Below are 42,434 nucleotides of genomic sequence, written 5' to 3'. Positions count from 1 at the left end.
GTTTTTATTAAATAAAAACAATGGATTAGGAAGAATAAATAGGCCGACTTTGCGTCAGATCAGGACCTCCCGGAGCTAGTCTCCGGGAGTTTGGGATTAATGCCAAGGCACTCAACCACTGGCTGAAACAGACCGGCCCAACGATGGATTGGCTTGCCGATCACAATATCCACTTCGAAGCGGTGAAGACGGCTTTTATTGATGGTACGCGTACTTGGCACATGTATAAAGGCGGCCATGGCACTGTACTGATTCAAGAATTCACGAAGCAGATTAAGGAAAAAGGCGGGCAAATACTGACTTCAACCCCCGCAACTGAGCTCATTATCGATAACGGCATCATTAAAGGCGTTCGTGCACGTACAGCTGACGGAAGCACACTGACGATTAATGCCTCCGCAACGATCATTGCCACCGGCGGGTTTTCCGGCAATAAGGAAATGGTGCAGAAATATTTGCCTTACGCCGGCTATGAAAGTGCCGGATCACCAGGACGCACCGGCGACGGCGTCAAGATGCTCGAGAGCGCTGGTGCAAAGCTCGTCAACATGAATGTATGCATGCAGGCTGGTCTGTGGCTCAAAGATGTTCCGACAGATTTGCAGTTCGGCAAGGACGGAGTGACCAATGCTCATTATGTACGATTGCTTGCAGCGCTCTTCCAGCCGTACCTCAAAACATCATTGCGCGGAGATCGAGTTGCTGCTGAAACGCTTCCGCTGGAATACATCTCCAATGCTTATGAAGAAGTCGGAGGAGAAGGCTTTGCGGTTTTTGACAATGCCACTCGGGAAGAGATGATTAATGAGGGACTGGTGCGCGGCTATTTCGGCATGGTGACTCCAGGAACGAAATTCTCGAATTTTGATGAGCTTTTCGCTCGGGGCGAAAAAGACGGGTTCTGTTTTAAGGCAGCTACGCTCGAAGAGCTTGCTGCGAAGACTGGCATGGATCCTCAACGCCTCACGGCTACAGCTTCGCGCATGAACGAACTGGTAAAACTCGGAAAGGACGAGGACTTTTATAAAGATGCGCAGTGGCTGCGTGAAGTCAAGACAGGACCTTTCTACGCCATTAAAGGCAGTCTTCGTATGTATGCCACGACGGGCGGTGCAAGTGTTAATGAGAACTTTCAGCCGCTCAATGCGGATGGTGAGCCGATCCCAGGCATCTATGCCATTGGTCAGGATGCAGGGGGACTTTATTCCGACTCATACGATATGCACATTGCTGAAGGCACAGCTTCATCGTGGGCCATTAACGGCGGAAAACTCGCTGTTGAGCATTTCGTGAAGACGCGCAAATAAATCAATAAGGCGTGCTCCGGCGCCCCTTAGCAGTCTTTATGGACAAGCGGTTGGTTGGATCGTTTCCAATCAGCCGCTTTTGCAGTTATTGTGAGGTGATGACCCCACGCTTTGCTGAGCAAGGTCACCAAAGCACTTTTTTGTGAATACATATCTCAGATTTTCCGTTGTTATGTCTTCCCTTAACTTGCTGCCGGTTTGTCCTTGGTTTGTACCGGCCGCACCAGCATCACTGCGGCTCGGTGTGGAAGCACTTCGTTCTGAGATCGAACTTTATGCGCCGCGGCAAATCGTTCAACGCGAAGAGGAACCGTACTCTGAAATTCGGGTAGTGCACTCGGGGCTCTTGAGTCAAGCGGTTATTAATCGTCGTCTCTCTAAGCCTCTGGCTATGAATCTTTATGCCGAAGGTTCCATGATGGGATTTTTAAATCTTTTCACTGGAGTGCAGGCTCCGCGGCTTGTGACGTGTGAAAAGCGTGCAAAAGCGACCGTCGTCAATCGACAGCTGGTTTTGGTTGCTGTGAAAACGAATTCGCAGTTTCTTTTGGAATTTTCTGCGTACTGTGAGATTGCTGCCAAATCTGAATTGATAGGCATGGAGGCACTTTTTTCTCTTCCTCTTGAAGAGCGGCTGCAGCTTTTTTATGCTGCGGCGCTTCTGCGAAGCGGCGCTCATCCGCTGGAGAGCTCTGCAGAATATTTGAGAATGCCCTATCCAATCACACGCGCTGCACTCGAGCGGGTGATTTATGTTTCACGAGCCAGTCTTGATCGACTGCTCGCAGCGGCTTCAAAGTCCGGAATGATTTTGCTTCAAGGCGGAGAGAGATTTGTTCGCCGACGCGATATAGCCGCCATGACGGAATGGATACTTGAACGGTGATCCATCATCATTCTGGGTGAAAACACCATCGGAAGATGTTCCTAAGCGATTGAATATAGGCCTTAAGACAAGCTCCTCAGTCTGCCTGCGAAGCAACAACAAGCTTTCAAAAGTTGTCTGTCAAGATCTTTTCCTCATCGCGGGCATGCTGCTTGCTTGTTCAATAATCAACTGCATACAGCTCGAGCCAGCTGCTTTCCGGCTGGTCGACCGGTGCAATGTCCTATGCGTAAGGAAAAGATCATGGCTATTCAACGACGCCGCATGCTTACTGCCGCTCTGGGCGGTGCTTTCTCTGCTTCTCTGCTGACGGCTGGCCGTGTCGATGCGGCGCCGGCGCCGGTCTTTGAGAAGCCCACAGCAGACAATCCCATCATCGCCTGCTACAACGAAAATCCGTTGGGACTTTCCGCCGCGGCTCGCAAAGCCGTGGCAGATTCGGCTGCGGTCGCCAATCGATATCCCTTTGTGCGTTGCGAAGTGCTTCGCAAGGCCTGTGCACAGCTGATAGGCGGCAAGCCCGAAGAAATCGTGCTGTCGCAGGGGTCCGCTGAAGCCATCCGTGCTTCGGTTGAAGCTCATAATGGTCCGGGGGCCAGTCTTGTAACGGCAGAACTGACCTACAGCGACGGCCAAATGGCTGCTGTGCGCAACAATATTCCCGTCATCAAGGTCAAGATGGGACCGAATTGGTCGATGGATATTCCTGCGATGAAGGCCGCGGCCGCTGAAGCGGCAAAGAAGGGAATAGCTATTGTCTACTTCGTGAATCCGAACAATCCGACCTCCACGATTGCGGATACCAACGCACTTTTTGACTGGATTCGCGGCAAGCCCGCCAATACCGTTTTCATCCTTGACGAGGCCTATGCCGAATTTGTGGAGGATAAGTCTTACCGCTCAGCTGCCGAACTTGTTCGCGAAGGTCTCGACAACGTCATTGTGCTGAAAACCTTCTCCAAGATTTTTGCGATGGCGGGCCTCCGTCTCGGCTTTGCCTATGCAGCGCCCGAGCGTGTGAAGAAGGTGCATGACCACATTGCTTACGATTTCTTCCAGAATACGCCGGCCATTGAAGCGGCTTTGGCTGAAGTGAACGATAAGGCGTTTCTCAAACAGTCGCTCGAAGAAACGCTTGAGAGCCGCCGCATCATGGAAGAGGTGCTCAAGGAACTTCAGCTCGAATACTTGCCGAGTCAGACCAACTTCGTTTTCTTCAATCTCAAAAAGCCTCTGAAAGTTTTTGCCGATGCAATGAAGGCCGAGCACATCATGGTCGGCCGTCCCTTCCCGCCGGCTACGACATGGTGCCGCATTTCATACGTTCGTCCGGCAGAGATGAAGTACGTGGCTGATGTGATGCGTGCGCTTCGCACAAAAGGCGTCATTTGATCGGAAGTATATGAGCGGCAGACTTTCTGCCGCTTTAGAGACTCCTTAATATGGAGTACTGCTGAGGCCCGAAAGCATAAGGCTGCGTCTTTGCTTTCGGGTTTTTCATTGTGTTTTCTGGTTTTTATCCCGAGTGAATGCCATGCAGGCCATACCTTTTGATCCTCTTGATTATCCTCATCCATCCCGCCGCACGGTGGTCTATGCCCGAAACGGCATGACTTGTGCGGGGAATCCTACGGCTGCGTCGGTTGGTCTGCAGGTGCTTTTGAAGGGCGGGAACGCCGTCGACGCCGCGGTGGCGATGGCTGCGGTCATGCCGCTCGCGGAGCCTACCGGCAACGGTTTGGGGTCCGACGCCTTCGTGATGGTATGGAAGGACGGCAAGCTTTATGGTCTCAATGGTTCGGGTCCTTCACCTAAAGCAGCTTCGATTGAGGCTCTCCGAGCCAAAGGATGTGAAAAGATTCCGGCATACGGCGTTCTTGCTTCAGATGTCCCGGGAGCCGTTGGTGCTTGGGCTGCTGTGCATGAACGTTTCGGTCAGCTGAAGTTTGCTGATGTGCTCGCTCCTGCCATTGAATATGCAGAAAACGGGTTCCCCGTTTCGCCGACGGTAGCCGATCTTTGGGGGCGTGCCGTCAAACTCTACTCGGGAATGCGCAGCGATGCGCAGTTTGAGCCATGGTTTACGCACTTTGCGCCGCAAAACCGAGCACCAGAACCCGGTGAAAGCTTCCGTTCTCCTGATATTGCTGCGACGCTGAAACGCATCGCAGAAACGAAGGGCGAGGCTTTTTACCGCGGTGAGATAGCCGAGAAGATCGCCGCATTTTTTGCTGCTAACGGGGGCTTACTGACTGCAGACGACTTGGCAGCATGGCGGCCGGAGTGGGTGGAGCCTTTGAGTGTCAACTACCGGGGCTACGATGTTTGGGAGATGCCGCCCAATGGTCACGGCATTACTGTGCTGATGGCTTTAAAGACGCTCTCGGGCATGCAGCTCGGCGCGCCGCTTACAGCAGAGACGATGCACCAGCAGATTGAAGCGATGAAGCTCGCAATGAGCGATACGGCTGAGCATGTCACAGAACCTTCTGCCATGCGCGTGACGACCGACGAACTGCTTTCGGACGCGTATGCCGCAAAGCGCCGCGCTTTAATCGGTGAGCAGGCTTTGCTGCCTAAAGCCGGCGACCCGCGCGGCAGTTCCACGGTTTATTTCTGTACGGCCGATCGCGACGGCATGATGGTTTCCTTCATTCAGAGCAACTATCGTGGTTTCGGCTCAGGCATTGTCATTCCGGGAACCGGCATTTCGATGAACGATCGTATGGAAAACTTCCGTTTTGATCCGGCCCACGCCAATTGTCTTGAGGGAGGCAAACGTCCGTATCACACGATCATTCCGGGTTTCCTCTCCAAAGAGGGCAAAGCCGTCGGACCATTTGGCATCATGGGCGGCTTCATGCAGCCTCAGGCTCATGTGCAGGTTGTGGAAAATCTGATTGATTGGCATCTTAATCCGCAGCAGGCACTGGATTCCCCGCGTTGGCAGTGGATTGGCGGCAAAAAGATCGATATCGAAGCCGATGTACCGCCCGCTGAAGTGCTTAAGCTCATTCGCCGCGGGCATGAAGTTACCGTAAAAGCAGATCTCACAGCGATGGGACGCGGACAGATGATTCTTCGGGCGCCCGACGGCACGCTTTGCGGCGCGACGGAAAAACGATCTGACGGTCAAATCATGTCTTATTGATGTGCGTGACTGGTGCGAACCGCACTGCAGCGGTGCGGTTCGCACAGGCATGTATTTGCGGTTTTTGTTTTTTCACTCTCTATTGACGATTGAGGGGTTGCTTTTTCGGCACTGTTTTTGCTTGCCATCACTCTGGAAAAGAGGGTTTATCGGCTGATCTTCGACTTTAGTCAGCGGGGCGGCCGAGATGACGTCTGGAGGATGACATGATGTTTGTGAGTGAATTCATAACAGATGCTCCAAGCGCGATGCCGGCAGAAGAATCTGTGCTGCCGCTTGAACCAATCAAGGTAGACGAAGTGGTCCGCCGCATTGCGGTCGGCATTGTTTTCACCATCGGTGTCGGCGCAGTGCTCACGATTGCCGCAGCTTTCGCAATGAGACTCTAAAGATGGAAGCCGCGGCCGCATCAGTTCGCTCTTTGGGCGCAATGCTCCTCACGCAAAGCGCCCAAACAGCATGAAGACGGGCCGCGCATTCCTCATAAAGACTCACGCATCAAACGTTTCGTCCTTCAAGTCATGATCAACCATGGCGGCAACACAGCTGTCGGACCACACGTTGAGAGCAGTTTCAATGGCGTCGACCACTGCGTAGAAGGGCAGAATCACGCCCATAAGCAGAATCGGCACATTCATGCCCGCAAGGAGCGAGGCTGAGAGAAAAAAGCACCCCATGGGCACGCCGGCATTGCCGACGGCGGCCAGCGTGGAGATGAGAATCCAGACGATGAGTGTGCCAAGCGTGATGTCAGCGCCCGCATTCTGCATGAGATAAACGACCGTCAGCAAAATAAAGGCTGCGCAGCCATTCATATTGATTGTTGTACAGATCGGGAGCACAAATCGAGAGACGGGGCGGCGCACGCCAAGGCGATTTTCTGCCGAGGCCATGGTGACGGGAAGCGTTCCGGCCGAAGACTTTGAGAAGAAGGCAACGGTGAGGGCCGGCAGCATGGCTTTAGCGACTTTGAGCGGATTGAGGCCGCGAGCCAGCAGCACGAGCGGGAGAATCACCAGCATCTGCACAAAATTCGCCGTGAGAACGGCAGCAAAGTAAACGCCAAGTCCGCCAAGCTCTACGCCGGATGCAAGGTCAGCAGCCAGCACGGAGAAAAATCCGAATATGCCGATCGGCAGTACCTTGATGATCCAGCTCACAATGCGAAAGAGGACTTCCTGCAGGCCGGCGAAAAGACTGACCAAGGTTTCCTGTGCCTTGGAGGGCTTCATTTGGGCAAGCGCAATGCCGACAGCAGCAGAAATGAGGAGCACCGAGAGGACATTCGCGGAGAGGAACGGTGCCAGGATGTTGTCCGGAATCACCGATTCGATGTACTTCAGATAACCCGCGCCGCCTGCATTAGCAACGCTCGAAAGCGGTGCTGCGGCAGCACCGGAAATCGATGCGGAGACGTTTTCCGGTGAAAAGACTTCGTAGAGCAGAGCGGCGAGCGTTGCCGCCAAAATCGTCGTGAAGAGCGTGTAAAAGATCGTGTGCCGGAAGATGCGGCCTGAACTGCGCGATTTAGAGATGGATGAGAGGGTTGAGATGATGGATACGGCAATGATCGGAATCGCAACGAACTTGAAAAGCCGGATAAACATCGTGGCGATGAAGTCTGCAAAGGACTGCGTCGCCGACGATCCCCAGATGCCGTTCACAATACCGAGAACGATGGCGATGAGGTAGAAAATGGCGAGCATTCGGCCGCTGATGCCGGATTGCTGCGACTTCGCTGCCAAGGCTTCAGAGGTGGGAGCGTCGTTATTGGGTGTGGTGGACATGAATGAATTCCTATGCGGCGGCGCTCGCTGCGGAGCGCCGGAATATGCTGCATGGATTATTTCATTGAGCCGTTCTGTTTGCAGTCAGGAGATGTTCGACACCGCAATATGGGAGCGCTCGGGCTGCATTGCAGATCGTGCAGGTGGGGTCACCCGCCGTTGGTTTCTGTTTCCGTATTGTTGGCGTCAAGCTGCGGATCGGCCGATGCCTGCTGATGGGACGTCTGGGCCGGTGTCTCGGCGCGTTGAACGGTCGGAGCAGTTTGGGATGGCGCAAGTGCTTCTGCCGCTGCATTTTTGCCGGCGAGACGGCCGAAAACGATGGCGCCGATAAGACCAAAATTGACAAAGCGAACGCGGCCGTAAATACCGCCGACAGTGTCGCCCGCAGCGAAAATCTTTGGAATGACTCGCCCCTGGCGGTCAAGGACATGTGCATTTGCATCCACACGAATGCCGCCCAAAGACCCATGAATGGCCGGGCGGATGCGAATAGCAAAATAGGGCGGCGTAACGAATTTAGTGGCCGGAAGCGGGCGGGCAAACGGGCCGCTGGTAGCGCCGGTAATGCGGCAGTATTCCAGTGTTTCGCCCAAATCGGAGAGGTCAATATTTAAGGAATCGGCCAAACGGGCAATGGAGTATTCGCGGGTAATGCTGGCCGTTGCCGTGAGACGTTCAAAAAGAACGCTGTCAAAATGAGAAGAATCGCCAATCAGCCATGCCCAGCCGCCAGGCTGAGCTAGAACGGCGCGCGCGACATTTTCAGGAACGTCGAGTTCATTGGTAAAGCGCTTGCCCTTGCTGTTGACTAGAATTGCACCGGCCTTGCGCAGCGGTTTGGAAATAAGCGTGCCGGTAAGCGCATGCGTTGTGGGATGAAGCATGACGGCGTCACGGTCGACGATCGCTGCGCCGAGATTTTCAGCAAGCCAAATACCGTCGCCTGTAGCGCCGGCAACATTGGTGGTGAGCAGCTGCGGACAGTTCGGACAGTTGCGGCGGACAACGTCAAGACTGCCCGCATAACCGCCTGTCGCAAGGATGACCGTTTTAGCATGCACTTTGACGCGGCGGCCGGACATCGTCAGCGCTTCGAGATCAATGTGCATGCTCGGTTCTTGGGTGAGCTGCACCACTCGAGCGTTGGTGATGACGGGAACCCCCGCGACCTCTGCCCGAGCCAGCAGCTCACCGATCACTTCGCTTCCGAGAGAAAGCCCTTCTTTAGCGCGGTATTCACGCACGTGGCGGGAGCCCGGACGTGTCTCTGATGTTTCAAGGTCACAGCCAATCGATTGAAGCCACTGCACGGCGGCGAGGGAATCGTCGATAAGTTCTTCGTCAAGCTCGGCATTGATGGTGCGGCCGCGGCGGCGCATCTCGGCAAGCAAGGCATGTTTTTCGGCCAGGATCTCGCGCTTGGCATCATCAGACCATTGCTTGCCGCGCTGGTCGTCCACAGCGGTTAGGGCATCTTCGGCGAGAATGCTGTTGCCGCCCACCATGCGCATCTTCTCGAGCACCAGCACTCGAGCGCCTGTCTGAGCGGCGGTCACTGCAGCAGTCAAACCGGCTGCGCCAGCTCCCACTACGGCCACATCGCAGTAAAAAGGGCAAAAGCCCGTTGAATCTGCGTCGGCAGTGGCGTCGGCCCGCACTTCGCGCGGCAGCAAAACCGCAGCGGATGCGGTGCCTGCAGCCGTTGCCAACAGCATTGAGCGAATAAGCAATGAGCGACGAGTGGACATCAGGCAATGAAGCATAAGGTTTAGGCGTAGGGAAGCGGTCTTATTTATGCGTTATTCAGAAACGGTAGAGCCCATCTTTGTGAATAGACTACGCTCTTTCCTGAAGGGGAAAACCCTGATTTAATCAAAGAATAGCAAATTGCGGATTCGCCTTCCATTCAGGGAAAACAGGCTTGAGCTTGCTCCACCTTGAAGCGGCAAGGAAAACGGGCCGAAAGCGAAAATTCGAATCAGAGACTGTGTTTTCATCGCCACACACATTTATTGATTTGAATCAATTTAGGTAAAGCAGTTATGCGGGTGCGGCTTGGTCTCGCTATTCACATATGGAATAGCACCCGCCCATTCTGCCAGTGGGCAATGCACTGCCAAATTAATCCCATATGTACCCATATAGAGATATTGAGGAGTAGATAGAAAGGCCGCGGTATACATTAACCATTCGACCGAAATGCTTCTGCGAGAGGCTAATAGCTCTTGAGTGCGGGCTTGTGGAGAATCGCTTCAATGAGGTTTGGAACAGGTTGACCCCTGAGGGTGACCCACTCCGATCCCCATTCATAAAAGACCCTCCGGCCTGCTCTTTTTTGAGGCAGCACCCGGCATACAACGAACTCCCCCCAGGAGAACTCAATGGAACTTTCTCGCAGAAGCTTCCTCAAGCGCGGCCTGATTCTCGGTACGACTCCGGTCGCTGCTGGTCTGGCCAGTACTGCAGCAATGGCTGCGTCAAGCACCAAAAAGCCCTATAAGCTCGCGAATGTGCAGGAATATTTCAATATTTGCTGCTACTGTGCCGGCGGCTGCGGCACGATCGTGTCAAACCGCAATGGCGAACTTATCAATATTGAGGGCGACCCGGATCATCCGGTCAATCTCGGCGGCTTGTGCCCGAAAGGCGCAACGCTGTGGGGGCTGCGTCAGGTGGTGACGCCGGACCGCAAGGTCAAGCCCAACCCTAACCGTTTCCTCTATCCGATGGTGCGCCGTCCTGGCTCCAAGGAGTGGGAGCGCATCAGCTGGGATGAAGCTTTTGACGGGATTGCTCGCCACGTCAAGAAGACCCGCGATGAAACCTTTGTACAGACCGAAGACGGCTACACCGTTAATCGCACTGAAGGCTTCGCGTTTCTTGGCGGTTCTCAGATCAACAATGAAGAATGCTGGCTGCTGCAGAAGTTCTGCCGTACGCTCGGCTCTATTGCGATTGACAACCAGACGCGTGTTTGCCACTCGTCAACGGTTGCGGGTCTTGGACCGTCGTTTGGACGCGGCTCAATGACGTCTCATTGGTGCGACTTTGCCAATGCAGATGTGATTCTCACGGCAGGTTCGAACAACGTTGAAAACCATCCGCTTTCCTCACGCTGGGTTCAGCGTGCTCAGGATAAGGGCGCCACTTGGATCGTGATCGATCCGCGCTTTACTCGTTCGGCCAAGAACGCTGATATCTACGGCCGCATCCGTCCGGGCACCGACATCGCCTTCTGGGGCGGGCTTATCAGCTACATCATCAACAATAAGCTCTATCAGGAAGAGTACGTTCTCAACTACACGAACGCGGCCTGCATTCTGACGAAGGACTATGACTTTGATCCGAAGACAGGACTCTTTACGGGTTTCGATGAAGCATCAAAGAGCTACTCGGCTGAGTCGTGGGGCTACGATGTTGAACGCTTCGAACAGTGGGATACGACGCCGACGGGCAAGTACGCCTGGGTGAAAAAGCCCGGCACGCCGAACTTTGTGCCGCCGGAATTGGAAATTCTCAAGCGCGATATGACGCTTGAAAATCCGCTCTGCGTGCTCAACGTCATGAAGCGCCACTATGACCGCTACACGCCCGAAATGGTCGCCAAGGTGACGGGCATGGATCCGGACGTGATGATGAAGATCTGGCAGGTGTACGCCGGTACGGGCAAGCCCGGCAAGGCCGGTGCGCTCCTCTATGCGCTTGGTCAGACGCAGCACACTTACGGCGGTCAGAACTGCCGTGCGATGTCGATCGTCCAGCTTCTGCTCGGCAACATCGGTGTTCCCGGCGGCGGCTTGAACGCCATGCGCGGCGAACCGAACGTGCAGGGTGCGACCGACGTTGCCTGCACGGTGCCCGATCTTCCGGGCTACCTCAAGTGGCCGACTGCCAAGAAGCATCGTCATCTTGCCGATTATCTCCACGCAGAAACCTACGCCGACGGCTACTACTCGAATAAGCCTAAGTTCATGGTTTCGTTCCTCAAGGAGTTCTTCGGCGAAAACGCGACAGTGGAAAACGACTACGGCTATGAAATGCTGCCGAAGATCGGTCCGCGTCTCCCGGCTTCCGCTTGGACGACGATGGGCACTTTCCATATGATGCGTGACGGCCGCATTAAGGGCTACTTTGCCTGGGGCATGAATCCTGCGCATTCAACGCCGAATGCCAAGTTTGCCCGCAATGCGATGGCTAATCTGGATTGGCTCGTCTGTGCTGACTGGTTCCCGACGGAAACCGCTACCTTCTGGAAGGCCCCGGACATGGATCCCGCCAAGATCCAGACGGAGGTGTACTTCCTCCCGGCTGCGCTGATTTACGAAAAGATCGGTTCGATCTCTAATTCCGGCCGTTGGGTGCAGTGGCGTCAGCAGGGCGTGCTGCCGCCGGGTGAAGCCAAGTCTGACTTTGAAATCATTGAGGTACTCTTTGACCGCATCCGTTCGCTCTACCAGAAGGAAGGCGGCGTCTATCCGGATCCGATCCTCAAAGCCAACATGGACTATAAGGTCGACGGCAAGTACGACCTGCGCGCTGTGTGCTGGGCGATCAACGGCTACACGGTCCAGGACGGCAAGCTCCTGCCGGGCTACGCTCAGCTTCAGGCTGACGGTTCGACTGCCTGCGGCATGTGGATCTACTCGGGCTACTACAACAACGAAGCCGACAAGCTCGATCCGATGAAGCAGCCGACGGCCCGCCGCTCTAAGGAAGATCCGTCCGGCATGGGGCTCTTCTCGGGCTGGTCCTTCGCGTGGCCTGCCAACCGCCGCGTGCTCTACAACCGCGCTTCCTGCGATATGAAGGGCCGTCCGTGGAATCCGGAAAAGGTTTTCGTCGAATGGAAGGGCGACAAGTGGCTTCAGTATGACGTGGGCGACTTTGTTACTGCCAATCCGCCCGACAATAAGGCCTTCTTCATGACGTGGGAGCAGAACGCTCGGCTCTTCTCCTATGCCATGGCCGACGGTCCGATGCCCGAACACTATGAGCCGTTTGAATCACCGACGAAGAATCTGCTCAACGACAGCGTTCAGGCTCCCTGTGCACTTTTCACGGAGGACAAGGACAACCGCCGCGGCACGACGCAGGACTACCCCTATGTCTGCACGACCTACTCGGTTACCGAGCAGTGGCAGACCGGTGCGCAGACCCGATCGATTCCCTGGCTCAATGAGCTCATCAGCTGCAACTTTATTGAACTTTCCGAAGAACTCGCTAAGGAAAAAGGCATCAAGAACGGCGATACGGTCCGTGTGTGGAACAACCGCGGTTCGGTCAAGGTTCGGGCAATGGTCACGATTCGCATGCAGCCCATGCAGATCAACGGCAAGCTCACGCACGTGGTCGGCATGCCGCACCACTTCTCGTGGGCGGGTTCCTTTGCCACCGGCGACAACGTCAACGATCTGACCCCGAATGTGGGCGATCCGGTGAGCTTCATTCCCGAATACAAGGCCTTCCTTGTCAACATTGAGAAGGCTGCCTGAAGCACCGGCGACCATAAATCCAGGAGACAAATAAATGGCTGATAACAAAGAAGTCGCTATGCTGTTCGACTCCTCGCACTGCACTGGCTGCCGCGGCTGCCAGGTGGCGTGCAAGCAGTGGAATGTGCTGCCGGCAAGTCTTGAACTCAACGCCAATGAGAAGAACTTCAACGGTACCTATCAGGGCCCGCTGGATCTCAACGGCGACACCCGTCTCATCATGACTTTTGATGAGAAGCCTTCGGGCGACAAGTTCCATCCGGTGAACTGGTCCATTGGTCGGCGTTCCTGCTACCACTGCACGGATGCGGGCTGCGTGAAAGCCTGCTCGTCCGGCGCGCTCAGCAAGGATGAGCGCGGCGTAGTGAAGCTCGACACCGATAAGTGCAACGGCTGCACGTTCTGTCAGGCGGCCTGCCCGTTCGACGTGCCGCGTTTCCGCCCGATGGACGGCCGTATCGACAAGTGCACGCTCTGCATTGATCGTCTCGACAACGGTGGCATTCCTGCCTGCGTCAAGACCTGCCAGCCTGAAGCGCTGCGCTTCGGGCCGCGTGAAGAGATGCTCAAGAAGGCTCACGAACGTGTGGAGTTCCTCAAGAAGAAGGGCTTCACGAAGGCGGAGGTCTATGGTGAAAATGAATGCGGCGGCTTGCACGTGATTCACGTCTGCGCTTACGGTCATGAAGCCTATGGCCTGCCGACGGATCCGAAGCCCAAAGCAGTGCTCAACGGCATTGACATCATCAAGCCGGTTACCGCTGTGGGTACGGCCGCCGTCATCGGTGCCTTGGCCGTCTCGTTCCTCGCCAATCTCGGCTACCGCCGCAAGGAGGTCACCCTTGAGGAAGCGAAAGCACATTGGACGCCCGAACAGCGCGCCCTCGCGGAGCGGGAAGCCCGCGAAGCGCTCAAAAAGGTTCAATCCGGCAAAGACGCCCATTAAGGAGACATCATGACTCGCTACATTCAGCGCCATTCGCTCTTGACGCGCGTCACGCACGGCGTCGCGGCGATCACCTGCATCCTGCTTGCCGTTACGGGCCTCTTCGTGTTCTGGCCCGAGCTCGGCGGCTCGATTATGGGGGGAGAGTTCACCTATTGGATGCGCATGCTTCACCGCGTGTTCGCGATCCCGTTCATTCTTGTTCCGCTCTATGCGGTGTTTAAATCCCCGAAGGGAGCTGCACACCTCTTTAAGGAAGATATTTTCGGCAAGTGGGACAAGGACGACTACAAGTGGGCGATGCTCTTTCCGTTCTATCTCTTTGCACCGTCAAAAATCCATATGCCTCCGCAGCACCATGTCAAATCGGCGCAGCGTCTGGCTGACGGCGCATTGGTGTTCTTCTGCATCATCATGGCGCTTACCGGTTTGGTGCTGTGGCTCAATACGGGCCTGCTCCCTAACGGCGGCATGAAGGTTGCGTTCAGCGATGAGGTCCTCCTCTGGGCCCGTATGCTCCACGATATCTTCTTCTGCCTCACGGTGATCGTCGGCATTGCACACATCTATCTCGGTGCGGGTATTTTCCAGCCCTACCGCGGCACTGCCCGAATCATGTTCGGCGACGGCAAGGTGAGTGAATCGGACGCCCTCTACCACTGGGGTTACTGGGCCAACGAAGAGCTCACCACCGGCAAGAACGTGACGATTGAAAAGAGAGCGGAGTAAACGCGCTCTTGATGAGAACTCAAAAGTGCATTCCAGTTCCCCCTCGGCCCTGGTTCGAGGGGGAGAGAAGTGAAGAGTGCTTCGAGTTGTTTATAGACCACTGATTCCGAGCCGTCTTGAAAAGCTTTCCATAGTCTTCTCGAGACGGCTGCGGAGTCCGTAAAAGTCTGCGGCGGCAGCAAAGAACCTTCCTGCAAACAGGGTTGGATCAAATCCTGATCTGGAAATGCCTGCAAAAAGTTTCTATTCGGCATGAAGCCGCATACTCTTGCGCAATGACAAAAATTGTTCTGTAACGCGCAAAGACCCCCGAAGAAAAAAGAAGGAATTGAAATCCATGAACCCGAAGTCGATCGAACGCGCTCTTGACCGCTACCGCGCTTTTAAGGATGAAGACGTCCGACGCCGCCTCGCCATTTTCGGTCCGCTCATTCTGGAAGCGGCCGCGATCAGCAACGAGCTCGACGATGAGGATGTCGTGGTCGAGCGCGAACCCACGGCCGACGAAACGATCGCAGCGAGCAAGCCCAACGGCACGCCGCTTCTGCGTGCAGGTTTTGTGCGCATCAATGCAGATTCTTTCTGCCGCTGCGCCAAGCATCTCGGGTCGGTACTGCTCAAGAGCCTCGAATTAGACGAAAAACTCGGCAGCGCAGCACAGCATTTTGACTTCGCGCCTTACTGTACCGAAGCGCTTGTTCGCACGGCCAGTGAAAATCCGCACGGTTATCTGGAAGCGGTGGTTAAGCTTTGGGATTCTGGCGATGCAGATGAGGCACTCCTCGATATTTTCGTTTTGCCCGTCCTCGGCGAAACGCTGCGTGCCTATCTCACGCGCTTTGCAGAAAAGGCTTCCGGACTGCTTGAACGCTCGGAAGAGCAAAAGCCCTCTTATAGCCGCACCAATACTTGCTTTTGCTGCGGATCGGAGCCCGATATCGCTGCGGTCGTTGAAACGACGCTTCGCGGCAACGTCAAGAAACTCTTCTGCAGCACCTGCGGCGCCTCGTGGCTTTATGAACGCATTCGCTGTGTTCGCTGCGGCAACGACGTTGTTTCAGAGCTGACCTATATCAGCGACGAAGCTGATGATATGCACCGTATGCATGTCTGCTCGAAGTGCGGCGGCGCCATGCCGACGCTTTTCGCGATGGGCGATGAACTGACCTTCAGCGCCGATATTGAAGCGATTGTGCTGACTGGTCTTGAAGAGGCTTACGATGCCGCCGTTCGGGAAGGTACAGTGCCTAAACCCATTCTGAAGCCTGTCGATTCGACCCAGGTGGGCCGCGCTCCAGGGCGGCAAAATTAACCCCCTTAGAGCTGAGCAAAGACATCTTCCAACCATCGTTCACAGGATTCATGTGAGATGACGAAAATGATTCCGACAGACAATGCTGCTTTTCTGAACGCCTTCGGCATGATTGTCGGCGGTGATACGGGGCTCAACGCCAGCGCTCGCCGCGTTGAAATCGTGCGCATTGCTCAGTCGACCTCGGGTTCGGATGTGGACTACGTTGCTGAGGAAGTGCCTATTGCACTGGTCTACAACGGCATTTCGCATGCGGTGATGATGGCAACGCCCGCCCAGCTCGAAGAGTTTGGCATCGGCTTCTCTCTGGCCGAAGGGATTGTTGCCGATCTTTCTGAAATCTACGGGATTGAAGTGACCGAGGGCTGCCGCGGCGGCAAGAACATTGAACTGACGATCGCCTCGGAAAACTTCTGGAAGCTTAAGGAGTACCGGCGTTCGATGACCGGGCGAACGGGCTGCGGCATCTGCGGCGTGGAGTCTTTAGAGGGCGCGGTTCGTCCGACGCCTCGTGTTCCCTTTACACAGACTTTTGACCTTCAGCACTATGAAAGAGCGCTCAACTACCTCCACGAGATCGAGGAGCTTGGCCGACTCACGGGTGCGACGCACGCTGCCGCTTGGGTGAATGTCGACGGATCGCTTGCGGGCGGCGCCGAAGATGTCGGCCGTCATGTGGCGCTCGATAAACTTCTGGGACTGCGTGCCAAGCAGGGCTGGACCGAAGGGGCGCTGGTGATCAGCTCCCGCGCCTCCTACGAGATGGTACAGAAGGCCGCGATGACGGGCGTCGAAATCATCTTCGCAGTATCGGCGCCGACGGCACTCGCCATCGAGGTCGCTCAAAAGGCCGGGATTACGCTTGCAGCTTTCTGCCGACGCGGACGAGCCAATGTCTATACGCATCCTGAACGGCTCATTGGATTGGGCGAACAAGCTTGATTCAGCACGAGGGGCTTCAAGCATCATTAGACGGGGCGGCATACGAAAGAGATGTCGCCTTTTTTATGTTGACTCAGCAAAAACACCGGCTGGAGCCGCGCCTGCTTATTTCAGTCGGGCAGCGACGCAGGATGTGAGTACTATGCGTTTATGGAATGAACCCAGTACTTACACAAGAGTTGATACATGCCTTCATCCGTAGATGCACCTGTCGAGAAACGACGAGCCGTGCGTATTTTTCATACCTCAGACTGGCACCTGGGGCGGCAAACTGCAGATGTGGATCGAACGGAAGATTTCCGTTCGTTTCTGACGTGGCTGCTCGGTCAGATCAGCGAGCGTCGTCCGGATGTACTCCTCATCGCCGGCGACATCTTTGATACGACGATGCCGTCCTCGGACGCTCAGCGTCTTTACTATGATTTTCTGACGAAGGCTTCGCAGACAGCGCTTCGTGCGGTTGTAGTAACGGCAGGCAATCATGATTCCCTGCGTTTTTTGCGGGCGCCTGAAGTTTTGCTTTCCACGATCCGTACGATTGTTGCCGGGAATACGCCGGAAACGGAGGCGGTTGTCATCCGGGATGCCGCGGGAGTCCCCATGCTGGGGATTGCGGCGGTGCCCTATCTGCGCGAAGGGGATGTGCGGCTCTCCGGGGTTTCAGATTCCGAAACGGACCGCCGCCGCGCATGGGAGAACGGGGTGCGGGCTCATTACGATGCCGTGCACCAAAAGCTCGTTGAATGGGTTGGTCCTGAAGTGCCGTTGGTCGCTATGGGTCACCTCTTCGTAGCCGGCAGTTCCGTGGGCGGGGCGGCAGAAAGCGTTTCAGCTTCGTCCGATGAGGCAGATGCTTCGGTATATGTAGGGTCACTTCGCAATGTTTCTGCGGCCGCTTTTGGCGAAGGCTGGCGGTACATCGCGCTGGGGCATATTCATCGCCCGCAGGCGGCGGCGGGGTCAAACGGCACCGCGTGGTACTGCGGTTCGCCGTTGATGCTCGACTTTGGCGCGATTTCTGACAAGCAGCAGATTCTGGAGGTGGTCATCACGGACCATGGCGTTGAGAAGCATGCCATTCATGTACCGCAGCCGCGCATTCTCACTCGTATTTCCGGCACGCTCGAAGCGCTTCAGCTGCGTTTGCTGGAAGTGGGCCGTGAGGCGCCAGGCGCCGTTGTCGAGGTGTTTTTTACGGGCGCGGCAACGGATGCGAACACGGTCGTGCAAACACTTCAGCGATCGGCTGAACATGCCGGCGTGCATCTGGCTGCTGTGCGCATCGGCACTCCGGAAGGTCTCAGAGGCTGGGACATGCCCGAAAGGCGGCTCGATGACATTACGCCCGAAGAAGTTTTCCGGTCGGTTTTAGAAAGAAGCGGCGCGGACGACATCGTTCGGGAAGAGTTGGAGCCCCTCTTTGCCGAAGCGCTGGAGGCCGGCCGTGAGCTCATGCGTGAGGCAGACGCCCGCCGCGCAGAAATTGTGTCGGATCTGGCCGGCCGAGGCGCTCATCAAGACAACGAAATCGATGCAAAGGAGACCGGTCATGCGGCTCTTGAAACTCAGAATTGAAAATATCAATTCGCTCGCCGGCCGCTATGAGATCGATTTCACAAATCGCGACTATGTTGAAAGCGGCATCTTCGCGATTGTCGGCCCCACCGGAAGCGGAAAGACGACGATTTTGGATGCTGTCACACTGGCGCTTTTTGGCAAAACGCCACGCATGGAGACCAGAACGTCGACCTCGAAGAAAACCGATCGCGGCTGTATGGTTCTGACCGAAGGCCGCAAACAATGCTCAGCGTCTGTTGTCTTCGAATCCATGGGAAAGTTCTGGCGGTCGCGCTGGAGCGTTAGGCTTAAGCGCACGGGCGAGCCGCGTGATGCTCAAGTGGAATTGGTGCGTTTGCCCGATGGCAGTGCGGAAACGGGGGAAATTGTTGCAGAGCAGAAACTCGCTTGGAACGCAAAAGTGCCTGAAGTGCTCGGGATGGACTATGAAACCTTCACGCGCAGCGCGCTTCTCGCTCAGGGTGCTTTTACGGAGCTTTTGCGTGCCCAGGTCGATGATCGTGCGGCGATTCTTGAAAAAATCACCGGCACAAAGCTTTACAGCACAATTGGCCAATGGGTGTTTGAGCGCTGCCGCGATGAGAACAATAAGGTCAAGCGCCTTTTGGTTCATCTTGAAGGGGCGGAAATGCTCGCTGAGGATGCCCGCAAGGCCTTGGAAACCGCCCTCGAAACGACTGCAGACGAAGCCAAGCATGTTCGACTTCGCCGCAGTGAACTCGAAGCGGATCTCCGCTGGATACGTCAGGCAACAGCCGCCCGCGTACGTCTGAAGGACGCTGAGCAGTCATTCGTTCAGGCCGAAAAAGCGGCGCAGGCGTCTCAAGCATTGAAGCGTGAAGCCGCTGCCGCTCGCTCGGCTGTGGAGCCTCTTGCGGAACGCCGACGTATGCTCGACTGCGCAGCCTCCGCTGAAGCGCATCGCCGGGAAGCAGCGCAATATGAGGCGGCTCAAGTGCAGGCGCAGGCGCATCAAGCGCAGGCTCAGGCAGCCGCTGACGCAGCACGGCAGGCTGCATTGCAGGCTGCCGAGGATGAGGCGAAAACGATTCCTGAGCTCGAGCAGATGGAAGAAAAGGACAAATGTCTGGCTATTGCGGACGCAGAAGCCCAAGCGAGCAGTGCGGCGCTTGCGGATGCCCAGGCGCGCAGTTTGCGGGCGGATGCCGAGGTGCAAAAGTGCGCAGCAGCGCTGAAGTCTGCAGAAGATGAGCGCCGCAGAGCACTGGGTGCGCTGGAGATGCTTCAGGGCGATCGTGAGCTTGCGGAGCATCTGCCGGCGGCCGCGGCCGCAGCAGAGGCTTATGCCGACGCCAAAAAAAATAGTCTGAATGCAAAGTCCGCCGCCGCGCTTGGTGAAAAGAAAATCGCTGCTGACAAAGTGAAAGCGGATGAAGCTCACGATGCTGCAGTCAAAGCACAAGCCGTAATGGAAGCGGCTGCCCAGCGGCTTCAAGATGCGCAGCGTCTTCAGGCTGCGGTTTATCAAGATGGATCGCTTGAGGCCAAACTCGTTGAAATGCGCCGATTTACCGGTCGAGCATGGGCGGCGCAGTGGTTCCTCGAATGCGGCGAACTGTTGGCCCTTTTGTCTGATATATCTCCTGGAGACAAGGCATCACGCATGCGCGAAGTGCTCACTCAGCGTATTGCGGCACTGCACAGTGCCTATCCGCAGGATTTTGCAGAGGCATTGACGCCGCAAAGGGCTGCCGGCTTCAATGCGGTGCTCGACGCCATTGAAGCATGGTCGAAAAATGCCGAAGCGGCGGATAAAGGGCTGGCGCTCGTGCGTGCAGAAGAGGTCAAGGCAGTGAACGCCTTTCATGAAGCTCAGGCGGCAGACGTTCGTGTGTCGGCTCGCCTTCGGGCCGCTCAGGAGAGTCTCGAGCAGCTTCAGGCACAGCAGCGCGAGAGCGGCGAGCGTTTGCAGGTACGGCGTGATGCTTTTCTGCTTGCCGCGAAACATTGTTTCGCTACCGACACCGATTTAAAGGCGGTGCTCGCCGAGCCGCAGTCTTTCCTTAATGAGGCCGAGGCACGCCGCCAGCGTTATGCGGCTGCGGATGCCTCTGCTCAAAAAGCGCAAGAAAAGTTAACTGCGGCCTCAGCGGCAGCAAATGCAGCGGCTGCACAGAAACGCGGCGCTGATGAAGCGCAGGCTGCCGCGAGTGAGCGTGCGCAAGCGGCGCATCAGGCCGCTCAGGATGTCCGCAAAGATCGTGAAAACAAGTTTGGCCAGCGTTCAGCACAGGCTGAACGCCGCGAGCTCGCTCACCGAGTGCGGTCGTCGCGCGAAAAAGAGCGTAATGCCGCACAGGCAAGTGCCCAGGCGGCGCAACACCTGAAGACGATCGAGGCAACGCTATCGGCAGAAAAAAAGGCGGCGCAAGAGTTTGCACAGAAAACGGAAGATGCCAAGGCGCGGTTCAGCGAGCTTCTGGCAAACGCAGCGTTTGCCGATGAAGCCGCGCTGCTCGCGGCCGAACGCGATCCCGCCCGAATTAAGGAGCTCGAACAAACCGCAGAGGCTGCCGGTCAGGCCTATGCTGCGGCCGAGTCGAACCGAGCGACGGCTCAAAGAGACCTGGAAGCGCTTTTGCAAACGCCTCACCGTGACGTTCAAGAGGCAGAAGCGGCCGCGGAACTGGCCCAAACCGACGAGAGGGCCAGTGAGGCAGAGCGTCGTCTCGGCAGCCTTCGCCAGCAGCTCGAAGCCGATGATGCTGTTCGCCGGAAAGCCGCCCTGATTGAGGCTGAGCTTAAGAGCGCCCGCACTTCAGCCGACAAATGGGCAAAGCTTTCAGGGCTGATCGGCAGTGCGGACGGCAAAACCTTCCGTCTGGCTGCTCAGAGCCTCACCTTTGCGCTTTTGCTGCATGAAGCCAATGTGATTCTCTCGCGTATGCAAAGCCGTTATCAGCTGATTCCGGCCGGTTCTCAAAAACTCGATCTTGCAGTCCGAGACTTGGAACTCGCGGGGCTCGAGCGCACCTCCTTTAATTTGTCGGGAGGTGAGACGTTCTTGGTTTCGCTTGCTTTGGCGCTTGCCCTTTCGCGCGTGAGTTCAAGCCGTATGCAGGTCGATACGCTCTTTTTAGATGAAGGCTTCGGCACGCTCGATCCCGATACGCTCGAAAAAGCTTTGAATGCCTTAGAGATGCTCCAGCAAAAGACTGGGAAGCTCATCGGCATCATCAGCCATGTGCGAGCAGTGCGCGAGCGCGTAGGGGTGCATATTGTGGTGAAACCCCGAGGCACATCCGGAGAAAGTGAAGTGTCTGGGTCTGGCGTTCGTTTTGAAGCTCAGCCAGCTGCATAAATGGAGCGGCGCTCCTGATTGTTGATTCGGGAGCGCCAATATTCCCCTGAGAACCTTGGGCTTCAGGGAGGGTTTTTGACAGGCTGTTGCCGTCGGGCAGCAAAAACTTAATGTCGCTTTTCTTCGCCGATCAGATGCGTACTGTCGAATTCCCGCTGGTTGCGATGATGCTTCAGAATCACCAGCGCCATGGAAACCATCACGAAGCTGCCGAAAGTGAGCATCGTGGCGGGAACGGACAAGTCAAATTTGATGAGCAGAGAATAGACGCCCAGCATGGTGAGAATGGAGAGGTTCTCATTAAAGTTCTGCACGGCAATGGAACGGCCGGCACTCATCAGTACATGGCCGCGATGCTGTAAAAGCGCATTCATCGGCACGACGAAGAACCCCGCGCAGATGCCGACTGCAATCATGCCGATGCTGGCAATGATGACGGCCCATGAGAGACTGTGACCGAAAATCTCGATGCCGCCCGCCGGTGCGTCGGCACGAGTAAAAAAGGCCATGCACATGACGAGTGCTCCCATGATGATGCCCATCGGCAGCACGGAGAGCGACTTCACGAGCGGCACTCGGGCGGCCGCAAGCACTGCGCCGACGGCAATGCCGAGACTGACCACGGCCTGCATGACGGCGCCCTCCGAGAGGGTCATGCCGAGTGCATGATCGCACCACTTGAGAACGAGGAACTGCAGGACTGCGCCTGCGCCCCAGAAAAGCGTCGTGACGGAAAGTGAGATTTGCCCAAGACGGTCGTGCCAAAGCAGCCGGCAGCTTGTCATGAAGCCGCGGATTGAATCAATCGGATCAAATTTCTGCTTGGGGTAACGTGCTCCGGTATCCGGGATCGCCAGATTGACGATGGAGGCGGCTACATAAACGAAGGTAATGGCAAAAATCGCCGCTTCGGCAAACGACGTGAGGCCGATGGCATTGAGGTGAAACAGAGAAAGAATCGGGGAAGCGATTTCAGGCTTAATCAGCACGCCGCCCAGTACGACGCCGAGAATGATGGATCCGACCGTGAGCCCTTCAATCCAGCCATTGGCGATGACCAGTTTTTCGGCAGGAAGCAGTTCCGTGAGAATGCCGTATTTGGCGGGGGAATAGGCGGCAGCGCCAATGCCGACAATAGCGTAGGCGAGCAGCGGATGGCCGCCGAAAAGCATCAGCAGACAGCCGACGGCTTTGAGAAAGTTCGTGAGGAACATGACTCGGCCCTTGGGCATCGAGTCAGCAAAGATGCCCACCCAGGCTGCCAGAAGGACGTAGCTCACGACGAAGAATAGTTTGAGGAGCGGCGTCTGCCATTCTGGGGCGCCCAGACTCGCAAGGAGCGCAATGGCGGCGATGAGGAGTGCGTTATCTGCCAGAGACGACAGAAACTGCGCCGCCATAATGGTGTAAAAGCCGCGTTTCAACCTGTTCTCCTTATGCCTGAAACTGGGCGGCCGTCCGCGCTTGAGCGAAGACGGCGCATTGGGAAACTGCAATTTTAGCCAAGTGAAAGAGGACGACTGCAATGCAGTGCGCAAAATATACTTCCTTGAGCAGGGAGAAACACAGATGCGGATTCCGCAACACTCCGTTGCAGGCCGGCGACGCATGTATTCCCGGATGATGAGAAAATGTCAAATTCTGCGCGCGGCGCCTCTCTTTGACCTTCATTGAGTCGCAGACAGGACTTTTCAGAAAAACGGCTGCGTGCTCTTCAGACAAGCTAATCGGGGAGAAACTGCGCAGATGCCGCGTCCCATATCCGCAGAAATTGATCTTGAAGCGCTTCGCCATAATCTCGGCGTCATGCGTTCGAAAGCCGCAGGCCGGGCGCTCTGGGCGGTAGTGAAGGCCAATGCATACGGTCACGGTCTCGACAATGCGGTGACAGCTTTTGCCGATGCAGACGGCTTGGCTACGATCGATCTTTGCGATGCTGAAATTGTCCGCCGCTGCGGCTGGCACAAGCGGATTTTGCTGCTTGAAGGTTTTTTCGATGCCGCAGACATTGAACCCCTGCAGACGCTCAAAGTTGAGACGGTGGTGCATTCACCTTGGCAAATCGCCATCCTTCGTGCTGCCAAGCCTAAGGATGTCCGTGTGCATGTCAAAGTCAACAGCGGCATGAACCGCCTGGGTTTCCGTCCCGCCGAAGCGCCTGCTGCTGCAGCTCAGCTGGCCGCGATTCCCGGTGTCCGCGTCATGGATTATGTGACTCATTTCGCCAATGCCGAACAGTCTGCCGTGCATGCGCCCGTGACGGTGGCCGACCAGCTTGCGGCCATGGGTGGTCTGGCGCGGGAGCAGGCCTGTCTGGCCAATACCGGTGCCATTTTGTTTCACCCAGAAGTTCAGGGACAGGCTGTTCGAGCCGGTGTTGCACTTTACGGCGTCTCTCCGGACGAAGCGGTGACCTCAGAGGCGCTCAGCCTTATTCCCGCCATGACGCTCGGCGCTGAAATCATCGCTCTCCAGCAAGTCCGCCCCGGCGAATCCGTGGGCTACGGTTCCCGCTGGACGGCGCAGCGGCCCTCACGGATTGCCGTAGTTGCCTGCGGGTACGCAGACGGGTATCCGCGTTCGATGCCCGACGGCGCGCCGGTTTGGGTGGAAGACTCTCAGGCGCCGCTTGCCGGAGCTGTTTCGATGGATATGCTTACCATTGACGTTACCGATATCCCGGAAGCTGATGTGGGTTCGAAGGTAGAGCTTTGGGGGCGGCATATCGCCGTGAATGATCTTGCCCGACGGTGCGGCACGATCGGCTACGAACTTCTCTGTGCGCTCGCCCGACGAGTGCCGCTTGTATTGAAAGGCTGACCGCATGGCCAAAAAGGACCGTATCGAATTTGTCTGCTCCGAGTGCGGCGGCACCACGGCCAAATGGATGGGACAGTGTCCGCATTGCAAGGCGTGGAATACATTGAAGGAATTCAGAGTGGCCACTGGCGCCGCGGCCCGCTACGGTGCGGATTCACGCTCCGGCCGCGGCTTCGTCGATACGACGGGCGCTCTGCAGGATCTTTCCGATGTGGCAGCAGAGGATGCTCCGCGCATCGTTACGGGGCTCTCCGAATTCGACCGCGTCATGGGCGGCGGTCTTGTCAAGGGCGGCGTTTCTCTGATTGGCGGCGATCCGGGCATCGGCAAGTCGACGCTTCTGCTGCAGGTGATGGCTCGCCTGGCGGCTGCGGGGCTCAGCTGCATTTACGTTTCCGGTGAAGAGAGTGCCGCGCAGATTGCGCTTCGCGCTCAGCGGCTGCAGCTGCCGACGGCGGGTCTCAAGCTGATGAGTGAAATTGAGCTTGAGCACATCGAAGCGGTCATCAATGAAAAACGCCCGGAATTCGTCGTCATAGATTCGATTCAAACACTTTTTTCCGGCGCGCTCGACAGCGCTCCGGGCTCCGTGTCGCAAGTGCGCGAATGCGCTGCCAGACTTACCCGTGCGGCCAAGACTTCCGGCGCTTCGCTCTTTTTTGTGGGGCACGTCACCAAAGAAGGCTCGCTCGCTGGGCCGCGAGTGCTCGAACACATCGTGGATACGGTGCTTTATTTTGAGGGCGATACGCATTCGAACTTTCGACTCGTCAGAGCCTTCAAAAATCGATTTGGCGCGGTCAACGAACTTGGCGTCTTTGCCATGACTGATCATGGTCTGCGCGGCGTGACGAATCCATCCGCTATTTTCCTCTCTGAATACAAATCGAACGTTCCGGGATCCACCGTTCTCGTCACTCAGGAAGGTACGCGGCCGCTTTTGGTCGAAGTGCAGGCGCTCGTCGATGAGACGCATCTGCCCGCTCCCAGACGCCTTGCTGTCGGCTTTGACGGGCAGCGTCTGGCAATGCTCTTAGCTGTGCTGCATCGACACGCTGGCGTTGCACTTTTTGACCAAGATGTATTTGTCAATGCTGTGGGCGGCGTGAAAATCTCGGAGACGGCAGCGGACTTGGCCATTCTGGCGGCTATCTGCTCGAGCTGGCGGAATCGGCCGCTCGAACGCGGGCTTGTCGTTTTCGGCGAGGTGGGTTTGGCCGGTGAAATTCGTCCTGCTGCTCGAGGTCAGGAGCGTCTGCGTGAGGCTGCTAAGCTCGGCTTCTCTAAAGCACTGATCCCTCGTGCGAATATGCCTCGGCAGCCTGTTGAAGGACTGGAAATTATTCCGGTAGATCGACTGTCAGACGCGCTCGAGGGGGTGCTTGGCGGATAAATTAGAAATCGGCATTTGTTTTCAGATTCGAGCAGGGACTGAACAATATAAAGATTTCAAAGTTTGGCAGATACTTCATAAAGCAAAATAACTATCAGCGATTGGTTCCCGATACCATAAAATAAAGCAGCTTTCATTTTTTCGGATGTGCTGCTCCCCGCAACTGCAGCACATCCTGATAACAGGATTAAATAGATATGTCCACGCTTACGAAGCTTTTGCCGGCCAACGCCGCTCCCGCTCAGACCCTGCTTGACAAGGCTCATGCACTGCCGCTCACATCCGCTCAGCGTGCAGAGCTTCCTCAGGTCATTCATACGCCGGAAGGCGAAGTTGAACTTGGCGTTCCTGCCGATCAGCTTCGTCCGGTTGAAGTCAATGATGTATTCGTTGATGAAAAAGGCGGCTTCTGGGCAGTTCGTCCGGCAGTTGAAAAGGTGCTCAACGTGACGGGCGACGTGAATGTGCTGCGTGAAGCTGCTGGTGCGCTGGTTAACCGCGGCGTTCGTATTGCGCAGATCGAAGAGGGTTTTGCTGTTCTGCCGCTGCCCAATCTGGCCAAGATGCTTCAGATGGTAGGACTTGAGGTCACGGAAGCTGAATCGCCCTTTGACCCGATCCAGTTCAAGGCTGCGCATGGCGGCTGCGGCTGTCATGACGATGAAGATTCCTGCGGCTGCGGTCATCACCACCACGATCATGACGGCGAATGCTGCTGCGGCGGACACGGCCATGAGCACAAGCACGGCGAAGGCGAGTGCTGCTGCGGTCACGACCATCATGAGCACGATCATGAGGAAGGTGAATGCTGCTGCGGCGGACACGGCCATGAGCACAAGCACGGCGAAGGCGAGTGCTGCTGCGGTCACGACCATCATGAGCACGATCATGAGGAAGGTGAATGCTGCTGCGGCGGACACGGCCATGAGCATAAGCACGGCGAAGGCGAGTGCTGCTGCGGTCACGATCATCATGAGCACGATCATAAGGAAGGCGAATGCTGCTGCGGTGGGCACGGCCATGAGCATAAGCACGGCGAAGGCGAAGGCTGCTGCGGCCATCATCACGAGAGCAACGAGGAAAAGAAGCAGGACGGCTGCGGCTGCGGTTGCGGCGGCAAGCACTAAGCTTTCTTTAGTGCTCGGTCAGCTGCGGCGGAAAAAAATATTCGCCGCAGTCTGAGTTCACAAAAGGCGGCGTCTGCGGGTGCCGCCTTTTTTACTGCCGTTATCTCTTGACGGCCTAAATGATTGCCCGAAACCATATGCAGCGACCAAATATAGACACCGATGCACTTTTTCTCTTTTCTGCTATTTTCCGAACGGGATCTTTAACGAAGGCTGCACAGGAATGCGCTATGTCGGTCGGCGGCGCCAGCCGCACGCTTGCCAAGCTGCGTGAGCTCCTCGATGACGATCTTTTTCTTCGAACTAATCGAGGTTTGGTTCCCACGCCGCGAGCTCGTGAACTCAATGGCGGTGTTTCTGAACTTCTTGTTAATTACGGCCGGCTTTTTGAGAAGGAAGTTTTCCGGCCAAGTGATGTGCGTCGAATTTTTCGAATTCTATGCGTAGATAATGCGATTTTCACTTTTCTGACGCCATCCGTTTCTGCACTGCTTGAAAAGGCGCCTTCAATTGGTGTTGAATTTCGCCCTATTCGAGCTGATTTTGGAAGATTGCTTTCGTCGGGAGAGGCCGATTTTGCAATCTTTCCGTTTGTTCCGTCAGATCCAAATTTACATAGCCTTCGGCTTGCTGATGACGTTTTTGTTCTGGTCTGCGGAAGGCACCATCCATTGGTAAAACTCGCTCAAGAGCGGACATTGACTCGAAAAGACTTCAAGGCTTATCGACAGATTCGGGTGATGACTGGTCCGCTGAACGATTTAGATGATCCATGGTTTGATGCTGAAGCCGATATTCCGTTGATGGCGGAAAATATCGCCGTTTGGTCCCCGTTCTTTATTCCCATTGCACAGATTCTTTGTCAGACCAATCTTTGGGGAGCGGTGCCATTGCAGCTCGCCGTTCAGCTTCAAAAATTAATGCCTGATCTCATAATTTTGGGGAGACCCAAAAATGCAGTTGTCTACGGGCCGACACTCATCTGGCACAACCGAACCCATCAGGATCCGGCATCTGTCTGGGTGCGCTCGGTGATCGTGAGTGCACCCAAGACCTTGGCGGATGTGAATTCCATTCATTTTATTGAGGACTGACAGTTTTCTCTTTTTGAAGAAAGCGATCTTCGAGATCCGCAACACAATCCTGCGCAAGCCCCGATTTAGTTATTTCGGCTAAGTCTTCATACTGAGTTTCGTCGCGTTCCGCTTGAAACGGAACGATTTCAACGATGCAGTTTCTTTTGTTTCTGCACTCGCTAAAAGGAGATTTTGTAATGAAGATGAAGTGGATCGCTCTGGCCGTCGCTGCTGCCATCCCTGCCGCCGCTATGGCGATCGGCGGGGCCTCTGGTCCGAAGATCGATTATGAGGTGCAAGGCCACATCGGAGAAGTGATGGGCAATCCCTATGGCATTGCGCCGCTCACTGCTGTGATTCGTGACGGCGGTTACACGCTCGCGGATGTGACGGTGCACATTGTGCCTAAGCAGGGCGGACAAAAGATCAGCTACAAGGTCTCACGCTCACAGCTTCTCACGCACGGCGGCGTTCCTGTCTTCGGGCTGTATCCGGACTATCTCAACACCATTCGTGTTGATTACACGAGAATTGACACGACGGGCAAAAAGGAAAAGTTTTCAGACGAATATAAGCTCTATGCGCCTCCTGTTTACTTTGAGCCTGCAGGAAACACCATGGAGCGCATGATGCCGTTTGAGGCAGAAGTGAAGAAGGCCGATCCGGAATTCTCTGACCGCCTCTACTTCGTCAACAACTTTGGTCAGAAATCCAGCATCGGCACTCGTGCAGTTTGGAACAATCCGACCGGCGGCGCACTCGAATGGAATTACTGGCCGCAGAACACCGTTATTGATACCAAGGGTGAAGTTCGTTGGTTCATGTTCGCCAACCCGATCTATGACCTCAATTCACTTTATTCTGCGGGCGTCATGATGGGCTTCAAGCAGAATGCTGATGGTCTGCTCACCTGGGGCTTTGGCCAGCGCTACGTGAAGTACGACATTTTGGGACGCGAGGTCTTCAATCGCCGTCTTCCGATGCGCTACGGTGACTTCTCGCATTCCATGGACGATGCGGACAACGGGCACTATTTCCTGCGTGTCTCGAGCTCCAATTGGAAGCGCGCTGACGGCAAGAACGTACGCACAGTGCGCGATGTGATTGCTGAGGTCGATCAGAACGGCAATGTGGTAGACGAATGGCGTTTGGCTGAAATTCTTGATCCGTACCGCGACAACGTAATGAAGGTCTTGGATCAGGGCGCTGTCTGTCTCAATATTGATGCTTCACAGGCCGGCAAGACGCTCACGGCGGAGGAAATCGCCAAGCTGGATGCTTCCGATAAATTCGGTGACATCGTCGGTACGGGCCCTGGCCGCAACTGGGCACACGTCAATTCAGTCGACTACGATCCTGAAGATGATTCGATCATTATCAGCTCTCGGCACCAGTCCGCCATTATTAAGATTGGCCGTGACAAAAAGGTGAAATGGATTCTCTCCTCTCCGGAAGGCTGGAAAAAAGGCTGGGCAGAGAAGGTGCTGACGCCGATCGATGCCAACGGCGGCAAGATCAAGTGCAGCGGCAGCAAGTGCGAGGGCGAGTTTGACTGGACCTGGACTCAGCACACCGCCTTTAAGATTGATGAGAAGAGCAAGGGCGACATTATTTATGTCTCGGCTTTTGACAACGGCGATGCACGCGGCATGGAACAGCCGCCGCTGCCCGAGATGAAGTATTCGCGTTCTGTGGTCTACAAAATCGATCAGAAGAAGATGACTGTTGAACAGATCTGGGCATACGGCAAGGAGCGCGGTCACGACTGGTACAGCCCGGTAACTTCGCTCACGGAATATCAGGCTGACAAGAATTCCATCTTCGTCTATTCCGCCACGGCCGGAGCAAGCTTTGACATGGCGAGCGGCGCATTCACCTCCGCGCCGAATCCCTATATTGAAGAGTTCAAGTGGGGGGCAAAAGAACCTTCAGTTGAGATTCAGCTGAAGAACTGCACGGGCTATCAGGCTTGGCCGTTCTCAGTGGAAAAAGCCCTTTCTCAGGAAGTGAAGTAACAGTGTCTCTTTGCTGAGGCATGATTAATCGAAGACCGGTGCAATGAATTTTGCGCCGGTCTTCGTTTGGGTAAGCCCGGTATGGGCCTGATTCTGGGAGAATGCCCGGTCGGTGAGGAAGTTCAAGGCCTGATGCTCGTCACTCGACATCTGGTGAGAACCCTGATCTGCCCAATGAAGGGCCAAAAGACACTGTCAAAAAGGCCTAGCCGCGGCCAGTAAAGCAAAACTCAAAAAGCTACGAGCGATGGCGGCTGAAACGCGTTGCGGCACAAGTTGCGAAGAGCATGAAAGACTCAACTTGCCAGGATTTCTGAGCAAATTGCGCTTAGATGAGACATGAATGCTTTAGTGTCAACGAAATAATTAGGATACGCTGTCCGCAAATCCTTCAGGTCGCCAGCTGCGGCGAGAACGACGTCGACGGATGGATTATCCTTTTCAGTTCGCTCCATGAGCATGTACATCTGTTCAGCAAGTGGGGCCTGATCCGAGGCAAACGGAATGAAAGATGATGTTTTCTGTTCCGTATTGAGAATCAGCAAGTAGTATCCATTTTTTGCCTTATTTTCCACGCCGGAGGTAGCTTTTATCACGGTGGTGAAAGCAGATAGCTTGTCAAATATCCCTAGCCGACTTTCAAGATCTTGGAACTCCTGCGCAATCACTTTTGGTGCTTTGTCGCGTAATGAAGCGACAATTGGTTCTCGTTCTTTGATGGAGAATAAAGCGCTGCAAAGCTTGAAGAATTGTTTGAAATCTTCGTCGCCTGCACCTGTCTTGAAAGACGATTTCTCTATGACTCCAAGGGTTTCAACTGCAGTAGCCCAGTAGTGCTGAAACTTTGTACGGATCTGGACTTCAATTTGTATACCTTCCAGTTCCTCATGTTGGATAGTGCTGTACTTGAAGACCTGATGAATCCCGCGATATCCATCCGGCTTTGGCTCTGTAATGTAGTCTTTGGGCGGCATTACAGGACGGTGTTTGTGTCGTCCTTTTATCAGGGATTCGTGAATAAAACGAACTTCTCTGACATTATTGACGACAGCGCGAATACCGCCAATGTCCTGCATACGATCGAGTTGCATGCCGGGGAAGCGCTTCAGTTTTGCGACGATGGATGGTGTTCGCTTCAGTCTTTGTGCAACGATCGCAGATTTAATTCCGAGTGATGAGATTTTCTTTCTAATGAGCGCCTGAAATGTATTGATTGGCCTGTAGTACAAAGCTCGCCAGGAAGACAGAATTTCCAATGCTTCAGCTGTCTCAGCTTCAGATAAATCAGAGTTACGAAGAGCCTCGCCGGCTTTCCTCACAGACTTCTTAGAAGGGGTAATCGGCGTGGTTTTGATCATGATTTTGAGCTGTATGAATAATGTATTTTGGATGGTGTAGAAACGAAGCTCGCTTAGTCTTCTGAAGACGCACTTTAAAGTGCAGGTTGTTTCATCAGCACGAAGAGGTACTTTCTGCGAACACCATTTACCAATCTTCACTCTAGCATCTTGTTATGACTAGGAAAAGGATGAGGCCGTATTAAAGGTGCAGTTGAGACGGTTGAGCGAAGGAGTGGCGTTTCATGATCGCCAGGTCGACGGGTTCGTGACAAGGAACATCAAGTCGGGCAAGCTGAACTCCGCATTGAAAAAAAAGTTCGCAGTCGCTTTCTGAGGGCAGGCTCCGCAGTCATTCAGGCTTCAGTAACGATCCCGTTGAATACGCAATAGCAAGTGAACGCTATGGTTTTAACTGACTGTTTGAATTCTGCGGGAGGGCTGCAGTAGGCCCTGGAGTAGCACCAGATGACGGAATGTGTGACGTTGGGCTTGAGCGGGTCTGATGCGCAAATTGACGCCCTTGTAGTCTTCGTTTTTTTCATGCAGCCAAACCCACCGCCGTCGTAAATGTGTCGTAAAGACGCTGTAAAAACGGCTTGATTTGTGGATACAGAGGGGGCTGCATGCTATATGCAGTGCATATAGCATCTAGAGACAACACTCGGTTTGCCATGTGGTGCGCGAGGCCGGACTCGAACCGGCACGCCGTGAAGCGTCAGGACCTAAACCTGGTGCGTCTACCAATTTCGCCACTCGCGCACTGTGGCGTGCATTGTACAGAAGAGCACGCCGAAGTGCGGGTGCTATTCGTTTTCCAAATCGCTGCGGACAGCTTCGGCCAGTGCGCGGCGGGCAGTGTTGTATTCTCCCCACGTAATTTTCCCTGACAGCAGATCTTCCTGAAGGGTATTGATCTGCGGGTCGCGCAGCCGCTGAGAAAGCTCAGCGCGGGCGGCGAGCGCTGGATCTTGGGTCTCTCGCATGATCCGGCGGGTTTCTTCATTGAGTTCGTGAGTGAAAGCGAAGACGGCTTCGGCGGCACGTTTTTGCGCAGCGGTAATGCGGGTGGAGTCTTTGGTCATTTCGTCTGTAATGCCTGAAGGCAGACAGGCGGTTTTCCTGTAGTACGGCTGATTGTCCTGAGCCACACAGGCCGCTCGCATGCGCTGGACGACGACTTCAATGCGTTCGCGGTAGCTTTGCGGTTCCGCTTCATCCTCTTGCTGATGAATTGGCCGGACCGTTTCAGTCGATGTTCCTGAGGCGCTGCGCTGCGGCGCGAGTGTTGTCGAGCATCCGACAAGAGAAGTGACAAGGACGACAAAGAGAGCGGCAGTCTTGTAGTTCATGGGTGGACAGACAGATAAATGGGACAGGAGACTTTCAATGCAGCGCAAGAAGGCGTTAGTTATAATGCAAGGCTTCTCATTTGGTAGGTTTTTTTTGGTTGCTGCAGATTACCGGCGATCAAAATTCCCCTGATGAGGGACAGATTTTCCGAACCGTTCGGCTGAGCTTTTTAGCCGAACGGTCTTTATTCACACATCGAGCCGCGCCGGCACCAGAAGTAGTTTTTTAGGTGCAAAACGGATCGAAATTACATAAAGATCAAAGCGATGACTGAAGAAAAGACTGAACAGGCCGTCGAACAGGCTGCTGCTCCTGAAACCAAGAAGGAAGAGGCCCCGGCCGTGTCGCTCGAGCGTACGCTTGAGCTCTCCGTTCCGTCCGCTCAGGTCCGCGAGCTTGCTCAGAAGCATCTGCGCGGCTACGCCAAGGATGCCCGTATGCCCGGCTTCCGCAAGGGCCATGTTCCGATGAAGCAGGTCGAAGCCATGTACGGCATGCGCGCCTTTGACGAGGCCCTCAACGAACTCGTCGGTCAGGCCTGGTCGAAGGCTGCTCAGGCCTCCGGTCTGCAGATCGCCGGTGCACCGAAGGTTGAAGCTGTCGAAGGCGCCAATGGCGATGAGGAAACGATGCGCTTCACGGCTAAGTTTGAAGTTTTCCCTGAAATCACATATCCTGATTTCAAGGCGCTGAACCTCAAGCGTTACACCTCCACGGTTGATGATGCTGCTGTCGAAGAAACGATCAACGTCATGCGCAAGCAGCGCGTCACCTACACTGAAGCCGCTGCTGATCGCGCTGCCCAGAAGGACGACCGCGTTACGGTGAACTTCACCGGCACGAAGGAAGGCATTGAATTCCCGGGCGGCAAGGCTGAAGGCTTCCAGTTCGTCATCGGCAGCGGCCGTATGCTCGCCGAGTTCGATGCGGCGGTTGCCGGCATGAAGGCTGGTGAATCGAAGACGTTCGATCTCACCTTCCCGAAGGAATATGGTCCCGCTGATCTGAACGGCGCCACCGTCCAGTTCCTCGTTGAAGTGACCAAGGTTGAAGAACCGCACTTCCCGACGATCGACGACGAATTCGCTCAGTCCCTCGGTGTGAAGGATGGCGTTGCTGCCATGCGTGCCGACGTCAAGAAGAACCTCGAACGCGAAGTGAGCTATCGTCTTGAACAGCGCACTGCTGCTGAAGTCTTCTCGGCTCTCGACAAGGTGCTTACGTTCCCGGTTCCGGCCGCTGTCGTTGAAGAAGAACGCCGTGCTATGGCTCAGCAGTACGCTCAGGCCATGCGCAGCCGCGGCCTTGAAGCCCCGAAGGATATTCCGGACTCCATGTTCCAGGAACCGGCTGTCAAGAAGGCCCGTGTCGGTCTCTTCATCTCTGAAGTCGTTCAGCGTGAAAAGCTCACGGCCACCGATGAACAGATCACGGCTCGCGCCCAGTCGATCGCTGCTTCTTACGAAAATCCGGCTGAAGTCGTTCAGTACCTCACGACCGACCGTCAGAGCCGCGTGAATGTGGCGATGCAGGTTCAGGAAGAGAACGTCACCAACTGGCTCCTCGGTCAGGCCACCACGGAAGAAGTGCCTGTCGAATTCGACAAGGTGATGAAGGGCGAGTTCTAATCGCACTTTTTTGAAGCGGTTGGAGCACCCATCGGGCACTCCGCCACTTCCGTACTCAAGCGGCATTGCCGCTTGAGGCTGGTGAGGGCGCCTGCGGGCGCCCTTCGGCATTTTTGGCAGGCGTTTAAACGCTGGAAAAATGCGCAATTGTGCGAATTTTTCGTCCTTTCAGCGAATGCCGCCCGCACTGTCATGCATACCGCACGCGGTTCCGCCATAATGTTCGAACGCTATGAGCGGATGAGCAGTCCGTTCAATTTTCAACCGTTTATGCGCGCTGGCTGTGCCGGGCAGACGCTTACGGTTCACAGATTTGATTATTGGTTATGTCATTAGTTCCTATTGTTGTTGAAAGCTCCGGTCGGTCGGAGCGCAGTTTTGACATTTACTCGCGTCTGCTGCGTGACCGCATTATTTTCCTCACGACGGAAGTAAACGATCAAACGGCCTCGCTGATCGTCGCTCAGCTGCTCTTTCTTGAAAGCGAAGATCCTGACAAGGATATTTCGCTTTACATCAACAGCCCGGGCGGCTCGGTTTCTGCCGGCATGTCGATCTTTGATACGATGCGTTTCATTCGCCCGAAGGTGAATACGATCTGCCTCGGCATGGCCGCGTCGATGGGCGCGTTCCTTCTGGCCGCAGGCGAAAAAGGCAAGCGCTATGCACTGCCGCATTCGCGCATCATGATTCATCAGCCTTTGGGCGGTGCAGAAGGTCAGGCGAGCGATGTTGAAATCCGTGCTCGCCAGCTGCTGCTCATCAAGCGTCAGATGAACGAACTGATGGCCGGCTTCACCGGCCGCAGCTATGACGAGCTCGTTCGCGATACAGATCGAGATAATTTCATGAGCGCGCAGGAAGCGCTCGAATACGGTCTCATCGACCGAGTGCTTACGAGCCGCGCGGATCTTTGATTTCCCTTTCCCCATGCTTGAGGCTGGCAGCTGCGCGGCTCGAACTTGTGCGCGGCTGACCTCAGGCAAGAACCTTCCGCATTGCGCTTGACGGCTGATGTCAGGCGCTATGCGGATGAGTTTTCCTTTCGGCCCGAAAGCGCAATGCTTTTCAAGCAATGCTCGGTGCCGGGCAACGAATTTCTTACCAAAAAATGGCAAAACGCTACTGCTCTTTCTGCGGCCGTGATGAGTCGCAGTGCTCCTCCCTTTTTCAGGGCCTGCACGGTGAGCTCCTCTGCGGCGACTGTGTCCGTCTGATGGCGTCCGAACTCACCGGCGCAACGACCGGCGGCAAAACTGCTGAAGAGCCTGCTGCCGAAGCCCCTCAAGCGGCGGCTCCGGCCAAGATTCCTACGCCGCGGGAGCTCTATGAGCTTCTCGACAATTATGTAATTGGTCAGGAACGCGCTAAGCGGACACTGTCGGTGGCGGTATTCAATCATTACAAGCGTTTGAATACGTTGGGTGACAAAAAGCTCAAGGCGCTTGAAGACAAGGTTGAGCTGCAGAAGTCCAATGTGCTGCTGATCGGCCCGACGGGTTCGGGCAAGACGCTTTTGGCTCAGACGCTCGCTCGTGCGCTCGATGTGCCGTTTGCCATTGCGGATGCAACGACCTTGACGGAAGCGGGCTACGTTGGTGAAGACGTTGAGAATATTGTCGCTAAGCTTGTGCAGGCCGCCGGCGGCGACATTGAGCGTGCACAGAAGGGCATCATCTATCTTGACGAAATTGACAAGATTGCCCGCAAGAGCGAGAACCCTTCCATTACCCGCGACGTGTCGGGCGAGGGTGTTCAGCAGGCTCTTCTCAAGCTCGTTGAAGGCACCATTGCGTCCATGCCGGTCAAGGGCGGGCGCAAGAATCCGGGAAAGGCCATGATGGAAGTCGACACTTCCCAGATCCTCTTTATCTGCGGCGGTGCGTTTGACGGAATGGAGCGCATTGTTCGCCACCGCACGGAGAAGAGTGAAATCGGTTTTTCCGGTACGGTCGTCGGCAAAAAGGATCACAACCTCACGGATGTCTTCCGTCAGATTGAAACGGGTGACCTTGTGAAGTACGGTCTGATTCCGGAGTTGGTCGGTCGTCTGCCGGTGATTACGGTTCTTGAAGAACTCAATGAAGAAGCGCTCATTGAGATCCTGACAAAACCGAAAAATGCCATTGTTCGCCAGTATCAAGTGCTTTTTGCCATGGAGGACGTGGATATTGAATTCACGCCCGAAGCCCTTAAAGCCATTGCACATCAGGCGATTGAGCGTAAAACGGGCGCCCGCGGCCTGCGTTCGATTATTGAGGCGCTGCTCCTTGACACGATGTTTGAAATTCCCAGCCGCACGGATGTGGCAAAGGTGATCGTGACTGAAGCGGTTGTCACTGCCAAGGCAAAGCCAGAGTACGTGCTTCGTACTGCAGAACAAATCGAAGCGCTCAAAGCTGAAAAGGCGGCTGCTCAAGCAGCTCCGCAATCGTCGCAAGTCTGATGGAGGCGGCGCTCCAATCAAGCAATTGGTTCTACCCCACTTGGCACGGGTTGAAAATTGCGCGGAGCGTCCCCATATAGACTTCAACAATCATCTTTTATGGGGTTATTGCTTTGAACGATAACAAGACTCCCAACAACGAAGCGACTGCCGCTGCGGCGGGTCCGCTTCCGGTGATCCCCCTGCGCGACATGGTGGTGATCCCGAATTCCATGACGACGGTCTTCATGGGCCGTCAGATCTCGGTGCTCGCCGCCGAGGCTGCTATGCGTGTGCATTCTGGGCGCGTCATTCTGCTCACCCAGCGTGAAAAGAGCATTGATTCGCCGAAGCCCGAAGATTTCTGGGATGTCGGTGTACTCGGCGAAGTGGATCAGCTGCTGCGTCTTCCCGATGGTTCAGTGAAGGCGCTTGTACACGGAACGCAGCGCTGCCGCGTGACGAGCTGGACCGATGCATCTGGGTTCTACAAAGCCACCGCGGAAGAACTGCCGACAGAAGAAGTGTCGGAAGATCTTGCGGCCTATCAGCGCACCCTCAATCGTCAGCTTCTCGACTATGCGCAAAACGTCAAGAAGCTCACGCCCGAACACCTCCGTCCCGTAACGGAGGAAACGGATCCGGTGCGCGCCTGTGATGTGGCTGCGTCTTTCATTCCGCTGACCACAGCTGAACGTCTTGACTTTCTGCGTGCTTCCAATCCGGTGCGCCGCTATGAAATTCTCATCGGCGTGCTCGACCGTGAACTCGAAAGCGGTCAGGTTGAAAAACGCATCCAGATGCGTGTCAAGGGCCAGATGGAGAAGAACCAGCGCGAGTACTACTTGAATGAGCAGATGAAGGCCATCAAGAAAGAACTCGGTCTGGACCCGGAAACTGCAGAAGCCGAAGAGGAAGAGGCCAAACTGGAGCGTCAGGTGCGCGATGCGCAGATGCCTAAGGAAGCCGAAGAAGCTGCGCTTACGGAAATCAAGCGCTTGAAAACGATGCCGCCGTCGTCCTCAGAAGCGAGCGTCGTGCGCAGCTACGTCGAGACGCTTCTCGAACTGCCCTGGAAGAAGAAGAGCCGCGTCAACCGCGACATCGAACGGGCTCGCCGTGTCCTCGATGAGGATCATTGGGGACTCGAAAAGGTGAAGGAGCGCATTCTTGAATATCTCGCCGTGCAAAAGCGCGTGGGCAAGGTCAAGTCGCCGATTCTCTGCCTCGTAGGCGGTCCGGGCGTCGGCAAAACTTCGCTTGGGCGCTCGATTGCCCGGGCGACGAATCGCGAATACGTACGCATGGCCTTGGGCGGCGTTTCCGATGAAGCGGAAATCCGCGGTCATCGCCGTACTTACGTGGGCGCGATGCCGGGGCAGGTCATTAAGCACATGATCAAGGCTAAGGTTAAGAATCCGCTTTTCCTCTTGGACGAGATTGACAAGATCGGCGCCAATCACCGCGGTGATCCGGCAGCAGCGCTGCTTGAAGTGCTGGATCCGGAGCAGAACAACGCCTTTGAAGACCACTACGTTGAGACGCCGTTCGACTTGTCGGACGTGCTCTTCGTGGCGACCTCCAACAGCTATGACATTCCGCCGGCACTGCTTGACCGTATGGAGGTGATTTCGCTTTCGGGCTATACCGAAGACGAAAAGGTGCACATCACGATGCGTCATCTCATTCCTAAGCAGATGCGCGTCAACGGCGTGAAGGAAAACGAAGTGGTGGTGGAAGAAAGCGCGGTGCGCGACATCATCCGCTACTACACGCGTGAAGCGGGTGTACGCTCGCTCGAACGTGCTGTCGGCAAGATTCTGCGCAAGATCGTTCTGACGGAACTCGAGGCGCCCAAGGACAAGCGTCCCACGGAGCTTCCGATCCGCGTCACGGCCGAAACGCTTGAGAAGTACCTCGGTGTGCGGCGCTTCAGCATTACGTCGGCTCAGCGTGAACCGCAGGTCGGCATTGTCAACGGTCTTTCGTGGTCCGAAGTGGGCGGCGACATTCTGATGATTGAAGCCGTGGCTTTCCCGGGCAAGGGGCAGGTGCTTCGCACCGGTATGTTGGGCGACGTGATGAAGGAAAGTGTGGAAGCGGCCCGCAGTGTGGTGCGTGCGCGTGCCAAACAGCTGGGTCTTAAGTCTGACATCTTTGCCAATACCGACTGGCACATCCACTTCCCCGAAGGTGCTATTCCGAAGGATGGTCCGAGTGCGGGTGCGGCTATCGTTACAGCGATGACCTCTGCGCTTACCGGCATTCCGGTCAGAAGCGACTTGGCGATGACGGGTGAAATCACCCTTCGCGGTGAAGTGCTTCCGATCGGCGGTCTGAAAGAAAAACTGCTCGCGGCTCAGCGAGGCGGTGTGAAAACCGTCTTGATCCCGCAAGAGAACATGAAGGACCTCACCGAGATCAAGGAAGACGCTCTGAAGGGGCTCGAGATTGTGCCGGTGAAGCACATTGAGGAAGTGCTTGCTCGCGCACTCGTGCGGCAGCCGACTCCTCTCACGGATGATGCCGAGGCAACGCTCATGCCGCCGAAGATGTCGTCAGCGCCGAATACGCCGGCTGCTCAGCCTTCCGCGTAATTTGATGCTGATCTGCTAAGACAGCAGTGTGAAAAGAATGGGCGGCGGCGAGCAAAATTCGCCGCCGCTTGCTACAATCCGCTCTCCTTCGAGTTTGACGCTCGAAGTTTCAAAGTCCGATGGATCCTTAGCTCAGTTGGTAGAGCAACGCCTTTACACGGCGTGGGTCGGGGGTTCGAGTCCCTCAGGATCCACCATCACTCATCTTTCGGACTTTAAGCAGGAATCCCGAATCGCAGTTGGCGGTCCGGGATTTTTCGTTATGCGCAGGTTGCTGAGCGGTCTACCTCAGTGATGCTGAGCCGCTTTGATCACGTGTATGCGTCATGTAGACGTGAATTTGAGGTGGTTTTTCGATATTCCTCTTGACAGGTTTTGTGAAGTCTGTAAAATCCCAATTCTTCTCCGAAACGGAGAAGGCGCTCTCCGAGAGAAAACGGAGTGGTAGTTCAGTTGGTTAGAATATCGGCCTGTCACGCCGAGGGTCGCGGGTTCGAGTCCCGTCCACTCCGCCAAACCTCCAAGAGAGCACTGATAGAAAAGCCGGTAACGGCTTTTTTATTGCCCTGGATTCCGGGTTTAAGGAGTCCACTGGGAGATGCATCCCGGGACGCAAGAGATGATGACGCCGGAAGGCTTGCAAATTCTCTTTCGCTCCGTATAATGCACCTTCTAGGCTGAAAAACAGCAGCATCTCTGATGCGGAGTGGTAGTTCAGTTGGTTAGAATATCGGCCTGTCACGCCGAGGGTCGCGGGTTCGAGTCCCGTCCACTCCGCCAACAGTTTTTCTGCAGTAATTTGATCGCGTCAAATTCTGTTTCCAGCCAAAAATGCGCGAAAGCGCGGAGTGGTAGTTCAGTTGGTTAGAATATCGGCCTGTCACGCCGAGGGTCGCGGGTTCGAGTCCCGTCCACTCCGCCAAAGATTTCTTGAAAAAGGCGAGCCGTGAGGTTTCGCCTTTTTTGTTATCTGCGTCCCGGCAAAAGAACATTTCCAACTGGCATGCTCGCCGTTTCTTCGCTTTCTTCAATGATGCGCAGAAGCGGCCCTTAGACAAGGATCCCTTATGCTGCAGGCATTCCGCGAACACAAGCGTTGGCTGATGGTCATCGCAATGGTGTTCATTATTCCGAGCTTTGTGGTTACCGGCATTTATTCGTACAACCGCATGACTCAGAGTGACAACTCGATCGTCAAAGTGGGCGAGGTGTCGATTACGCCTGAAAATTTTGATTTGGCCAAGCGCCAGCAGCTTGAACGCCTGCGTCAGCAGATGGGTGAGAGCTTTCACGCCAGCCTGCTCGATACGCCTCAGGCTCGTGAAGACCTGCTTCGCATGTTGATGGATGAGGCTGCGATCAATCAGGTGGTGGCCAAGAACCACATTTCCGTCAGTGAAGCACAGGCTGTGGCCCTCATTAAGAACGCTGATGCGCTCAAGGTTGACGGCAAGTTCTCTGCCGAGCGCTATGAACAGTTCCTGCGTTCTCAGGGCAAGAGCGACCAGCAGTTCGTGATGGAGATTCGCAACGATCTCGCTAAGGAAGCGGTGGTTTCCGGCGTGAGTGCGACCTATCCGGTCCCCAAGGCGCTTACGGAGCAGTTCTACGAGATCCTCACCGAAGAGCGCAGCGTTCGCACGCTGGTTCTGCCTGCGGATGACTACCTTGACAAGGTTGCCGTTACGGACGAAGAGATCAAAGCCTACTACAACGCTCACCTGAAGGATTTCCTTTCGCCCGAGCACATCAAGGCGCAGTACGTTGTCTTTTCGCCTGACGCTTTCAGCAATCAGAAGGCCAGTCTGGACGACCTCAAGACCTTTTACGAACAAAATAAGCAGCGCTGGACCGTTCCTGAAGAGCGCCGCGCAAGTCATATTCTGATCGAGTTCGGCGATGACAAGGAAGCTGCCCGCAAGAAGGCTGAAGAACTTGCCAATGAAGTGAAGGCTGATCCTTCTAAGTTTGCTGAACTGGCCAAGGCCAATTCCGTTGACACGGGCAGCGCAGAACAGGGCGGTGATCTGTCCTTCTTCGGCCGCGGCGTCATGACGAAGGCTTTTGAAGATGCGGTGTTTAACGCCAAGAAGGGCGATATTGTCGGCCCGATTGAAACGGAATTCGGCTGGCATGTGATCTACGTGACCGACATTCATCCGGCTGCAGTTGAACCTTTCGAAGACGTGAAGAGCGAGATCGAGCGCGAGTATGCGCAGCAGCAGGCGATTCGCGAGTTCTCCACCCATGCCGATGAATTCACGAACCTGGTTTATGAGCAGTCCGATACGCTCGAACCGGCTGCAGCGAAGTTCGGTCTTAAGGTTGAGACGGCTGATTTCGTCACCCGCAACGGCGTGACGGATCCGGAACTCAGTCAGATCATTACCGATCATGTGGCTGAATCGCTGTTCGGCACAGAAGCCTTGAAGGAAAAGCGCAATACGAGCGCGATTGAGGTTTCGGGAAATCGTTTGGTTTCTGCTCGTGTCGTGGAATACTTCCCGGAAGCTGAACGCCCGCTCGACGAAGTGAAGGGGCTCATTACCGATGCGCTCAAGCGTCAAAAGGCTGGTGCCATGGCGATTGAAGCCGGTCAGGCCAAGCTCGCTTCGGTGCAGCAGGCTAAGAGTGTTGACGGCTTCGGCGACGAGATGTGGATTTCGCGCCGCGCGCCGCAGAATCAGGAAGTGACTGTGGTGAATGCTGCCCTTGCACTCCCGACGGCGAAGCTTCCGAGCTACACCAATGCTGTGCTCGCTGACGGCTCCTACGTTGTCATTTACGTGAAGGAAGCCAAGAAGCATGAAGCTAAGCCCGAGGACCTCGCCGGCATCACCCGTGAACTTTCCTCCGTTTATGGTGAATCCGATCGCCGCGGGTACCTCGATGCACTCGAACATTCGCTCGGTGTTGAAGTGCAGCGCCCCGATTTTGTGAAGGGTGAAGCAAAGCAGACTGAGGAATAATCAGCGCCGCGGGTTCATAGTCGGCAGCAGCTGCAATGCCCTCTGCGCCGACGTGAACCGGTCAAACTTGAACTACGGGATGCCTGCTCACTAAAACAAGGGCAGTTCCGTCAATATCTTTATCAAGCCCGTGATCTTATTTGAAAAAATAGGCCACGGGCTTTCGTTTTTGTGTTAACATGCTCTATAACCATAATGTGCAGAGCATAAAGATGGAAAATTCTCCAAAAAGCGGCTTC

At 55.4% G+C, this 42,434-nt stretch carries 28 protein-coding genes and 5 tRNA genes; 26 read left to right on the top strand and 7 right to left on the bottom strand.

The window, feature by feature from the left end; all coding sequences use genetic code 11:
• Positions 1 to 38: 38 nt before the first annotated feature.
• The 5 genes from DES29_RS09785 (at position 39) to DES29_RS09765 (ending at position 5,733) form a co-directional block, all read left to right on the top strand.
• Positions 39 to 1,307 (top strand): FAD-dependent oxidoreductase, encoded by a 1,269-nt coding sequence (locus DES29_RS09785; RefSeq protein ID WP_346243198.1) that lies wholly within the window; start codon positions 39 to 41, stop codon positions 1,305 to 1,307.
• A 172-nt stretch (positions 1,308 to 1,479) separates the two neighbouring features.
• Positions 1,480 to 2,193, top strand: coding sequence for a cyclic nucleotide-binding domain-containing protein (locus DES29_RS09780; RefSeq protein WP_021994878.1), 714 nt, complete (start codon positions 1,480 to 1,482; stop codon positions 2,191 to 2,193).
• 243 nt (positions 2,194 to 2,436) lie between these two features.
• On the top strand, positions 2,437 to 3,585 hold the full coding sequence (locus DES29_RS09775; protein ID WP_021994877.1) for a pyridoxal phosphate-dependent aminotransferase: 1,149 nt from the start codon (positions 2,437 to 2,439) through the stop codon (positions 3,583 to 3,585).
• Positions 3,586 to 3,727: 142 nt separating this feature from the next.
• Positions 3,728 to 5,344, top strand: coding sequence for a gamma-glutamyltransferase family protein (locus tag DES29_RS09770; protein WP_021994876.1), 1,617 nt, complete (start codon positions 3,728 to 3,730; stop codon positions 5,342 to 5,344).
• Between the two features lie 206 nt (positions 5,345 to 5,550).
• On the top strand, positions 5,551 to 5,733 hold the full coding sequence (locus DES29_RS09765) for a hypothetical protein (protein ID WP_021994875.1): 183 nt from the start codon (positions 5,551 to 5,553) through the stop codon (positions 5,731 to 5,733).
• Positions 5,734 to 5,835: 102 nt separating this feature from the next.
• Here DES29_RS09765 and DES29_RS09760 read toward each other — a convergent pair whose 3' ends face one another.
• Entirely contained in the window at positions 5,836 to 7,131 is a 1,296-nt protein-coding gene (locus DES29_RS09760; RefSeq protein WP_021994874.1) for a dicarboxylate/amino acid:cation symporter, read from the bottom strand.
• A 149-nt stretch (positions 7,132 to 7,280) separates the two neighbouring features.
• Positions 7,281 to 8,882, bottom strand: coding sequence for an FAD-dependent oxidoreductase (locus DES29_RS09755; protein WP_236578837.1), 1,602 nt, complete (start codon positions 8,880 to 8,882; stop codon positions 7,281 to 7,283).
• A gap of 633 nt (positions 8,883 to 9,515) precedes the next feature.
• Between DES29_RS09755 and DES29_RS09750 the strand changes: the two genes are divergently transcribed.
• The 7 genes from DES29_RS09750 (at position 9,516) to DES29_RS09720 (ending at position 21,455) form a co-directional block, all read left to right on the top strand.
• Positions 9,516 to 12,626 carry a molybdopterin-dependent oxidoreductase gene (locus DES29_RS09750; RefSeq protein ID WP_021994872.1) on the top strand — a complete coding sequence of 1,037 codons (3,111 nt, stop codon included), beginning with the start codon at positions 9,516 to 9,518 and terminating at the stop codon, positions 12,624 to 12,626.
• Positions 12,627 to 12,660: 34 nt separating this feature from the next.
• Positions 12,661 to 13,572, top strand: coding sequence for a 4Fe-4S dicluster domain-containing protein (locus DES29_RS09745; protein ID WP_021994871.1), 912 nt, complete (start codon positions 12,661 to 12,663; stop codon positions 13,570 to 13,572).
• 9 nt (positions 13,573 to 13,581) lie between these two features.
• The gene (locus tag DES29_RS09740) at positions 13,582 to 14,301 is read left to right on the top strand and encodes a cytochrome b/b6 domain-containing protein (RefSeq protein WP_016473897.1); all 720 of its coding nucleotides are present in this window, start codon (positions 13,582 to 13,584) and stop codon (positions 14,299 to 14,301) included.
• A gap of 337 nt (positions 14,302 to 14,638) precedes the next feature.
• On the top strand, positions 14,639 to 15,613 hold the full coding sequence (locus tag DES29_RS09735) for a formate dehydrogenase accessory protein FdhE (protein ID WP_046446287.1): 975 nt from the start codon (positions 14,639 to 14,641) through the stop codon (positions 15,611 to 15,613).
• A gap of 57 nt (positions 15,614 to 15,670) precedes the next feature.
• Positions 15,671 to 16,555, top strand: a complete 885-nt coding sequence (fdhD, locus tag DES29_RS09730; protein WP_016473899.1) for a formate dehydrogenase accessory sulfurtransferase FdhD — start codon at positions 15,671 to 15,673, stop codon at positions 16,553 to 16,555.
• A gap of 186 nt (positions 16,556 to 16,741) precedes the next feature.
• The gene (locus DES29_RS09725) at positions 16,742 to 18,130 is read left to right on the top strand and encodes a metallophosphoesterase family protein (RefSeq protein ID WP_021994869.1); all 1,389 of its coding nucleotides are present in this window, start codon (positions 16,742 to 16,744) and stop codon (positions 18,128 to 18,130) included.
• Entirely contained in the window at positions 18,105 to 21,455 is a 3,351-nt protein-coding gene (locus DES29_RS09720; protein ID WP_113854815.1) for an AAA family ATPase, read from the top strand. The genes DES29_RS09725 and DES29_RS09720 overlap by 26 nt, the downstream gene beginning before the upstream one ends.
• A gap of 107 nt (positions 21,456 to 21,562) precedes the next feature.
• On the opposite strand, the gene lplT is transcribed toward DES29_RS09720, so the two are convergent.
• Positions 21,563 to 22,879: a lysophospholipid transporter LplT gene (gene lplT / locus DES29_RS09715; RefSeq protein WP_113854814.1), complete on the bottom strand. Its 1,317-nt coding sequence runs from the start codon at positions 22,877 to 22,879 to the stop codon at positions 21,563 to 21,565.
• A gap of 322 nt (positions 22,880 to 23,201) precedes the next feature.
• On the opposite strand from lplT, the gene alr reads away from it, so the two are divergent.
• The 5 genes from alr to DES29_RS09690 all read left to right on the top strand — a co-directional run bounded on the left by alr (position 23,202) and on the right by DES29_RS09690 (position 29,886).
• Complete coding sequence (gene alr / locus DES29_RS09710) at positions 23,202 to 24,275, top strand: alanine racemase (protein WP_113854813.1); 1,074 nt, start codon at positions 23,202 to 23,204, stop codon at positions 24,273 to 24,275.
• Positions 24,276 to 24,279: 4 nt separating this feature from the next.
• A complete protein-coding gene (gene radA, locus DES29_RS09705) occupies positions 24,280 to 25,668 on the top strand; it encodes a DNA repair protein RadA (protein WP_016473904.1) in 1,389 nt (462 codons plus the stop codon).
• 197 nt (positions 25,669 to 25,865) lie between these two features.
• A complete protein-coding gene (locus tag DES29_RS09700; RefSeq protein ID WP_113854812.1) occupies positions 25,866 to 26,795 on the top strand; it encodes a UreE family protein in 930 nt (309 codons plus the stop codon).
• 119 nt (positions 26,796 to 26,914) lie between these two features.
• Positions 26,915 to 27,889, top strand: coding sequence for a LysR family transcriptional regulator (locus DES29_RS09695; RefSeq protein WP_330872799.1), 975 nt, complete (start codon positions 26,915 to 26,917; stop codon positions 27,887 to 27,889).
• A gap of 179 nt (positions 27,890 to 28,068) precedes the next feature.
• The gene (locus DES29_RS09690; protein ID WP_005430633.1) at positions 28,069 to 29,886 is read left to right on the top strand and encodes an aryl-sulfate sulfotransferase; all 1,818 of its coding nucleotides are present in this window, start codon (positions 28,069 to 28,071) and stop codon (positions 29,884 to 29,886) included.
• Positions 29,887 to 29,910: 24 nt separating this feature from the next.
• Here the strand turns inward: DES29_RS09690 and DES29_RS12680 are convergent, their stop codons facing one another.
• From DES29_RS12680 to DES29_RS09675, 4 genes are all read right to left on the bottom strand, one after another.
• On the bottom strand, positions 29,911 to 30,036 hold the full coding sequence (locus DES29_RS12680; RefSeq protein ID WP_264468145.1) for a hypothetical protein: 126 nt from the start codon (positions 30,034 to 30,036) through the stop codon (positions 29,911 to 29,913).
• A gap of 146 nt (positions 30,037 to 30,182) precedes the next feature.
• Positions 30,183 to 31,244, bottom strand: coding sequence for a RelA/SpoT domain-containing protein (locus DES29_RS09685; protein ID WP_021994823.1), 1,062 nt, complete (start codon positions 31,242 to 31,244; stop codon positions 30,183 to 30,185).
• Positions 31,245 to 31,900: 656 nt separating this feature from the next.
• Positions 31,901 to 31,985, bottom strand: a tRNA-Leu gene (locus DES29_RS09680).
• A gap of 44 nt (positions 31,986 to 32,029) precedes the next feature.
• Positions 32,030 to 32,575, bottom strand: coding sequence for a hypothetical protein (locus DES29_RS09675; RefSeq protein ID WP_021994821.1), 546 nt, complete (start codon positions 32,573 to 32,575; stop codon positions 32,030 to 32,032).
• 267 nt (positions 32,576 to 32,842) lie between these two features.
• Between DES29_RS09675 and tig the strand changes: the two genes are divergently transcribed.
• From tig to DES29_RS09630, 9 genes are all read left to right on the top strand, one after another.
• Positions 32,843 to 34,204 carry a trigger factor gene (gene tig, locus DES29_RS09670; RefSeq protein ID WP_005430638.1) on the top strand — a complete coding sequence of 454 codons (1,362 nt, stop codon included), beginning with the start codon at positions 32,843 to 32,845 and terminating at the stop codon, positions 34,202 to 34,204.
• 326 nt (positions 34,205 to 34,530) lie between these two features.
• Positions 34,531 to 35,121, top strand: coding sequence for an ATP-dependent Clp endopeptidase proteolytic subunit ClpP (gene clpP, locus DES29_RS09665; RefSeq protein ID WP_005430640.1), 591 nt, complete (start codon positions 34,531 to 34,533; stop codon positions 35,119 to 35,121).
• A 158-nt stretch (positions 35,122 to 35,279) separates the two neighbouring features.
• Positions 35,280 to 36,650 carry an ATP-dependent Clp protease ATP-binding subunit ClpX gene (gene clpX / locus DES29_RS09660; protein ID WP_021994820.1) on the top strand — a complete coding sequence of 457 codons (1,371 nt, stop codon included), beginning with the start codon at positions 35,280 to 35,282 and terminating at the stop codon, positions 36,648 to 36,650.
• Between the two features lie 113 nt (positions 36,651 to 36,763).
• The gene (gene lon / locus DES29_RS09655) at positions 36,764 to 39,226 is read left to right on the top strand and encodes an endopeptidase La (protein WP_016473914.1); all 2,463 of its coding nucleotides are present in this window, start codon (positions 36,764 to 36,766) and stop codon (positions 39,224 to 39,226) included.
• Between the two features lie 121 nt (positions 39,227 to 39,347).
• Positions 39,348 to 39,423 (top strand) — tRNA-Val (locus tag DES29_RS09650).
• A 241-nt stretch (positions 39,424 to 39,664) separates the two neighbouring features.
• Positions 39,665 to 39,741, top strand: a tRNA-Asp gene (locus DES29_RS09645).
• A 188-nt stretch (positions 39,742 to 39,929) separates the two neighbouring features.
• Positions 39,930 to 40,006 (top strand) — tRNA-Asp (locus DES29_RS09640).
• Positions 40,007 to 40,071: 65 nt separating this feature from the next.
• Positions 40,072 to 40,148, top strand: a tRNA-Asp gene (locus DES29_RS09635).
• 145 nt (positions 40,149 to 40,293) lie between these two features.
• Complete coding sequence (locus DES29_RS09630) at positions 40,294 to 42,195, top strand: SurA N-terminal domain-containing protein (protein ID WP_021994819.1); 1,902 nt, start codon at positions 40,294 to 40,296, stop codon at positions 42,193 to 42,195.
• Positions 42,196 to 42,434 lie beyond the last annotated feature (239 nt).

The sequence above is a fragment of the Sutterella wadsworthensis genome (genome assembly GCF_003315195.1).
GTDB lineage: Bacteria > Pseudomonadota > Gammaproteobacteria > Burkholderiales > Burkholderiaceae_F > Sutterella > Sutterella wadsworthensis.
This window is presented reverse-complemented; position numbering and strand designations above follow the sequence as displayed.

Bases quoted from the DNA above. Each gene is read 5' to 3' on its own strand.
- DES29_RS09720 (WP_113854815.1), top strand. From the start codon at position 18,105: ATGCGGCTCTTGAAACTCAGAATTGAAAATATCAATTCGCTCGCCGGC.
- DES29_RS09760 (WP_021994874.1), bottom strand. From the start codon at position 7,131: ATGTCCACCACACCCAATAACGACGCTCCCACCTCTGAAGCCTTGGCA.
- DES29_RS12680 (WP_264468145.1), bottom strand. From the start codon at position 30,036: ATGTCGAGTGACGAGCATCAGGCCTTGAACTTCCTCACCGACCGGGCA.
- DES29_RS09695 (WP_330872799.1), top strand. From the start codon at position 26,915: ATGATTGCCCGAAACCATATGCAGCGACCAAATATAGACACCGATGCA.
- alr (WP_113854813.1), top strand. From the start codon at position 23,202: ATGCCGCGTCCCATATCCGCAGAAATTGATCTTGAAGCGCTTCGCCAT.
- DES29_RS09630 (WP_021994819.1), top strand. From the start codon at position 40,294: ATGCTGCAGGCATTCCGCGAACACAAGCGTTGGCTGATGGTCATCGCA.
- DES29_RS09675 (WP_021994821.1), bottom strand. From the start codon at position 32,575: ATGAACTACAAGACTGCCGCTCTCTTTGTCGTCCTTGTCACTTCTCTT.
- DES29_RS09740 (WP_016473897.1), top strand. From the start codon at position 13,582: ATGACTCGCTACATTCAGCGCCATTCGCTCTTGACGCGCGTCACGCAC.
- DES29_RS09735 (WP_046446287.1), top strand. From the start codon at position 14,639: ATGAACCCGAAGTCGATCGAACGCGCTCTTGACCGCTACCGCGCTTTT.
- DES29_RS09770 (WP_021994876.1), top strand. From the start codon at position 3,728: ATGCAGGCCATACCTTTTGATCCTCTTGATTATCCTCATCCATCCCGC.
- clpP (WP_005430640.1), top strand. From the start codon at position 34,531: ATGTCATTAGTTCCTATTGTTGTTGAAAGCTCCGGTCGGTCGGAGCGC.
- DES29_RS09750 (WP_021994872.1), top strand. From the start codon at position 9,516: ATGGAACTTTCTCGCAGAAGCTTCCTCAAGCGCGGCCTGATTCTCGGT.
- DES29_RS09725 (WP_021994869.1), top strand. From the start codon at position 16,742: ATGCCTTCATCCGTAGATGCACCTGTCGAGAAACGACGAGCCGTGCGT.
- DES29_RS09755 (WP_236578837.1), bottom strand. From the start codon at position 8,882: ATGTCCACTCGTCGCTCATTGCTTATTCGCTCAATGCTGTTGGCAACG.
- tig (WP_005430638.1), top strand. From the start codon at position 32,843: ATGACTGAAGAAAAGACTGAACAGGCCGTCGAACAGGCTGCTGCTCCT.
- DES29_RS09745 (WP_021994871.1), top strand. From the start codon at position 12,661: ATGGCTGATAACAAAGAAGTCGCTATGCTGTTCGACTCCTCGCACTGC.
- DES29_RS09685 (WP_021994823.1), bottom strand. From the start codon at position 31,244: ATGATCAAAACCACGCCGATTACCCCTTCTAAGAAGTCTGTGAGGAAA.
- DES29_RS09780 (WP_021994878.1), top strand. From the start codon at position 1,480: ATGTCTTCCCTTAACTTGCTGCCGGTTTGTCCTTGGTTTGTACCGGCC.
- fdhD (WP_016473899.1), top strand. From the start codon at position 15,671: ATGACGAAAATGATTCCGACAGACAATGCTGCTTTTCTGAACGCCTTC.
- radA (WP_016473904.1), top strand. From the start codon at position 24,280: ATGGCCAAAAAGGACCGTATCGAATTTGTCTGCTCCGAGTGCGGCGGC.
- DES29_RS09690 (WP_005430633.1), top strand. From the start codon at position 28,069: ATGAAGATGAAGTGGATCGCTCTGGCCGTCGCTGCTGCCATCCCTGCC.
- DES29_RS09765 (WP_021994875.1), top strand. From the start codon at position 5,551: ATGATGTTTGTGAGTGAATTCATAACAGATGCTCCAAGCGCGATGCCG.
- DES29_RS09775 (WP_021994877.1), top strand. From the start codon at position 2,437: ATGGCTATTCAACGACGCCGCATGCTTACTGCCGCTCTGGGCGGTGCT.
- clpX (WP_021994820.1), top strand. From the start codon at position 35,280: ATGCTCGGTGCCGGGCAACGAATTTCTTACCAAAAAATGGCAAAACGC.
- DES29_RS09700 (WP_113854812.1), top strand. From the start codon at position 25,866: ATGTCCACGCTTACGAAGCTTTTGCCGGCCAACGCCGCTCCCGCTCAG.